53 protein-coding genes and 3 tRNA genes (1 of these 56 cut by a window edge) are annotated in these 55874 nt (G+C 70.8%); 37 read left to right on the forward strand and 19 right to left on the reverse strand.

Going from position 1 to position 55874, the window contains the following annotated elements; translation table 11 throughout:
• Positions 1-132 precede the first annotated feature (132 nt).
• Positions 133-1407, reverse strand: a complete 1275-nt coding sequence (locus tag ACFVS8_RS08070) for an ABC transporter substrate-binding protein (RefSeq protein ID WP_387060046.1) — start codon at positions 1405-1407, stop codon at positions 133-135.
• Between the two features lie 218 nt (positions 1408-1625).
• Between ACFVS8_RS08070 and ACFVS8_RS08075 the strand changes: the two genes are divergently transcribed.
• From ACFVS8_RS08075 to ACFVS8_RS08085, 3 genes are all read left to right on the forward strand, one after another.
• The gene (locus tag ACFVS8_RS08075) at positions 1626-2456 is read left to right on the forward strand and encodes a M15 family metallopeptidase (protein WP_387060049.1); all 831 of its coding nucleotides are present in this window, start codon (positions 1626-1628) and stop codon (positions 2454-2456) included.
• Between the two features lie 80 nt (positions 2457-2536).
• Entirely contained in the window at positions 2537-3973 is a 1437-nt protein-coding gene (locus ACFVS8_RS08080; protein WP_387060052.1) for an MFS transporter, read from the forward strand.
• 155 nt (positions 3974-4128) lie between these two features.
• Positions 4129-5613 (forward strand): amidase domain-containing protein, encoded by a 1485-nt coding sequence (locus ACFVS8_RS08085; protein ID WP_387060055.1) that lies wholly within the window; start codon positions 4129-4131, stop codon positions 5611-5613.
• 148 nt (positions 5614-5761) lie between these two features.
• Here the strand turns inward: ACFVS8_RS08085 and pgm are convergent, their stop codons facing one another.
• Both pgm and ACFVS8_RS08095 read right to left on the reverse strand, forming a co-directional pair.
• Entirely contained in the window at positions 5762-7387 is a 1626-nt protein-coding gene (gene pgm / locus ACFVS8_RS08090; RefSeq protein WP_387060057.1) for a phosphoglucomutase (alpha-D-glucose-1,6-bisphosphate-dependent), read from the reverse strand.
• Between the two features lie 45 nt (positions 7388-7432).
• On the reverse strand, positions 7433-8728 hold the full coding sequence (locus tag ACFVS8_RS08095) for a DUF445 domain-containing protein (protein WP_387060060.1): 1296 nt from the start codon (positions 8726-8728) through the stop codon (positions 7433-7435).
• Positions 8729-8806: 78 nt separating this feature from the next.
• Here ACFVS8_RS08095 and pheA point away from each other — a divergent pair, with 78 nt between their 5' ends.
• Positions 8807-9763, forward strand: a complete 957-nt coding sequence (gene pheA, locus ACFVS8_RS08100) for a prephenate dehydratase (RefSeq protein ID WP_387060062.1) — start codon at positions 8807-8809, stop codon at positions 9761-9763.
• 51 nt (positions 9764-9814) lie between these two features.
• Positions 9815-10561, forward strand: coding sequence for a hypothetical protein (locus ACFVS8_RS08105; protein WP_387060065.1), 747 nt, complete (start codon positions 9815-9817; stop codon positions 10559-10561).
• Between the two features lie 319 nt (positions 10562-10880).
• On the opposite strand, the gene ACFVS8_RS08110 is transcribed toward ACFVS8_RS08105, so the two are convergent.
• Entirely contained in the window at positions 10881-11897 is a 1017-nt protein-coding gene (locus ACFVS8_RS08110) for a diacylglycerol/lipid kinase family protein (protein WP_387060068.1), read from the reverse strand.
• A gap of 45 nt (positions 11898-11942) precedes the next feature.
• Between ACFVS8_RS08110 and serS the strand changes: the two genes are divergently transcribed.
• From serS to ACFVS8_RS08145, 7 genes are all read left to right on the forward strand, one after another.
• A complete protein-coding gene (gene serS, locus ACFVS8_RS08115; protein WP_387060070.1) occupies positions 11943-13211 on the forward strand; it encodes a serine--tRNA ligase in 1269 nt (422 codons plus the stop codon).
• Positions 13208-14071 (forward strand): HAD family hydrolase, encoded by an 864-nt coding sequence (locus tag ACFVS8_RS08120; protein WP_387060073.1) that lies wholly within the window; start codon positions 13208-13210, stop codon positions 14069-14071. The genes serS and ACFVS8_RS08120 overlap by 4 nt, the downstream gene beginning before the upstream one ends.
• A gap of 69 nt (positions 14072-14140) precedes the next feature.
• A complete protein-coding gene (locus ACFVS8_RS08125) occupies positions 14141-15616 on the forward strand; it encodes an LCP family protein (RefSeq protein ID WP_387060076.1) in 1476 nt (491 codons plus the stop codon).
• Between the two features lie 120 nt (positions 15617-15736).
• Positions 15737-15821 (forward strand) — tRNA-Ser (locus tag ACFVS8_RS08130).
• A gap of 72 nt (positions 15822-15893) precedes the next feature.
• Positions 15894-17213: an LCP family protein gene (locus ACFVS8_RS08135; protein WP_387060078.1), complete on the forward strand. Its 1320-nt coding sequence runs from the start codon at positions 15894-15896 to the stop codon at positions 17211-17213.
• Between the two features lie 108 nt (positions 17214-17321).
• Positions 17322-17410 (forward strand) — tRNA-Ser (locus ACFVS8_RS08140).
• Between the two features lie 121 nt (positions 17411-17531).
• Complete coding sequence (locus tag ACFVS8_RS08145) at positions 17532-17966, forward strand: hypothetical protein (protein WP_387060081.1); 435 nt, start codon at positions 17532-17534, stop codon at positions 17964-17966.
• A 101-nt stretch (positions 17967-18067) separates the two neighbouring features.
• On the opposite strand, the gene ACFVS8_RS08150 is transcribed toward ACFVS8_RS08145, so the two are convergent.
• The gene (locus tag ACFVS8_RS08150) at positions 18068-18223 is read right to left on the reverse strand and encodes a hypothetical protein (protein WP_387060084.1); all 156 of its coding nucleotides are present in this window, start codon (positions 18221-18223) and stop codon (positions 18068-18070) included.
• A 16-nt stretch (positions 18224-18239) separates the two neighbouring features.
• Positions 18240-19166: a Ku protein gene (locus ACFVS8_RS08155; protein WP_387060086.1), complete on the reverse strand. Its 927-nt coding sequence runs from the start codon at positions 19164-19166 to the stop codon at positions 18240-18242.
• Positions 19167-19224: 58 nt separating this feature from the next.
• On the opposite strand from ACFVS8_RS08155, the gene ACFVS8_RS08160 reads away from it, so the two are divergent.
• Positions 19225-21699, forward strand: a complete 2475-nt coding sequence (locus ACFVS8_RS08160) for an ATP-dependent DNA ligase (RefSeq protein WP_387060089.1) — start codon at positions 19225-19227, stop codon at positions 21697-21699.
• Positions 21700-21734: 35 nt separating this feature from the next.
• Positions 21735-22418 carry a hypothetical protein gene (locus tag ACFVS8_RS08165; protein ID WP_387060091.1) on the forward strand — a complete coding sequence of 228 codons (684 nt, stop codon included), beginning with the start codon at positions 21735-21737 and terminating at the stop codon, positions 22416-22418.
• Here the strand turns inward: ACFVS8_RS08165 and ACFVS8_RS08170 are convergent.
• The 3 genes from ACFVS8_RS08170 to ACFVS8_RS08180 all read right to left on the reverse strand — a co-directional run bounded on the left by ACFVS8_RS08170 (position 22408) and on the right by ACFVS8_RS08180 (position 24652).
• Positions 22408-23379 (reverse strand): DNA topoisomerase IB, encoded by a 972-nt coding sequence (locus ACFVS8_RS08170; protein WP_387060093.1) that lies wholly within the window; start codon positions 23377-23379, stop codon positions 22408-22410. The genes ACFVS8_RS08165 and ACFVS8_RS08170 overlap by 11 nt on opposite strands.
• A gap of 39 nt (positions 23380-23418) precedes the next feature.
• The gene (locus ACFVS8_RS08175; protein ID WP_387060095.1) at positions 23419-23685 is read right to left on the reverse strand and encodes a Rho termination factor N-terminal domain-containing protein; all 267 of its coding nucleotides are present in this window, start codon (positions 23683-23685) and stop codon (positions 23419-23421) included.
• 82 nt (positions 23686-23767) lie between these two features.
• Positions 23768-24652 (reverse strand): SDR family oxidoreductase, encoded by an 885-nt coding sequence (locus tag ACFVS8_RS08180; protein WP_387060098.1) that lies wholly within the window; start codon positions 24650-24652, stop codon positions 23768-23770.
• 323 nt (positions 24653-24975) lie between these two features.
• Between ACFVS8_RS08180 and ACFVS8_RS08185 the strand changes: the two genes are divergently transcribed.
• Both ACFVS8_RS08185 and ACFVS8_RS08190 read left to right on the forward strand, forming a co-directional pair.
• Positions 24976-25140, forward strand: coding sequence for a hypothetical protein (locus ACFVS8_RS08185; protein ID WP_177232025.1), 165 nt, complete (start codon positions 24976-24978; stop codon positions 25138-25140).
• Positions 25141-25286: 146 nt separating this feature from the next.
• Entirely contained in the window at positions 25287-25664 is a 378-nt protein-coding gene (locus tag ACFVS8_RS08190) for a hypothetical protein (protein WP_387060101.1), read from the forward strand.
• A gap of 29 nt (positions 25665-25693) precedes the next feature.
• Here the strand turns inward: ACFVS8_RS08190 and ACFVS8_RS08195 are convergent, their stop codons facing one another.
• The gene (locus ACFVS8_RS08195; protein ID WP_387060104.1) at positions 25694-26017 is read right to left on the reverse strand and encodes an ATP-dependent DNA ligase; all 324 of its coding nucleotides are present in this window, start codon (positions 26015-26017) and stop codon (positions 25694-25696) included.
• A 110-nt stretch (positions 26018-26127) separates the two neighbouring features.
• On the opposite strand from ACFVS8_RS08195, the gene ACFVS8_RS08200 reads away from it, so the two are divergent.
• From ACFVS8_RS08200 to ACFVS8_RS08230, 7 genes are all read left to right on the forward strand, one after another.
• A complete protein-coding gene (locus ACFVS8_RS08200) occupies positions 26128-27135 on the forward strand; it encodes a LacI family DNA-binding transcriptional regulator (RefSeq protein ID WP_387060105.1) in 1008 nt (335 codons plus the stop codon).
• Positions 27136-27490: 355 nt separating this feature from the next.
• Positions 27491-29101 carry an alpha-amylase family glycosyl hydrolase gene (locus tag ACFVS8_RS08205; RefSeq protein WP_387061183.1) on the forward strand — a complete coding sequence of 537 codons (1611 nt, stop codon included), beginning with the start codon at positions 27491-27493 and terminating at the stop codon, positions 29099-29101.
• Positions 29102-29186: 85 nt separating this feature from the next.
• Entirely contained in the window at positions 29187-30548 is a 1362-nt protein-coding gene (locus ACFVS8_RS08210; protein WP_387060107.1) for an ABC transporter substrate-binding protein, read from the forward strand.
• A 144-nt stretch (positions 30549-30692) separates the two neighbouring features.
• Entirely contained in the window at positions 30693-31676 is a 984-nt protein-coding gene (locus ACFVS8_RS08215) for a carbohydrate ABC transporter permease (RefSeq protein ID WP_387060109.1), read from the forward strand.
• A complete protein-coding gene (locus tag ACFVS8_RS08220) occupies positions 31673-32659 on the forward strand; it encodes a carbohydrate ABC transporter permease (RefSeq protein WP_387060112.1) in 987 nt (328 codons plus the stop codon). The genes ACFVS8_RS08215 and ACFVS8_RS08220 overlap by 4 nt, the downstream gene beginning before the upstream one ends.
• 108 nt (positions 32660-32767) lie before the next feature.
• Positions 32768-33157 (forward strand): MmcQ/YjbR family DNA-binding protein, encoded by a 390-nt coding sequence (locus tag ACFVS8_RS08225; RefSeq protein WP_387060115.1) that lies wholly within the window; start codon positions 32768-32770, stop codon positions 33155-33157.
• Positions 33158-33277: 120 nt separating this feature from the next.
• Positions 33278-33350 (forward strand) — tRNA-Arg (locus tag ACFVS8_RS08230).
• A 227-nt stretch (positions 33351-33577) separates the two neighbouring features.
• Here the strand turns inward: ACFVS8_RS08230 and ACFVS8_RS08235 are convergent.
• The gene (locus tag ACFVS8_RS08235) at positions 33578-34633 is read right to left on the reverse strand and encodes an amidohydrolase family protein (protein WP_387060117.1); all 1056 of its coding nucleotides are present in this window, start codon (positions 34631-34633) and stop codon (positions 33578-33580) included.
• Between the two features lie 148 nt (positions 34634-34781).
• Here ACFVS8_RS08235 and ACFVS8_RS08240 point away from each other — a divergent pair, with 148 nt between their 5' ends.
• The 9 genes from ACFVS8_RS08240 to ACFVS8_RS08280 all read left to right on the forward strand — a co-directional run bounded on the left by ACFVS8_RS08240 (position 34782) and on the right by ACFVS8_RS08280 (position 44070).
• Complete coding sequence (locus ACFVS8_RS08240) at positions 34782-35588, forward strand: dienelactone hydrolase family protein (RefSeq protein ID WP_387060120.1); 807 nt, start codon at positions 34782-34784, stop codon at positions 35586-35588.
• A gap of 52 nt (positions 35589-35640) precedes the next feature.
• A complete protein-coding gene (locus tag ACFVS8_RS08245) occupies positions 35641-36936 on the forward strand; it encodes an FAD-dependent monooxygenase (RefSeq protein ID WP_387060123.1) in 1296 nt (431 codons plus the stop codon).
• Positions 36929-37381, forward strand: a complete 453-nt coding sequence (locus tag ACFVS8_RS08250) for a nuclear transport factor 2 family protein (RefSeq protein WP_387060127.1) — start codon at positions 36929-36931, stop codon at positions 37379-37381. Before ACFVS8_RS08245 ends, ACFVS8_RS08250 begins: the two co-directional genes overlap by 8 nt.
• On the forward strand, positions 37378-38265 hold the full coding sequence (locus ACFVS8_RS08255) for a fumarylacetoacetate hydrolase family protein (RefSeq protein WP_387060129.1): 888 nt from the start codon (positions 37378-37380) through the stop codon (positions 38263-38265). The genes ACFVS8_RS08250 and ACFVS8_RS08255 overlap by 4 nt, the downstream gene beginning before the upstream one ends.
• The gene (locus tag ACFVS8_RS08260) at positions 38262-38702 is read left to right on the forward strand and encodes a RidA family protein (protein ID WP_387060130.1); all 441 of its coding nucleotides are present in this window, start codon (positions 38262-38264) and stop codon (positions 38700-38702) included. The genes ACFVS8_RS08255 and ACFVS8_RS08260 overlap by 4 nt, the downstream gene beginning before the upstream one ends.
• Positions 38703-38824: 122 nt before the next feature.
• On the forward strand, positions 38825-39838 hold the full coding sequence (locus ACFVS8_RS08265; protein ID WP_387060133.1) for an ABC transporter permease: 1014 nt from the start codon (positions 38825-38827) through the stop codon (positions 39836-39838).
• Between the two features lie 92 nt (positions 39839-39930).
• Positions 39931-41100: a sugar ABC transporter substrate-binding protein gene (locus ACFVS8_RS08270; protein WP_387060136.1), complete on the forward strand. Its 1170-nt coding sequence runs from the start codon at positions 39931-39933 to the stop codon at positions 41098-41100.
• The gene (locus ACFVS8_RS08275) at positions 41097-42767 is read left to right on the forward strand and encodes a sugar ABC transporter ATP-binding protein (protein WP_387060139.1); all 1671 of its coding nucleotides are present in this window, start codon (positions 41097-41099) and stop codon (positions 42765-42767) included. Before ACFVS8_RS08270 ends, ACFVS8_RS08275 begins: the two co-directional genes overlap by 4 nt.
• Positions 42760-44070, forward strand: a complete 1311-nt coding sequence (locus ACFVS8_RS08280) for a DUF3500 domain-containing protein (protein WP_387060142.1) — start codon at positions 42760-42762, stop codon at positions 44068-44070. The genes ACFVS8_RS08275 and ACFVS8_RS08280 overlap by 8 nt, the downstream gene beginning before the upstream one ends.
• A gap of 73 nt (positions 44071-44143) precedes the next feature.
• Here ACFVS8_RS08280 and ACFVS8_RS08285 read toward each other — a convergent pair whose 3' ends face one another.
• Positions 44144-44824 (reverse strand): GntR family transcriptional regulator, encoded by a 681-nt coding sequence (locus tag ACFVS8_RS08285; protein WP_387060145.1) that lies wholly within the window; start codon positions 44822-44824, stop codon positions 44144-44146.
• Positions 44824-45798 (reverse strand): LysR family transcriptional regulator, encoded by a 975-nt coding sequence (locus ACFVS8_RS08290; RefSeq protein ID WP_387060147.1) that lies wholly within the window; start codon positions 45796-45798, stop codon positions 44824-44826. The genes ACFVS8_RS08285 and ACFVS8_RS08290 overlap by 1 nt, the downstream gene beginning before the upstream one ends.
• 125 nt (positions 45799-45923) lie before the next feature.
• Here ACFVS8_RS08290 and hpaD point away from each other — a divergent pair, with 125 nt between their 5' ends.
• On the forward strand, positions 45924-46919 hold the full coding sequence (gene hpaD / locus ACFVS8_RS08295) for a 3,4-dihydroxyphenylacetate 2,3-dioxygenase (protein WP_387060149.1): 996 nt from the start codon (positions 45924-45926) through the stop codon (positions 46917-46919).
• Positions 46920-47049: 130 nt separating this feature from the next.
• Here hpaD and ACFVS8_RS08300 read toward each other — a convergent pair whose 3' ends face one another.
• Entirely contained in the window at positions 47050-48030 is a 981-nt protein-coding gene (locus ACFVS8_RS08300; RefSeq protein ID WP_387060151.1) for a sulfite exporter TauE/SafE family protein, read from the reverse strand.
• 409 nt (positions 48031-48439) lie between these two features.
• Here ACFVS8_RS08300 and ACFVS8_RS08305 point away from each other — a divergent pair, with 409 nt between their 5' ends.
• Both ACFVS8_RS08305 and ACFVS8_RS08310 read left to right on the forward strand, forming a co-directional pair.
• Positions 48440-49792 carry a hypothetical protein gene (locus ACFVS8_RS08305; RefSeq protein ID WP_387060154.1) on the forward strand — a complete coding sequence of 451 codons (1353 nt, stop codon included), beginning with the start codon at positions 48440-48442 and terminating at the stop codon, positions 49790-49792.
• Complete coding sequence (locus ACFVS8_RS08310) at positions 49789-50097, forward strand: GNAT family N-acetyltransferase (RefSeq protein WP_387060157.1); 309 nt, start codon at positions 49789-49791, stop codon at positions 50095-50097. Before ACFVS8_RS08305 ends, ACFVS8_RS08310 begins: the two co-directional genes overlap by 4 nt.
• Before the next feature lie 259 nt (positions 50098-50356).
• On the opposite strand, the gene ACFVS8_RS08315 is transcribed toward ACFVS8_RS08310, so the two are convergent.
• The gene (locus tag ACFVS8_RS08315) at positions 50357-50830 is read right to left on the reverse strand and encodes a MarR family winged helix-turn-helix transcriptional regulator (RefSeq protein WP_387060160.1); all 474 of its coding nucleotides are present in this window, start codon (positions 50828-50830) and stop codon (positions 50357-50359) included.
• Positions 50831-51241: 411 nt separating this feature from the next.
• Here ACFVS8_RS08315 and ACFVS8_RS08320 point away from each other — a divergent pair, with 411 nt between their 5' ends.
• Complete coding sequence (locus ACFVS8_RS08320; protein WP_387060162.1) at positions 51242-51805, forward strand: dihydrofolate reductase family protein; 564 nt, start codon at positions 51242-51244, stop codon at positions 51803-51805.
• A 22-nt stretch (positions 51806-51827) separates the two neighbouring features.
• Here ACFVS8_RS08320 and ACFVS8_RS08325 read toward each other — a convergent pair whose 3' ends face one another.
• Positions 51828-52604 carry a winged helix-turn-helix domain-containing protein gene (locus ACFVS8_RS08325; protein ID WP_387060165.1) on the reverse strand — a complete coding sequence of 259 codons (777 nt, stop codon included), beginning with the start codon at positions 52602-52604 and terminating at the stop codon, positions 51828-51830.
• Between the two features lie 546 nt (positions 52605-53150).
• Complete coding sequence (upp, locus tag ACFVS8_RS08330; RefSeq protein ID WP_387060168.1) at positions 53151-53783, reverse strand: uracil phosphoribosyltransferase; 633 nt, start codon at positions 53781-53783, stop codon at positions 53151-53153.
• Positions 53784-53888: 105 nt separating this feature from the next.
• On the opposite strand from upp, the gene tadA reads away from it, so the two are divergent.
• Positions 53889-54377, forward strand: a complete 489-nt coding sequence (tadA, locus tag ACFVS8_RS08335) for a tRNA adenosine(34) deaminase TadA (protein ID WP_387061186.1) — start codon at positions 53889-53891, stop codon at positions 54375-54377.
• 7 nt (positions 54378-54384) lie between these two features.
• On the opposite strand, the gene ACFVS8_RS08340 is transcribed toward tadA, so the two are convergent.
• The gene (locus ACFVS8_RS08340; RefSeq protein WP_387060170.1) at positions 54385-55125 is read right to left on the reverse strand and encodes a gamma-glutamyl-gamma-aminobutyrate hydrolase family protein; all 741 of its coding nucleotides are present in this window, start codon (positions 55123-55125) and stop codon (positions 54385-54387) included.
• Positions 55122-55874: the 3' portion of a cation diffusion facilitator family transporter gene (locus ACFVS8_RS08345; RefSeq protein WP_387060173.1), read on the reverse strand. Its footprint extends 210 nt past the window's final position; 753 of the gene's 963 nt are visible here — the last part of the coding sequence; the start codon falls outside the window, past its right edge — the gene reads right to left on this strand; the stop codon is at positions 55122-55124. The genes ACFVS8_RS08340 and ACFVS8_RS08345 overlap by 4 nt, the downstream gene beginning before the upstream one ends.

Consider the following 55874-nt stretch of genomic DNA (forward strand, 5'->3'; position numbering starts at 1 on the left):
GGGGGCGGGGGGCGGGGGGGGCCGCCTTTTCTTTCGTGCCCCGGGTGGTTCGTGGGGGGGGGGGGGGTGGGGGGGGGGGGGGGGGGGGGGCGGGCACCCGCCCCGCCCCGCCACGTGGTGCATCGGCTCAGGTCAGCCGATCGCCTCGACCTCGGAGACCCACTGGTCCCACGAAGCCTTCTTGTCCTGCGTGCCGTCCTCGACACGGGTCAGCGCCTGCTGCATCGCGTCGTTCACCTGGAAGTAGAACTGGCCCTTGAAGGGTGCGACGGTGACGGCGTTGGCGCGGTCCGTGAGGATCTGGCCGACCGGGGCGTTGTTGAAGTACTCGTTGGTCGAGCCGAGGAGCGTGTCGGAGGTCAGGGCCTCGTTCTGGCTCGGGAACGTGCCGGCGTTCTCGAACGCCTTGACCTGCTGCTCGGGAGCGGTCAGCCAGTCGGCGAGCTTCTGGGCCTCTTCGACGTTCGCGCCGTTGGCGGGAACGGTCAGGTACGAGCCGCCCCAGTTGCCGCCGCCGTTCGGGAAGGTGTTGGCGATGTCCCAGCCGGTGACGTCCTCGGCGTTGCCCGAGATGACGCCGAGCATCCAGCCCGGGCACAGCATGGTCGCGAAGGCGCCGTTCGAGAGGCCTGCGAACCAGTCGTCGCTCCACTGGCCGAGGTGTGCCGACTGCGTCGCGCTGGCGTCGAGCACCTGGTTGTAGAGGTCCTCGACCTCGGGGTTCTCGGTCGCGATGATGTCGCCCGACTCGGGGTCCTCGTAGGCAGCCTCGACCTGGTTGATCATGCCCTGGTAGGTGCCGCCGGCCGAGTCGAAGAACGCGGCGCCGGTCGCCTTGGTGTACTGGGCGCCGACCTCGAAGTACTTGGCCCAGTCGCCGTCGAGGAGCTTGGCGACCTCTTCGCGGTCGGTCGGGAGACCGGCTGCGGCGAACAGGTCGGAGCGGTAGCAGACGCCCTCGGGGCCGATGTCGGTGCCGTAGCCGATGAGGTTGCCGTCGGCGTCGGTCGCGGCGTCGGTCTTCCAGTCGAGCCAGCGGTCCTTCAGGTCGGCGGGGACCGGCGCGAGCAGGTCGGAGTACTGCATGACCTCGGGCAGCCAGTCGACCTCGATGGCCTCGACGTCGGCGAGGCCCTTCTTGCCGAGCTTCTGGAAGTAGTTCGCGCGGGCGTCGTTCGACGTGGCGGCGACGTTCTGCACGACCTTCACGTTCGGGTTCGCGTCCATGTACTCCTGCAGGAGTTCATCGGTGTAGCCGAAGTCGTTGAAGGTGGCGACCGTCAGCTCGACGGTGCCGCCGTCGCCGCTGCCCGAGTCGGACGAGGGCGCGCAGCCTGCTGCGATGATGGCGATGGATGCGGCGCCTGCGACGGCTGCGATCGCCCTGGTGCGTCGTGAAAGCTTCACGGTCACTCCTTTGTGCGTGTGTTTGGGGTTGCGGGAATGGTCACGTGAGGACGCGCCGACCCACTGGGTGAGAGCGCTCTCACGATGCGTCGATGACTCTACGAGAGCGCTCTCACGATTGTCAAGAGAGCGCTCTCATTGCAGGCCTTCGTTACCGAAGCGTGACCTGTGCGTCGCCTGACCGGAGGGTTTCGAGGGGCTCGTCGTAGACTCGTACGGTGTCAGCAGACGAGCGCGAGTACCCCTCCGAAGAGGTCCAGCGGCGCCGCCTGACCGTCGCCGGAGTGCTCAGCCTCGTGCTCGTCGCGATCGCCGCGGTCGTCGTCGGCGCCGTGGCCGGGGCCCCGCAGGGGGCGGCATCCGGCACCGAGGGCAGCGCCGGCCCGACCGGCGACTCGACGTCGGCCGAGGGCACGGCCGACCCGCGTCCCGCTCCGAGCGAGGCCGTCGCACCGGCTGCGGTCGACACGTTCGACAAGACGGCGCGGTCGATCGACGACCCCGCGAGCATCTGGGTCGTCGTCAACAAGCAGCGCCCGCTGAACCCGCAGGACTACGAACCCGACGACCTCGTCGACGTGCCCGTCGCGCACACCTGGGAGCCGATGATGCGGCAGGAGGCGTCCGACGCCGTCGTCGCCATGTTCCAGGCGGCGGCCGATGAGGCCGGCCTGTACCTGGCGTCGAACAGCGCCTTCCGCAGCTACTCGACCCAGGTCGACCTCTACGGCGACGGCAGCGATCCCACGACCGCACCCCCCGGCGCGAGCGAGCATCAGACCGGGCTCGGCATCGACATCGGCTCCGAGGGCGGATGCACCTTCGAGTGCCTCGAAGACAGCCCCGAGGGCGAATGGCTGCGCACCAACGCCTACCGGTTCGGCTTCCTGCTGCGGTACCCGGCCGACAAGGTCGACGTCACCGGCTACCCCCACGAGGCGTGGCACTACCGCTACATCGGGGTCGAGCTCGCGACCGAGATGCACGACACCGGGTACACCACCCTCGAGGAGTTCTTCGGGCTGCCGAGCGTACCGCTCGGACTCTGACCCTCGGCCGGCCGGCCGTCATCGGCCGTCGGCGGGCGTCGATACGATGAGCGCGTGACCGGCGCGAGGAGCGTGAATCGATGACCCGGCGGATGCCGCGGGCTGCCGTCTCCGACACCCGCCGCCCGCGTCGCGGGCTGGCCCTCGGCGTGCTCATCGCGAACCAGCTGCTCGCGGGCATCGGCGTGGCGACCGGCATGGCGCTCGCCGCGATCCTCGTCGCCGACCTCACGGGCGTCGTGGCCATGGGCGGCCTGGCGCAGTCGGCGAGCGTGCTCGGTGCGGCGATCGTCGCGATCCCGCTCGCGCGCCTCGCCGTGCGGTCGGGCCGGCACGTCGCGCTCGCCGTCGGCTACGCGCTGGCGGCGGTCGGCGCGCTCCTCGTGATCGCGGCGGCCGCGAGCGGCTGGGCGCCGCTCGTGTTCCTCGGCCTCGCGGCCTTCGGCGCGGGAGCGGCGGCCGGACTGCAGGCGCGGTTCGCGGCCACCGAGATCGCGGCGCCCGGGTTCGAGGCCCGGTCCATGTCGCTCGTGCTCTGGGCCACGACGATCGGCTCGGTCGCGGGGCCCCTGCTCTCCGAGACGGGCGACCGCGTCGGGGCTGCGTTCGGGCTGCCGCACCTCGTCGGGTCGTTCGCGTTCTCGGCCGTCGCCTTCGCGGTCTCGACGCTGCTCGTGGCCACGCTGCTGCGCACGCCGCGCGCCGGCGTGCTCGAGACCGACGCGGCGCCGGCAGGAGAGGTCGCGGCAGGCGCCGCCGAGGCGCGAAGTGCCGACGGTGCTGCGGGTGCGGGTGCGGGTGCGGGTGCCGATGTCCACGCTTCCGCTGCCGCAGAGCTCGCTGCCGCAGAGCTCGCCGCCGCGGAGCCCGCCGCCGATGCGCCGGTTCCGCCGCAGGCCGCGGCCGACGCGCCTCCCGTCGGGGCGATCGCCGCGCTGCGCGAGGCCGCCCGGTCGCCGAGGTCGCTCTTCGCGATCCTCGCGATCGTCTGCTCGCACACGGTCATGGTGGGGGTCATGGTCATGACGCCCATCCACATGACCCAGCACGGCATGTCGTTGAACCTCGTCGGCCTCGTGCTCAGCATCCACATCCTCGGCATGTACGGAGCGAGTCCGGTCATGGGATGGCTCGTCGACCGGGTCGGCTCGGTGCGGGTCGTGCTGCTCGGCGCGGCGGTCCTGGTCACCGCCGCCGTGATCGGCATCCTCGCGCCCGGCGGCGACGTGCTGCTCGTCCCGCTCGCCCTCGGACTCCTGGGCCTCGGGTGGTCGGCCGGCATGATCGGCGGCTCGACGTTGCTGACGACCTCGGTCGAGGCGCGGTTGCGGGTTCCGCTGCAGGGGGCGACGGATGCCGCGATGAACGTCGCGGCCGCGGCATCCGCAGCGCTCTCCGGGCTGGTACTCGGCGCTTTCGGATTCGCAGGGGTGAACATGGTGGCACTGCTCGTGCTGGTGCCGCTGGCCGTCGTGGGTCTGCGTCTGGCGCTCGCGAGCCGCACCGTCGCTGTGTGAACGCGCTCTCATAGGTCTCCCAGCGTTCGAGAGGGATCCTCACAAATTGGCATGTTGGGCTGGAAGTCCCCCTTAACGCCGACACGAAACACTCCGGTTTGCTGAATCCCTCCGATCTTCCCGTCCTCCGCCGCGCCACGTTCCAAGCCCCGACCGTGGCACCCGAACCGAAGGACGCACCCTCGTCCAAGCTGCGCGCGCGCCGTCGGGGCCGCTCCGCGGCGGCGTCGACCGACGTCGAGACCGTCATCGCGACCGATGCCGAGCCGACCGTCGCCGAGCCGACCGAGGCGTCGCTCACCGTCACCGAGCCGGCCGTCGCCGAGCCGACCGTGGCTGAGTCGATCGTCGCTGAGTCGACCGTCGCCGAGCCGACCGTCGCGGACTCGACCATCGCCGAGCCTGCCGTCGCGGACTCGACCACGACCGTCGTCGTGACCGACGCCGACACCGCGGCGAGCGTCGTCGACACGGCTGAGTCGACCGTCGTCGAATCCAACCTCGCACCGGCGAAGCCGTCGTCGACGGCATCGGGCCGGCCGCGGCACCGCGCCGAGCGCGTGCGCAACCGTCGGGGCGCGAAGGCCCCGGCGAAGGGCGCCTCGTTCAAGCGCACCGCGGCCCTCGGCTCGGCCGCCGCGTTCATGGGGCTGAGCGCGTTCGGAGCGCTCGTGCCCGCGGAGGCCGAGTCCTCGACCGCCGCGACCGACACCGCCGTGCACGACGTGATCAACGCCGACGCGACCGCGACCGCCTCCGCGGGCGGTGCGGCAGGCGACTCGATCACCGTCGCCGAGCCCGACCTCTCGCCGAAGATCACGAGCGGCCTCTCGACCGCCAGCGCACCGTTCACCGGCGGGGCCGAGGTCACGCTGACCGGCCACTCGCTCGACGAGGCCGCATCGGTGACCGTCGGCTCGACGCCAGCGACCATCGTGGCCGCCGAGGACACGAAGCTCACGTTCCAGGTGCCCGCCGTCGCCGAGGCCGACAAGGGTGCGACCATGCCGATCACCGTCGCCGACGCCGAGGGCACGCCGATCGAGGCCGTGGCCACCGACGCGCCGATCTCGCAGACCGCGTCGCTCCTCACGCAGCTCGCGCCCGCGGCGCTCCAGGCCGAGGCCGCCGTCGACACCCCGATCGACCTGGCGTTCACGTATACGAACGACCCCGGCATCGATGCCCAGCTGAACTACGTGCTCACATACTGGAACACCTACAACTCGGCGCAGTACCCCGTGCTCTCCGGCGTCGACTGCGCGAACTTCGCGAGCCAGTCGCTCGCGGCCCGCGGCTTCGCGATGGACGGCGGCTGGTACTACGACGGCTCGACCGGAGCCATGTCGCCGAGCTGGGCGAGCTCCACGGCACTCCGCGACTACCTGCTCACGCAGACGTCGCGCGCGACCTACCTCGACGACACGCAGCGCGCGCTGGTCAAGGTCGGCGACATCGCCCAGTTCGACTGGGACTCGTCGGGCGACCGCGACCACACGGCCGTCGTCACGCGCGTCGAGCACACCGACGCCGGCACGAAGATCTGGGTCGGCGGTCACACGAAGGATGCCGATTACTGGGACGTCGACGAGGCCCTCGCCTCGGGCGGCGGCTACGTCACGTACTTCTCGATCCACTGATCGGGAATCGTTCCCTGATCCGGATGCCGCGCGCACGCGCAGAACGCCCGGTCGAGCCTCGCTCGACCGGGCGTTCGTCATCCGCGTGCCGTCGTCGCCCGGTCGGTCGCGGCCGCTCGGGATCGACGCGAAGGCCTCGCCCAGGGGATCAGCCGAGCGCCGAGTCGACGACCCGCTTGGCCTCCTCCTGCACCTGCGCGAGGTGCTCGGCGCCGAGGAACGACTCGGCGTAGATCTTGTAGACGTCTTCGGTGCCGCTGGGGCGCGCCGCGAACCAGGCGTCGGCCGTCTCGACCTTGACGCCGCCGATCGCGGCGCCGTTGCCCGGCGCGTGCGAGAGCTTCGCCGTGATCGGCTGGCCGGCGAGCTCGGTCGCCGTGATGGCCTCGCCGGTGAGCTTGCCGAGGGCGGCCTTCTGCGCGGGGGTGGCCGCGGCATCCTTGCGCTCGTAGGCGGGGTCGCCGAACCGCTCGACGAGCCCGACGTAGAGCTCCGAGGGCGACTTGCCGGTGACCGCGCGGATCTCCGATGCGAGCAGGCACAGCAGGATGCCGTCCTTGTCGGTGGTCCAGACCGTGCCGTCGAACCGGAGGAACGACGCGCCGGCGCTCTCCTCGCCGCCGAAGCCGACCGAGCCGTCGACGAGCCCGGGCACGAACCACTTGAAGCCGACCGGCACCTCCCAGAGCCTGCGCCCGAGGTCGGCGGCGACGCGGTCGATCATGGAGCTCGACACGAGGGTCTTGCCGATCGCGGCATCCGCCTTCCACTCGGGACGGTGCGCGAAGAGGTACTCGATCGCGACCGCGAGGTAGTGGTTGGGGTTCATGAGCCCGCCGTCGGGCGTGACGATGCCGTGACGGTCGGCGTCGGCGTCGTTGCCGGTGAGGATGTCGTACGCATCGCCGTGCTCGAGCACGGAGGCCATGGCGCTCGGCGACGACGGGTCCATGCGGATCTTGCCGTCCCAGTCGAGCGTCATGAACGACCACGTCGGGTCGACGCGCTCGTTGACCACCGTCAGGTCGAGGCCGTACGTGTCGCGGATCGCCGCCCAGTAGTTGACCGACGCCCCGCCCAGCGGGTCGGCGCCGATCTTGATGCCGCTGCGCTTGATGGCCTCGAAGTCGATGATGTTCGCGAGGTCGGCCACGTAGGCCGTGCGGAAGTCGTACGTCTCGACGCCGCTCGGCTCGGCCTGCCTGACCTCGCGCAGGCCGTCGGCGATGAGCTCGTTCGCGCGGTTCGCGATCCACGACGTGGCGTCGCTGTCGGCGGGTCCGCCGTGCGGCGGGTTGTACTTGAATCCGCCGTCCTGCGGCGGGTTGTGGCTCGGCGTGATGACGATGCCGTCGGCCTCGCCTTCGGCGCGCCTGGCCGGGTCGTTGTTCCAGCTGAGGATCGCGTGCGACAGGGCGGGCGTCGGCACGTAGTCGTCGAACTCGTCGACCAGCACGCGCACGCCGTTCGCGACGAGCACGTCGAGGGCCGTCGTCTGCGCCGGCGCGCTCAACGCGTGGGTGTCCGCCCCGATGAACAGCGGGCCCGTGATGCCCTGCGAGGCGCGGTACTCGACGATCGCCTGCGTGATCGCGAGGATGTGGTGCTCGTTGAAGCCCGTGTTGAACGACGAGCCCCGGTGCCCCGAGGTGCCGAATGCAACGCGCTGCTCGGGCACCGAGACATCCGGTTGCAGGTCGTAGTAGGCCCTGACGAGGGCTTCGACGTCGATGAGGTCGGATTCTGTGGCCGGGGTGCCCGCGCGTGCATGCATGCCCCCAGTCTGGCCCGACTGCCCGCCGACCGCACCCCGCCCGGATCAGACGAGCGCGTGCAGTGCCGTCGCGACGGAGAAGATCGCCAGGCCCGCGAGCGCGCCGACGACGGTGCCGTTGATGCGGATGAACTGCAGGTCGCGCCCGACCTGCACCTCGAGCTTGCGCGTGGTCTCGGCCGGGTCCCAGCGCTCGACGGTCTCGGTGATGACGCCGGCGATCTCGTGGCGGTACGTGCGCACCACGTACGCCGCGGCATCCGTCACCCAGGTGTCGACCTTCGCCGCGAGCGCCTCGTCGGCCACCAACCTCGTGCCGACCTCGACGACGGCCGACCGCAGGCTCTGCCGCAGCTCGCTCCCGGGGTCGGCGAGCGACTCGTCGAGCGCGGCTTTCACGGCGGTCCACGCCTCGCCGGCGAACTCGCGCACGCGGGGACTCTCGAGCAGGTCGAGCTTGATGCCCTCGACGCGCGCGATGGTCGCCGGGTCGTGCTGCAGCGCGTCGGCGAGGTCGGCGAGGTAGCGGTCGATCGCCTCTCGGAGCGGATGCCGCGGGTCGGCGCGCACCGCACGCACGAACCCGAGCACCTCCCGGGCCGCGCGGTCGTCGACGAGCCGGTCGACGAAGCCCGGCATCCAGCGCGGCAGGCGGTCGGAGACCATGCTGCCGAACGCCTCGGGGTGCGCGACGAGCCAGTCCTCCGCCTTGACGAGCAGCGCGTCGACGGCGGCGCGCTGCTGGTCGGCGGCGACGAGCCGGGCACCGACCCGCCCGATCGAGGGCGCCCAGACCGGCTCGAAGAGGTGCTTGCGGGCGAGCCGCTCGATCACGTCCTCGACGTCGTCGTCGCCGAGGAGTTCGAGCACCCCGCGAGCCGCGACGGATGCCTCGGCGGTGAGCCGTTCGGCGTTCGCGGGCTCGGCCAGCCATCCGCCGAGACGGCACGCGATCCCGATCGAGCGCAGCTTGCCGAGCACGACGTCGTCGGACAGGAACTCGTCTTCGACGAACGCGCCGAGCGTCGCGCCGATCTCGTCCTTCCGCGTCGGGATGATCGCGGTGTGGGGGATCGGCAGGCCGAGGGGCCGCCGGAACAGTGCCGTCACCGCGAACCAGTCGGCGATCGCGCCGACCATCGCGCCCTCGGCCGCCGCACGCACGTAGGCGAGCCACGGCACCTGGTCCTGCAGGGCGAACGCGACGGCGAACACGACCGCCGCGGCGACGAGCAGCGAGGTCGCGAGGCGCTTCATGCTCCGCAGCGCGGCGAGGCGTTCGGCCTCGGAGGGCACGGTTGTGCGCTCACGCGGAGCCGACGGGGCTCGGGTCGTGGTCATCGCGATCTCCTCACGGTTCGCGTTGCGGACGGTTCGACGCTAGCCGCTCAACCCGCGACCGCTGGCTAGGCTTGCTGCATGACGGATGCCGCACGCGAACGCCCGGAGGACACCTACTCCTACCTGGGGCCGGCGGGCACGTTCACCGAGGCCGCCCTGAAGCAGGTGCCCGAGGCGGCCGGCAAGACGTGGCGTTCGGTGAACAACGTCGGCGAGGCGCTCGCCGACGTCACGAGCGGTCGCTCGGTCGCCGCGGTGATCGCGATCGAGAACTCGATCGAGGGCGGCGTCTCGGCCACGCAGGACGCGCTCGCGACCGTTCCCGGACTGCGCATCGTGGGCGAGTACCTCGTGCCCGTGAACTTCGTGCTGGTCGCCCGGCACGGCACTGCGCTCGCCGACGTGCGCACGGTGAACGCCCACCCCGTGGCCTACGCGCAGTCCCGCGGCTGGCTCGAACGGCACCTGCCGGAGCACGGTCACATCCCGGCGTCGAGCAACGTGCAGTCGGCCGCCTCGCTCTTCGACCCCGACAGCACGGCCGATGCCGCCGTCGCCCCTCCCGGCATCACCGACCACCACGACGTGACGGTGCTCGCCCGCGACATCGGCGACAACCCGAACGCGGTGACGCGGTTCGTGCTCGTCTCGCGCTCGCGCGCCCTGCCCGAGCCCACGGGGGCCGACAAGACGAGCCTCATCGTCGAGCTGCCGAGCGACGAGCCCGGCGCGCTGCTGGCGATGCTGGAGCAGTTCTCGACGCGAGGCGTGAACCTGTCGCTGCTCGAGTCGCGACCGATCGGAGACGCCCTCGGGCGCTACCGGTTCGTCGTCGACCTCGACGGGCACGTCGCCGACGAGCGCGTGGCCGACGCCCTGCTCGGTCTTCGGCGCACGAGCCCGAACGTGATCTTCCTCGGCTCGTATCCCCGCGCCGACCAGCGCGAGATCGAGTACCACGCGAAGTACGATGACGAGATCTTCATCGAGGCGCGCGACTGGCTGCGCGGGCTGCTGAGCGGCGAACCCGACTGAGCGGTCGCCCGAACGCGAGGCACGAGCGCCACTGAGACCGAAGGACACGCGATGAGCGACGAGGCTGCGCGGGGCATCGACCCGAGGTTCGATCCCAGATTCCAGCGCGGGTATGTATCGGATGCCGCGGCGAACGCCCGCAAGCCCGCGCGCCGTGAGCCCACGGCCCCGCCCAGCCCGATCGAGACCGAGCTGTACGGACCCGGCTCGGTCGGGACCGCCGCCGAGCGGTCGGCCCCGCTCCGCGAGGAGGCCCGCGTGCTCGAGGCCGACCGCACTCCCGAGCCCGACCATGCCGCCGCCCTGCTGGCGTACTTCGCTCCCGAGCAGGGCGAGACGGGCTCCCGCGCCCGTCCGGTGCCCGATGACGAGGCGATGTTCGCGCCTCGTTCCGACGCGCCCTCCACGCCGGGGCCGTCGCGCATCGGCCCACCGCCGAGCACCTCGGCCGTGCATTCCGATCTCGGCATGCGGGCGGGCGAAGGTGCCGGCGATGACGACTTCGTGGTCGAGCCCGAGCTCGAATCGGAGAGCCCGTTCGTGCGGCATCCGGCGCTGCGCTACTGGACGGCCCTTGCGATCAGCGTCGTCTTCGTCGTCGTCGGGGCGTGGCTCTCGTGGAACATGACGCGCGAACGGATGAGCCCGAGCGGCACCATGGCCGACCAGGCCGAAGCGCAGGCCTTCCTGAGCGCGGTCGCCGCGCTCAGCGCCGGTCTCGTGCAGGCGGGGGCCCTCGGCACGGTGGTCGTGCTGGCGGTCTGGGCCCTGCAGTCAGCACGCGGACGGCGATCGTGAAGCGTTCGGCGTCGCAGCTGCGCACTCCGGCGGTGATCGCGCTCGCGGCCCTCCTCGTGCTCTCGCTCGTCGGCGTGCAGGCGCTCGCCCGGGCGATCGCCGACGGCTACGAGCACCTCAACTCGTACAACGGCCAGAACCCGACCGAGGCGGAGATGAACGCCATGAACGAGTTCTGGGCGGTGCTGGCGGCCGCCGATCAGGCGAGCACGACCCTCGGACTGCTTGCCGCGGCATCCGCTCTCGCGCTCGTGTTCGTGTGGTGCTTCTGGCCGAGGGGCACGCGGGCGTCCATGCAGGCGCAGGGCGTCGCGGCGACTCAGTCGAGCGACGGCACCCGCACGATGAGCGCGGCGGGGTCGACCGTGAACCGGGCCGACACGACCGTGCCGAACTCGTCGCCGTCGATCTCGAACTCCTCGGCGCCTTCGCCGATCTCGATGTCGACCGAGCGTCCGCGCGAGTAGACGATCTCGCGTCGACGGCTGCCGCCGGTGAGATCCATGATCTGGCGCCCGATCGCCGACTTGCGCAGCACGGGGTTCTCCCACGTGACCTTGCGCCAGATGAAGAGCCAGCCGAGGAAGTTGCGCGGCTGGAGCACCGCCATGTCGAGGCGCCCGTCGTCGAGCTGCGCGTCGGGGATGAGCTCGATGTTGCCCGGCAGGTAGCCGAGGTTCGCCACGAGGATGGTCGAGACCTTCGACCGGTGCAGCCGGCCGGCATCGGTTCGGTAGTACGCGCGATACGGCTTCGATGCGGGCAGCGCGCGGAGCCCGGCGTCGACGTAGGCGAGCCAGCCGACCCGCTTCTTCAGGTCGGGGTTCGTGCTCGAGATCATGGTGGCGTCGATGCCGATGCCGGCCATCACGAGCGACGTGTGCGACTCGGTGTCGCCGTTCGGCCTGGTGATGTCGGCGACGACGACGTCGACCGCGCGGTCGAGGCCCGAGAAGGCGAGCACGACGGCGTCGCGAAGGTCGTTGACGGGGATGTCGACGTTGCGCGCGAACAGGTTGCCGGTGCCGATCGGCACGATGCCCATGGGCAGGCCGCTGTCGCGGAGGCCGGCCGCCACCGAACGGACCGTGCCGTCGCCTCCTGCGGCGATCACGAGATCGACCTTCGCCTCGCGGGCCTCGAGCGCCATGCCCTTGCCCGGGTCGTCGACTGTCGTCTCGATCCACAGCGGCTCGGCGAAGCCCTGCAACTCGGCCACTTCGGTGATCGCCCTGCGGAGGTTGTCGACGCCCTGTTTGCTCGGGTTGAAGACCACCGCGACGCGCGGACGATCCTCTGCGGACTCCTCCGCCTGCTGCTCACCGCCCCGCGCCACGGAGCCAACCTATTGCATCGGAGCACCGCGGTTAGACTGGCACGCGTGATCGACCCCGTGCTGCTTCGCGAGAACCCCGACCTCATCAAGCATTCGCAGGAGCTCCGGGGCGAGTCTCCGGCACTCGTCGACGACGCCGTCGCAGCCGATGCGGCCCGTCGCCACGCGATCACGGCGTTCGAGGCGCTGCGGGCCGAGCAGAACGCGTTCGGCAAGCAGGTCGCGCAGGCGCCGAAAGACGAGAAGGCCGCGCTCGTCGCGCAGGCGCAGGAGCTCGCGGCGAAGGTCAAGCAGGCGAACGCCGACGTGAGCGTCGCCGAAGACGCGTTCACGGCCGCCGTGCAGCGCATCGGCAACGTCGTGATCGACGGCGTTCCGGCGGGCGGCGAAGACGACTTCGTGCTCCTCAAGACCGTCGGCGAGATCCCCTCGTTCGACTTCGAACCCCGCGACCACCTCGAGATCGGCGAACTGCTCGACGCCATCGACATGCAGCGCGGCGCGAAGGTGTCGGGCGCGCGCTTCCACTACCTCAAGGGCATCGGGGCCCGCCTCGAGCTCGCCCTGATGACCATGGGCCTCGACCGCGCGCTGGCGGCCGGGTTCACGCCCCTCATCACGCCCACGCTGGTTCGGCCCGAGATCATGCAGGGCACCGGGTTCCTCGGCGCCCACGCCGACGAGATCTACCACCTGCCGGCCGACGACCTCTACCTCACGGGCACGAGCGAGGTCGCCCTCGCCGGCTACCACGCCGACGAGATCATCGACGTGTCGAACGGACCCATCCGCTACGCCGGCTGGTCGACCTGCTACCGCCGCGAGGCCGGGTCGGGCGGCAAGGACACGCGCGGAATCATCCGCGTGCACCAGTTCAACAAGCTCGAGATGTTCAGCTACGTCGACCCGGCCGAGGCCGAGGCCGAGCACGCGCGACTCCTCGCCTGGCAGGAGGGCATGCTGCAGGACCTCGGGCTCACGTATCGCGTCATCGACACGGCCGCCGGCGACCTCGGCTCGAGCGCAGCGCGCAAGTACGACGTCGAGGCGTGGGTGCCCACGCAGGGCGCGTACCGCGAGCTGACGTCGACCTCGAACTGCACGACCTACCAGGCGCGTCGCCTCGACATCCGGCACCGCACCGAATCGGGCAAGACGGCGCCGGTCGCCACCCTGAACGGCACGCTGGCCACCACGCGCTGGATCGTGGCGATCCTCGAGACCCACCAGCAGGCCGACGGCTCGGTGCGGGTGCCCGAGGCGCTGCGCGGCTACCTCGGCGGCCTCGAGGTGCTCGAGCCCGTCGCGCGATGAGCGAGCGGATGCCGCGGGCCGACGTCGAGCGTCGCGACGGCGCCGACGCGTCGAACCCGACGGCCGACCCGTGGTTCGTGGCACTCGACGTCGACGGCACGATCATGCACGAAGACGAGACCATCGATCCCGCGGTGGCGTCGGCCGTGGCATCCGCACGCGATCGCGGGCACGAGGTGACGATCGCGACCGGTCGCTCGTGGGCGGGCACGCTGCCCGTGCTCGAGGCGCTCGGCCTGCGCCCCGAGTACGTGGTCTGCGCGAACGGTGCGGTGACGATGCAGCGCGACGACGCGGCATCCGACGGGTACGTGCGCACGCACGTCGAGACGTTCGACCCGACGACCGCGCTCGAGCGCATCCGGTCGTTCCTGCCCGAAGGCCGGTTCATGGTCGAACTGCCCGACGGACACCGGCTGTACACCGCCGGCATGGACACCTGGAACCTCGATTCCGCGAGCCAGGTCGAGTTCGAGGGGCTGTTCGTGCCGAGCGCGACCCGCGTCGTCGTGGTCTCGCCCGAGCACGAGACGCAGGAGTTCATGGACCTCGTCGCGGGCATGGGCCTGCACCAGGTGAGCTACGCGATCGGCTGGACCGCGTGGCTCGACATCGCACCCGACGGCGTGAGCAAGGCGACCGCGCTCGAGCGCGTGCGCGGCTGGCAGGGCCACGACCTGAACCGGGTCATCGCCGTCGGCGACGGCCGCAACGACATCGAGATGTTCACCTGGGCCGGCGCGGCCGGTCGCGCCGTGGCCATGGGCCAGTCGCCCGACGAGGTCAAGGCCGCGGCGACCGAGATCACCGGCGGCATCGACGAGGCCGGCCTGGCCGAGGTGCTCGACACGCTGCCCTAGCCTTCGTCCGTGTTCCCGGGCCGAGCCCGGCCTGCGCGATTACACTCGGCAGTCTGGGGGAGTGTCGTCGTGAGCGATGATCGTGAGGGGCATGGCGGACCGGCCGACGAGGTCGAGCCGGTGTCCGTGGAGCCCGAGGCCGAGCCGGAGGAGACGCCCGAGGCGGCCGAGACCTCCGAACCGCCCGAGGCGGTCGCTCCGGTTGAACCTGGTGCGCGGGCCGAGGCGGTGGCCCCGCCCGACGCGGCCGGTGCCACGGACGGGGTGCCGCCGCCGCGACCTCCGGCTCCCGAACCGCCGCGTCACGGACGCATGCCCCGCCGCAACGGCTGGATCTCCGCGGCGAAGCTCGCGGCATCCGCCGTCGCCGTCGTCGCGATCAGCGGCATCGCGGTGACCGCCTTCGCGGCCGTCGACCTGGTCTCGACCGCGGCATCCGCTCCGACGCTCGAGCTCGCGAACGAGGAGATCCTCGAGGGCGTGCCCGACATCGGGGCGATGGACGGCGGGCTGAACTTCCTGCTGGTGGGCAGCGACAAGCGCCCGGCCGACGGCTCGTTCGGCGACCCCGAGGAGGATTCCGCGATCCTCAACGACGTGACGATGCTCGTGCACATCTCGCAGGACCACTCGCACGTCGAGGTCGTGAGCTTCCCGCGCGACATGCTCGTGGAGGTGCCGGAGTGCCCCGACCCGGCGGATCCCGGCGGCGAGCCGCTCTCGGCGCTGTCGGAGGTGAAGATCAACACCGTGCTCTCGTACGGCGGCTTCAACTGCGTGGCCGCGACCATCACCCAGCTCACGGGGGTGCAGATCCCGGTCGGCGGCATCGTCGAGTTCTACGGCGTCGCGGCGCTCGCCGAGGCGGTCGGCGGCGTCGAGGTGTGCATCGCCGAGCAGATCGACGACGACTACACGGGCATCCACCTGACACCGGGCATGCAGACCCTCACCGGCATGCAGTCCCTGCAGTTCCTCAGGGTAAGGCACGGTGTCGGGGACGGCTCCGACCTCGGGCGCATCTCGAACCAGCAGGTGTTCATGTCCGCCCTCATGCGCAAGCTCCAGGCCGACGGCACGCTCGGCGACCCCGTGCAGCTCTACTCGATGGCCAAGGCGATCCTCGCGAACATGAGCCTCTCGAGCGCGCTGCAGAACCCGACCGTGCTCGTCTCGATCGCCAGGGCGGTGCAGGACATCGACCTGTCGAAGGTCGCGTTCGTGCAGTACCCGACTGCCTACACGTGGGACCAGAGCGCCGTGGAGCCGACGGAGTCCGCCGGGCTCGTGAACTCGGCGCTGCAGGCCGACCAGCCGATCGTGCTCGACCCGGCGGCGACGACCGATGCCGAGTTCGGCACGGGCACCGACCCCGCGACATCCGCCCCGGTCGACCCCGATGCGGGCACCGACGACGGCACCGACGACGGCACCGACGACGCCGGCGGGGCGGGCGAGGCGACGCCGCCCGCAGGGGCGCTGCCGACGGATGTCACGGGGCAGACGGCCGCCGAGGTGCGCTGCTCGACGGCGAACGAGGGCTGATCTCGCGGTCCTGCATCAGGACGTTCACAGGCTCGGCTGGAAGTGTTGGTGGGATACGAGTCGGCTAGAATCGTGGCCTGTCCGTTCCGGAGATCGTTCCGACGAGCCCCAGAGCGGCATGGAGGGCTGTCCGAGCGGCCGATGGAGCTGGTCTTGAAAACCAGTGGGCAGAAATGTCTCGTGGGTTCGAATCCCACGCCCTCCGCACTCGTGTCGAACCGTCCCCCAGCCGACCGAACCGCTTGACCGAAGCGACCGACCACCGAGAGAGGTGACCGTGACCGACGATCGCCAGCACAGCTCCCGCAACGCCGCCAAGAACCCCTCCTTCGCACGCCACGGGCGTCTGAAGCGCCACAGCGTGTGGCGCTCGATCGCGAAGATCACGGCGTCCGTCGTCGCCGTCGCGCTCGTGTCGGGTTCCGCCGTCGCCGCGTACGCGGCATGGGACCTCGCGAACACCGCGAAGCCCACCGTCTCGCTCGGCAACGCCGAGGTGCTCGACGGCGTGCCCGACGTGGGTGCCATGGACGGCGGCGTGAACGTGCTCGTCATCGGCAGCGACAGTCGCGAGGGCCAGGGCGACGGGTTCGGCGATCCCGACGAAGAGACCGCCGTGCTCAACGACGTGACCATGCTTGTGCACATCTCGCAGGACCACTCCCACGTCGAGGTCATCAGCTTCCCGCGCGACATGTTCGTGAGCGTGCCCGAGTGCACCGACCCGAACGACCCCACGGGCGAACCGCTCTCGGCGCTCTCGAGCGTGAAGATCAACTCGGTGCTCGCCTACGGCGGCATGAAGTGCGTCGTCGACACGGTGCAGGAACTCACCGGAGTCGTCATCCCGTTCGCCGCCGTCGTGCAGTTCATGGGCGTGGTCGGACTCTCGCAGGCCGTCGGCGGCGTCGAGGTCTGCATCGCCGAGCCGATCGAAGACGAGCACACCGACCTCTACCTCCCCGCGGGCAACGTCGAGCTCGAAGGGCTGCCCGCGCTGCAGTTCCTCCGCACCCGGCACGGCGTCGGAGACGGCTCCGACCTGGGGCGCATCTCGAACCAGCAGGTGTTCCTCTCCGCGCTCGCACGCAAGCTCCAGACCGGCGGCACCCTCTCCGACCCCGCCGCGCTGTTCGGCATCGCCAAGGCGGCGCTCAGCAACATGCAGCTGTCCGACACGCTCGTGAACCCCACGACCATGGTCTCGATCGCGCTCGCGATGAAAGACGTCGACCTCGCGAAGATCGCCTTCATCCAGTACCCGACCGGCACCACCGACGGCGGCGTGCTCCCCGCCGACTCCGCCGAGATCGTCAACACCGCCCTGCAGACCGACACGCCCGTGATCTTCGACCCCGAGGCCGACGAGGCATCGTTCGCGTCGGCATCCGACCCGACTGCGATCGCGGGCGACGCCGCCGAGGCGCCGGCCGAGGCACCTGCCGAGGAGCCCGCGACCGATGAGGCCGCGACCGATGGCACGGCCGACACCCCTGCGGCTCCCGCGCCGACGACCGAGGCGCTGCCGAGCGACGTCACGGGTCAGACAGCCGCCGAGACCCGCTGCTCGGCCGGGCGTCCCCTCGAGGACCAGTAGTCGGCGAGACGGTGCGATCGGCCCGTCGGGCCGTGCGGCCGGCGCCGAATCGTGTTTCGCGGCATCCGCGGGTTATGATGGCAGTCGCGTTCGCGAAAGCGGGCGCGAGGAGACGTCGCATAGTCCGGCCGAGTGCACCACCCTGCTAAGGTGGAGTCCCCGTAAGGGGACCAGGGGTTCAAATCCCCTCGTCTCCGCACATGAACGAAACCCCTCCTCGTGAGGGGTTTCGTCGTCTCAGGGCCAGCCCCGATGGCGGCGCTCGGGCGATGCGCCTAGGCTCGTTGGGTTACACAATCCGTTGGGAGCCCTGCCACCATGCAGAAGAACATCATCACCACCACCGCGCTGCTCTTCGCCGGCGCACTGCTGTTCACCGGTTGCGCCACGAGCACGACCGACAGCGCCTCCGGCGACGACAACTGCGAGGTCGTCCGCGTCGCCGTGCGCGACATCTCGAACGGCGCGCAGAACGCCATCGTGTCGTCGGCCGACCAGGCGACGCTCACCGAGCGCCTCGACGACTACTCGCAGCGTCTCGACGAACTCGCTGCCGACAACGCCGACGACGCCGAGCTCACCGAGGCGATCGAGGGCCTGCAGGACAAGGTCGTCGCCGCACAGGACTACGCGGCCACGCTGCCGGCCGAGGCCGACGAGGAGTTCGTCCCCGACGCCGACGCGCAGGCGACGGCCTCCGGCGACATCCAGACCGCCGCGGTCACGGTGACCGAGGTCTGCAAGTCCGAGTAGCCGCGACCGGCGCCACGGCACGACGCGAGCGCGCGGCATCCGAACGACGGATGCCGCGCGCTTCGCGCATCCACGACGTGCGGCTCACCCGAGCGTCGTGGTCACTCCTCCTCGGCTTCGGCGGCCGCGTTCTCGGCCTCGCGGCGCTCGGCGTCGTAGCGCGCGGCGGCGGCATCCTGGGCGGCCCAGTCCTCGCCGTTGCGGGGGTCGCGGTCGGAGTCCAGCGGTTCTTCGAGCGGGTCGACGAAATCGGTCACGGGCGTGCTCCTGTTCTCATGATGCGGCTTTGCGGGTCTTGCTCTTGGCGGGCTTGGCCTTGTCGGACTTCGGCTTGTCGGTCTTCGGCTTCTTCGCGGCGGCCCCGGCCTTCGACGACTTGGCGGATGCCTCGGACCTGCCGCCCGCGGCATCCGTTCCACCGCGTTTCGTGGCGATCGATCGGCGCAGCGCCTCCATGAGGTCGATGACCTCGCCGCCCGTCTCCTCGGGCTGCTCGCCGAACGTGGCCGCGGTGTCGAGCGCGTCGCCCTGCTCGAGCTTGGCGGCGATGAGCGTGCGCAGCTCCTGCTGGTACTCGTCGACGTACTCGTCGGGCTTGAACTCGGCGACCAGGCTCTCGACGAGCTGCTTCGAGAGCTCGAGCTCCTTCGCGCTCACCTTGACCGCCTCGTCGAGCGCGGGGAACGCCGCCTGCCGCACCTCGTCGCTCCAGAGCAGCGTCTGCACCATGAGCACCTTGCCGTGCACGCGCAGCGCGGCGAGCCGGGTCTTCTGCCGCAGCGCCATGCGCACGATCGCGGTGCGGTCGGTCGACTCGAGGGTCTCGCGCAGCAGCACGTAGGCCTTCGACGAGGCGGAGTCGGGCTCGAGGTAGTAGCTGCGGTCGAACATGATGGGGTCGATCTGCTCGGTCGGCACGAACTCGACGACCTCGATCTCGCGACTGCGTTCGGCGGGCAGCGACTTGAGATCGGCATCGGTGATGACGACGGTGCGCTCGCCGTCGTCGTAGGCCTTGTCGATGTTCTTGTACTCGACGACCTGCCCGTCGATCTCGCAGATGCGCTGATACCGGATGCGCCCGCCGTCGGCGTCGTGCACCTGGTGCAGGGACACGTCGTGGTCCTCGGTGGCGCTGTAGAGCTTGACGGGCACATTGACCAGGCCGAATGTGACCGCCCCTTTCCAGACGGCTCGCATGCCTTCCAGTGAACACCTCTTCCCGCCGAGGTGGAACCCCCGATGGCAGGATGGGGGCATGGCCGAGGGGGAGCGCCAACTCGTCGAGGTCGACGGCCGGAGGCTCCGGCTGACGAACCTCGACAAGGTCATGTATCCCGAGACGGGCATGACGAAGGGCGAGGTCATCGGCTACTACGCCGAGATCGCGCCCCTCATGGTGCCGCTCGTGGCTGGTCGGCCGGTGACGAGGCTGCGTTGGGTGCACGGCGTCGGCACGGCTGACGCGCCCCAGAAGCCGTTCTTCGAGAAGACGCTCGACGAGCACGCGCCGGAATGGCTGCGGCGCGAGGTGATCGCGCACTCCGACGGCGACAAGCCGTACCCGATCGCCGACAACCGGGCGGCGCTGGTGTGGCTCGCGCAGCAGGCCTCGCTCGAGGTGCACGTGCCGCAGTGGCGGTTCGCGCCCGACGGGCAGCCGGCGAATCCCGATCGCATCGTGTTCGACCTCGACCCGGGCGAGGGCGTCGGGCTCGCCGAGTGCGCCGAGGTCGCACGGCTCGTGCGCGCGCTCGTCGCGGGAATGGGGCTCGACGCGGTGCCCGTCACGAGCGGCAGCAAGGGCATCCACCTGTACGCGCCGCTCGACGGCCGGCAGACCTCCGACCAGGTGTCCGAGGTCGCACGAGAGCTCGCACGCGCCCTCGAGGCCGATCACCCGGGCCTCATCGTGTCGAGCATGAGCAAGATCGTGCGTTCGAGGCGGGTGCTCATCGACTGGAGCCAGAACAACGGCAAGAAGACGACGATCGCGCCCTATTCGCTGCGAGGCAGGCTCCGCCCGACGGTCGCCGCACCGCGAACGTGGGATGAACTCGACGACCCGGGCCTGCGGCACCTCGAGGCTCAGGAAGTGCTCGAGCGCGCGGCATCCGGCATCGACCCGACGGCCGCGCTCGCGTTTTCGGGCGCGGCCGCCGCCGCTGGGGCCGGACCGCTCGCGGCCTACCTGTCGATGCGCACGAGCGGGGCGACGCCCGAGCCCATGCCCGAGTCGCCCTGGGGCGCGCCGGGCGCGGGAGCGGCACGGTTCGTGATCGGCGAGCACCATGCGCGTCGGCTGCACTTCGACCTGCGGCTCGAACGCGACGGGGTGCTGAAGAGCTGGGCGGTGCCGAAGGGCGTGCCCGACGACGCGGGCGTCAACCACCTCGCGGTGCAGACCGAGGACCACCCCATGGAGTACCTCGACTTCGAAGGCACCATCCCCGCGGGCCAGTACGGCGCCGGCAGCATGACGGTGTGGGACACCGGCACGTACGAGGCCGAGAAGTGGCGCGAGGGCGAGGTGATCTTCACGCTGACCGGGCGCCCGGGCGGACCGCTCGGCACGGTCCGCCTCGCGCTGATCCGCACCTCCGGCGACGGCGAGAAGTCGCAGTGGCTGCTGCACCGCATGAAGGACCAGCGAGCGGCTCAGGATGCCTCGGGCGCGGCGTCGACCCGGACCGAGCCGCCCGCGGCATCCGCTCCTCCGACCGAGCCGCCCACGTCCGTGGTGCCGGCGGGCGCCGTCGAGGCGATCACGGTGCGGCCCATGCTCGCCTCGCCCGGCACGCTCGGCCTCGTCTCGGAGGGGGAGTGGGCGCTGGAGTACAAGTGGGACGGCATCCGCGTGCTCGCGCGCACCGACGGCGGGGGCCTGCGCATCGTCAGCCGGAACGGCAACGACGTGACGGCGCGGTACCCCGAGCTCGCGGGCCTGCCCACCGCGCTCCGCGGCGACGCCCTCGTCGACGGCGAGCTCGTCGCCCTCGACGACGACGGCCGTCCGAGCTTCGAGCTGCTGCAGTCGCGCATGAACCTGACCAGGGCTCGCGAGGTGCAGCGGCTCGCGACCTCAGCGCCCGTTCGGCTGCTGCTGTTCGACGTGCTCGAGATCGCGGGCGACGACGTGACGGATGCCCCGTACCGCGAGCGGCGCCGCAGGCTCGAGCGCCTCGTGCGGCAGGGCTCCGGCGTGCCCGTCGAGGTGCCGGCGCTCGCCGCGGGTTCGGCCTCGGAAGCGCTCGCCGAGGCGCGCTCGCTCGGACTCGAGGGGCTCGTGGCGAAGCGGCCAGACTCGACGTACGACCCCGGAACGCGCTCGGAGCGCTGGCTCAAGCTCAAGCTCACCCGCACCCAGGAGGTCGTGATCGGCGGGTACCGGCGCGGCGTGGGCTCGCGCACCGGCCGCATCCGGTCGCTACTCGTCGGCATCCCCGCTCCCGGCGGCGCCGAGCAGGGCCTCGACTACGCGGGCCGGGTCGGCAGCGGCCTGCGCGAACTCGAGTCGGAGCGGCTGCTCGCCCGGCTCGACGAGGCCGAGCGGGCCACGTCGCCGTTCGTCGCCGTTCCGGCGGCGGACGCCATCGACGCGGTCTGGGTCGAGCCCCTGCTCGTCGGGGAGATCGAACTCGCGGAGTGGACGAGCACCGGCGTGGCGCGGCACCCGCGATGGCGGGGACTGCGGCCCGACAAGGCGCCGGCCGAGGTCGTGCGCGAGTCGTGACCCCGCAGCCGTCTGATCACCGCGAGAATCGAGCCATGTCCGCCTCCGATGCCGTGGCAGAGCCCCAGGGAATCGACGCCGAGCCGGTTGCGTCGCGAGAGCCTGGCGCACCCGACCGGGGCCGGAGGCGGTCCTTCGACGCCGTCGCGGTGTTCCTGCTCGCCGCGATCGCCGTGCTGACGGCCTGGTGCGGCTTTCAGCCGTCGAAGTGGGGCGGTGAGATGTCGGTCGCGTTCAGCCAGGCTTCGAGCGCTCGCGTGCAGGCCTCCGAGGAATCGAGCACCGCGCGCGACGCCCGCGCGAGCGATCAGGCGGTCTGGATCGAATGGGTGCTCGCCGAGGCCCACGGCGACACCGCACTGCAGGCCTTCATCGAGCGGCGGTTCACCCCGGAGTTCCGGGTCGCGTTCGACGCGTGGGAGGCCGACGGCCGGGTCGAGAACGGTCCGCTCGCGATGGACGAGTACGTGCCGCCCGGCTCGGTCGAGGCCGAAGAGCTCGCGGCCAAGGCGGACGCCCGGTTCGCCGACGCCCTCGAGAACAACCAGCGCGGCGACAACTACTCGATCCTGACGGTGCTGTTCGCCCTGGTGCTGTTCCTCACCGCCATGGCGCAGCGCGACCTCGCGCCGTGGGTCAAGCGCACGCTCCTGGGGCTCGCGATCGTCGCCGCGGTCGTCGGCGTGATCGTGCTGGCGACCTTTCCGATCAGGATCTAGACGGATCGAGCAGGTCGAGCAGGGCGCGCTCGCGGGACCCCCGGAGCGAGATCGTGCGATCGAGTTCGTAGGCCGAGATGACCCGCGGATCGACGTAGCTGCCCTTCGCGATGGTCGGAGTGTTGCCGAGCACCAGGCTGGCCTGCTCGATCGCCTCGCGCACCGCGGCAGCGCGGGACCGCTTCGTGGTCGACGGGCCGAGCTCGGCGAGGCGCTCGGCGGCGACCACGGTTCCGCGCAGGGTGCGGAGGTCCTTCGCGGTGAAGTCGCCGCCCGTGAGCACCCGGATGTGCTCGTTCACGTCGGACGGGCCGAGGGCCCGGAACCGGCGCCCGTCGGCCCATGCGTACAGCCGGCCGGCCGCCGAGCGATCCCGTGCGCGATCGACGAATCCGGCCAGCGCAGTATCCGGGAGGCTCAGGTCCTGGCGGATGCCGCCCTTCGCCCGGAAGCGCAGTCGGACCGTGTCGTCGTCGACCGTGGCGTTGCGCACGAGCAGCGTGGTGAGGCCCCGGCTGCGGAAGCCCGCGAGGGACTCCTCGCTGCCGACGCGGATCGCCCCGAGGTCGAGCGTGCGGAACGCGGCCGCGAGCACCCGCTCCCGCGAGAGGTCGGGAAGCGCGAGGTCGCGCACCGTCGCCCGTCGCGCCTCCGGCAGCCGACGCGCGAGGTCGAGCATGCGGTCGAACTTCTCGAGGTCCTGCCGCTCGCGCCAGCCGGGGTGGTAGACGTACTGGCGACGGCCCGCCGCATCGACGCCGACGGCGAGGATGTGGGCGTTCGCGACATCCGCGATCCAGACCTCCTCCCATGCCGGCGGCACGGCGAGGTCGACGATGCGCGCGCGCTCGGCGCGACTCGCGGCCGTGCCGTCGGAGTGCACGAACGCGAAGCCGCGACCGCGCCGCACCCGCGAGTAGCCGGGTGCGGCGTAGGGCTCGACGTGCCTGAGTCGTGGCATCCGATGCGGCCTCCTTCCCTGGAGCCGGGCGGCAGCGGGTCAGTGGTCGCGCAGAGCCGCGATGAGCTCGGCCTTGCGTTTGCCGCTGTACCCCGTGAGGCCCAGCTCCTTGGCGCGCTTGCGCAGGTCGGCGACGGTCCAGTCCTCGTAGTCGCCGCTCCGGCCGCCCTTGCGGCCGATCGCGCTGCGTCCCTGCGCGGCTGCGGCGTTCGAGATGCGGGCGGCCTTCTCCTTCGACGCGCCCTCGTCGCGCAGCGTCTCGTAGAGATCCGGGTCCTTCAGTGTGGCGTTCCGGCGTCCTGGCATGTTCGTGCTCCTCTCTCGATGGTGTCCGCGGGGCGGGCGGGGTCACAGTCCCCGCCCGCCGGTCTCGGCGCGGTCTTGGCCGTCAGAGGCCGCGCCCGCCGGTGACGGGCAGCACGGCGCCCGACACGTACGACGCCTCGTCGGAGGCCAGGTACACGTATGCGCCGGCGAGCTCGGCCGGCTGGCCGGCCCGCCCGAGCGGGGTGTCGTGCCCGAACTCCGGCACGTGGTCGGGCCAGCCGGTGGCCGGGATCAGCGGAGTCCAGATCGGCCCCGGCGCGACCGCGTTCACGCGGATGCCACGCGGGCCGAGCTCCTCGGCGAGGGCCTTCGTGAAGGCCACGAGCGCAGCTTTCGTCATGGCGTAGTCGACGAGCGACGACGACGGATCGAATCCTTGGATCGACGAGGTCGAGATGATCGACGAGCCGGCCTGCATGTGGGGCACGGCGGCGCGTGCGAGGAAGACCGGCGCGAACAGGTTCACCCGCATGACGCGCTCGAAGTCGTCGGTCGGGATCTGCTCGATGCCGCCGCGGTCGCGCTGGTGCGCGGCGTTCAGCACGAGCAGGTCGAGGCCGCCGAACGCCGCCTCGGTGTCGTGCACGAGTTCGTTGCAGTGCGCCTCGCTGCGCAGGTCTCCGGGCAGCAGCAGCGGGTCCCGGCCGGCATCCGCGATCCACGCCGCGGTCTCGTCGGCGTCGGCCTGCTCGGTCGGCAGGTACGAGATCGCCACCTGTGCGCCCTCGCGCGCGAACGCGATGGCCACGGCACGCCCGATCCCGGAGTCCCCGCCCGTGATGAGTGCCCGCCTGCCCCGCAGACGGCCTCCCCCGCGGTAGCTCTGCTCGCCGTGGTCGGGCAGCGGTGCCATGTGCTCGGTGAGGCCGGGCGGCTGCTGCTCCTGCTTCGGGAACGGATCGGTGGTGTGCTTCGTCGTCGGGTCGATGAGCGAGTCGTTCAGCATGGGTTCCTCCTCCCATTCTCCGGACTCCTCCACGCTATGCAGGCGCACGCATCCGCCGCCCGGGGTTGACACAGGGCGGATGCCTCGGCACGGCCTCTCTGCGGAGCCCGGCGCAGGGCGGGCGGCCCCGGGTCGATGGTCATCGCGGGCGCACGACTAGCAGGCCGCTCGTGAACCGGTCAACCCCCAACGCGCTTCACGGCAGCGTCATAGCGTGGAGGGCACGGAGCGCATCCGCCCCGAGGTTCCGCCGATCGCAGATCTGCGGAGGCCGCTCGTCCGTCGCCCCGACTCGGGCGCGCGGATCATGAGAAGGAGAGATCATGAACATCCTCGTCGCCATCATCGCCATCGTCGCCATCATCCTGCTGTTCACCGGCGGGTTCGTGCAGTCGCTGAACTTCCTGCTGTGGGTGGGACTCGTGCTCCTCATCCTCGCGGTCATCGTGTGGCTCGTGCGCTTCCTCGGGGGCAAGCGCACCGTCTGATCGCACTGACTACTTCGCACGACGCGGGCGGCCATCAGGCCGCCCGCGTCGTCGTGCGCCCGGCGCCTGAGGGCGAGCGCACCGCTGCGGTGGACGGGCTGCATGGCGGGGTGCCCGGAGCCGACCGGCGGACGTATATTTGGCGGGTGGGAACGCTCTACTACGGTGACTCCGGAACCCCGATCGGCATCGAGGACCGCGCGCTGGCGCACGTCAAGGTGGCCATCACGACCAAGCTGCGCCGTGGCGAGAGCTTCACGTTGTCGTGGCAGCACGCCGACGACCAGCCCCGTGGTCGCAGCACGCTGTGGCTCCACCCGGCGATCCCGCTGCGGTTCGTCTTCGACGAGCCCGAGACGCCCGAGCTCAGCCGCGACTGGATCGAGGAGCTCATGCGCTCGGCGAACAGCACCGGCGGCATCCGCCTCGTGCCCGAGCACCTCGACACCGATCCGATCCCGACGATCCCCGAGCAGCCCGTGCAGGTCGGCGTCGACGTGCAGGAAGTCCAGCCCGACAGCTGACCGCAGCCACCTTTCGAAGAGCGGCCGGGTCAGTCCTCGTCGATCGGGTCGTCCTCGTCCGGCTCGGGCACGTACTGCAGGCCCGACGTGCTGTTCGCGGTCAGGAGCAGCTGCTCGATCCAGAGCCGGTTGAGCTTGGGCGGGCGGTTGCCGCTGAACACGAACTGCAGCGGGATCGACTCGTGAAGCCAGATCGTCGTGCGCCCGCTGCCGTTCGCGACACCGTGCTCCCACGTCATCGAGAAGCTCTCGGAGCGTCGCAGCTTGTTGATGATCGCGACGCGCAGGTGGGCGAGCGTGCGGTCGTCGATCTCGATCTCGCGCGGTGAGGAGTTGTAGATGAGCCGGCCCATGAGGCGACTCTAGTCGTCGTGCGGGGCACGGGTGCCGAGCCTCAGCGGTCGTCGTCGTCCCATGCAGCGCATTGTCGAGTTCTTGCACGGCCTGCCGTAGCATGGCGCTCATGTCGAGGAGGCTGGCGGATGTCGCGCGCAAGGTCGGGGTCAGCGAAGCGACCGTCAGCCGGGTGCTGAACGGCAAGCCCGGCGTCTCGGCATCGACCCGCGACGCCGTGCTCACCGCGCTCGACGTGCTCGGCTACGAGCGGCCGACCAAGCTGCGCGGCGAGCGGGCCAGGCTCGTGGGCCTCGTGATGCCCGAGCTGCAGAACCCGATCTTCCCGGCGCTCGCCGAGTCGATCGGCGGCGGGCTCGCGCAGAACGGCTACACGCCCGTGCTCTGCATCCAGACCGCGGGCGGCATCTCCGAGACCGACTACGTCGAGCTGCTGCTGCACCAGCAGGTGTCCGGCGTGATCTTCGCCGGCGGCGCGTACGCCCAGGCCGACGCGAACCACGAGCACTACGAGCGACTGCGGGAGCTCAAGTTGCCGACGGTGCTCGTGAACGCGCCGGTCGACGGCATCGGCTTCGCGACGGTGTCGTGCGACGACGCCACCTCGATGGAGCAGGCCTTCGGGCACCTGCTCCAGCTCGGGCACGAGCGCATCGGCATCCTGCTCGGGCCGCGCGACCACATCCCGTCGCAGCGCAAGCACGCGGCCGCCGTGCGCATGGCCGAGCGGCACGGCGTCGAGCTCGGCGACGACCGCGTCGTGCACTCGCTCTACTCGCTCGAGTCGGGGCAGACCGCGGCGACCAAGCTCATCGCCGCGGGCGTCACGGGCATCATCTGCGCGAGCGACCCCATGGCCCTCGGCGCCGTGCGCGCCGTGCGCCGCGCCGGGCTGCGGGTTCCCGAGGACGTGTCGGTCATCGGCTACGACGACTCGGCGCTCATGAACTGCACGGAGCCGCCGCTCACGACCGTTCGGCAGCCGATCGAGGCCATGGGCAAGATGATCATCGAGCTGCTCATGCGCCAGATGTCGAGCGAGCGCAGCATCGGCGACGAGGTCTTCTTCGCGCCCGAACTCGTCGTGCGCGCGTCGACCGCTCCCGCGCCGCGCTGACTCCGCCCGCCCCGCGCTGACTCCGCCGGCGCCGCCCCCGCGCGCGCCGCTGCCCAGTGCCCACCAGCTCGTCGCGCGCCCGCGCGAGCCGCGACATCCGGATCGCCGAACCCGCGCGGCAGCCGCTTGCGTGGAATCTGCAAACGGCATCCGCAACTTGACGCAAGTCGTCGCAAATTTCTGTTGAATTGTTGAAGAGTTGCATCATCCTGTTGCCTTCATTACCTTGACGGACATCGACGCCGTCGTCTCCATCCGACACGGCGCGCCCGTTCGAAGAGGAGACCGCCGCGTGACCACGTCACTCACCGCATCCGGCCCGGCAGCAGCACCGGCCCTGCCGTCGGATGACGCCCTGTGGTGGCGCAGCGCCGTGATCTACCAGGTGTACGTGCGCAGCTTCGCCGACTCCGACGGCGACGGCACGGGCGACCTGCGCGGCGTGCGCAGCAGGCTCGGCTACCTCAAGGAGCTCGGCGTCGACGCCCTGTGGTTCAACCCCTGGTACCCGAGCCCGCTCGCCGACGGCGGCTACGACGTGAGCGACTACCGCGACATCCACCCGACCTTCGGCACGCTCGAGGACGCGGAGCTGCTCATCAGCGAGGCGCTCGCCCTCGGCATCCGCACCATCATCGACATCGTCCCGAACCACATCTCGAGCGAGCACGTGTGGTTCCAGCAGGCGCTGGCCGCAGGGCCCGGCAGCCCCGAGCGCGAGCGCTTCTGGTTCCACCCCGGCAAGGGCGAGCACGGCGACGAGATGCCCACGAACTGGACCTCGAACTTCCAGGGCGACACGTGGACCCGCACGACGAACCCCGACGGCACGCCCGGCGAGTGGTACCTGCACCTGTTCACCCCCGAGCAGCCCGACCTCAACTGGAACCACCCCGACGTGCGCGCCGAGCACGAGGACGTGCTGCGGTTCTGGTTCGACCGCGGCGTCGCGGGCGTGCGCATCGACTCGGCCGGCCTGCTCATCAAGGACCCGACGCTGCCCGAGGTGCCCGCCGAGGTGCAGCCAGGCCAGCACCCCACCGAGGACCGCGACGAGGTGCACGACGTCTACCGCTCGTGGCGCCGCATCGCCGACTCGTACGAGGGCACGCGCGTGCTCGTCGGCGAGGTCTGGGTTCCGGATGCCGCACGCTTCGCGGCCTACCTGCGACCCGACGAGATGCACACCGCCTTCAACTTCGACTTCATGACGCGCCCGTGGCGGGCCGACGAGCTGCGCGCCTCGATCGACCTCATGCTCGCGGCGCACGCGCCCGTCGGCGCCCCGAGCACGTGGGTGCTCTCGAACCACGACGTGACCCGGCCGGTCACGCGATACGGCCGCGCCGACGACACGGGCTTCGCGTTCGCGCGCAAGCGGTTCGGCACCCCGACCGACCTCGAGCTCGGCACGCGACGAGCCCGCGCCGCGGCCCTGCTCACGGCCGCGCTGCCCGGCTCGCTGTACCTGTACCAGGGCGACGAGCTCGGCCTGCCCGAGGTCGAGCTGCCCCGCGAGGTGCTCGAGGACCCGATGCACTTCCGCTCTGGCGGCGTCGATCCGGGTCGAGACGGATGCCGCGTGCCCCTGCCCTGGCGCGGCACCGCGTCGCCGTTCGGCTTCAGCCCCGACGCGACCGCCCCGTGGCTGCCGCAGCCGGCGGACTGGGCCGCCCTCACCGTGCAGGCGCAGGAGGCCGACCCCGGGTCGATGCTGTGGCTGTATCGCCAGGCGCTGCGCATCCGCAAGCGCGAGCATTCGCTCGGCGACGGCCCCATGACGTGGCTGCCGAGCGAGCCGGGCGTGCTGGCCTTCAGCCGCGGCGACGACGTCGTGTCCGTCACGAACCTCGGCGACCGCGCGATCGAGCTGCCCGAGCACGACCGCATCCTCCTCAGCAGCTCGCCGCTCGTCGGCGGCCTGCTGCCCCCAGACTCCACGGCATGGCTGCACCGACCCGCCTGACCGTCGAGGCCGCATCGCACCACCCTGCATCACCCCGCGGCATCCCTCACCACACCGCATCACACAGCACCGAAAGGACTGGACAATGAAGTCACCGAGAACAGTCGTGATCGCCGGCATCGCCGCGCTCGCGATGGTGGGCTCGCTCGCCGCCTGCTCGCAGAGCAGCGGCAGCGAGGACGGCAAGCTCGAGCTCCGGGTCGCGACGTTCCCGCCCGGCGCCGACCAGGCCGCGTACGACGCGTTCGCCGAGCAGGAGAAGCAGTTCGAGAAGGCGAACCCCGACATCGACGTCGTCGGCCTCGAGTACGAGTGGACGGCTCCGACGTTCGCGGCGCAGCTCGCGGGCGGCAGCCTGCCCGACGTCTTCACGGTGCCGTTCACCGACTCGAAGACGCTCCTCGAGAACGGCCAGCTCATGGACGTCACGAAGGAGATCGACGAGCTCGGCTACTCCGACAAGTTCAACCCGATCATCCTGAACGAGGTCACGGGCCCCGACGGCGAGCTCTACGGCTTCCCGCGCCAGGCCTACGCGAACGGCCTGCACTACAACCGGGCGCTCTTCGAGCAGGCCGGCCTCGACCCCGACTCCCCGCCCACCACGTGGGACGAGGTGCGTGCCGCCGCGAAGACCATCGCCGAGAAGACCGGCAAGGCCGGCTACGCGACCATGGCCGCGGGCAACACCGGCGGCTGGCAGCTCTCGGTGCAGGCCGACTCGCGCGGTGCGTCGCTGCAGACCGACAACGGCGACGGCACCTACACGTCGACGATCGACAACGACGCCACGAAGTCGACCCTCGAGTTCCTGCACGACCTCCGCTGGGAGGACAACGCGATGGGCTCGACCTTCGACCTCGACTGGGGTGCCATCAACCAGGAGTTCGCGGCCGGCAACATCGGCATGTACACGTCGGGCTCCGACGTCTACACCGCCCTCGTGCGCGACTTCGGCATGGCGCCCGACAACTACGGCCTCACGGTCATCCCGACCGAGGACGGCGGCGGAGTGCTCGGCGGAGGCGACATCGCCGTCATGCCGCCCACGCTCGACGACGACACCAAGGCCGCCGCGGTCAAGTGGATCGACTGGTACTACATGCAGAAGCTCCTGAACGAGGACGCCGCCGTCGCCGATGCGAAGGCGCTCGCCGCCTCCGACCAGGCCGTCGGAACCCCGGTGCTGCCGGTGCTCGACAAGGACACCTGGGACCAGCAGCAGGAGTGGATCGCGCCGTACGTCAACGTGCCGCAGGACCAGATGACGGGCTTCTTCGACGGCATCTTCGAGCAGACCCCGGTGGGCGAGTTCAAGGGCCAGACGCAGCCGATCTACGCCCTGATGGACAACCTCGTGCAGGCGGTGCTCACCGACCAGAACGCCGACATCGACGCGCTGCTCAAGCAGGTCGACGTCGACGCGCAGGCCCTGCTCGACCAGTAGGAACGAGCGGATGCCGCGGGGCGGCCCCCGACGCCCCGCGGCTTCGAGCCGCACCCCGCGCTCCTCGACCGGCGTTCCCCTCGCCGGTCGAGGAGCGCAGCGTCCCGAGACCCACGTCACGACCGCCCACCAGAAGGATCACCGATGACCCTCACCGCGAAACCCGCGGCGACGAACGCGCCCGCTGACGAGCCGGGCCCGCCCGCGGCATCCGCTCGCCCGAAGCGCGCACGCCGCACGCCCCTCACCTGGATCCGCGGCGGCGGCCTGTGGAACCTCGCGTTCCTCGCCCCGATGCTCATCGTGTTCGGCGTCTTCAGCTGGGGACCGATCGTGCAGTCGGTCATCATGAGCTTCCAGAAGACGAACCTCGTGACGCCGGCCGTGTGGGTGGGCTTCGACAACTTCGCGCGCGTGCTGAGCGACCCGAACCTCGGCACCGCCGTGCTCAACACCCTGTACTTCGCGGGCCTCGCGCTCGTGTTCGGCTTCCCCCTGCCGATCATCATGGCCGTGCTCATGAGCGAGGTGAAGCGGGGCAAGGGCCTGTACAGCGCCCTCGCCTACCTGCCGGTCGTCGTGCCGCCCGTCGTGGCGGTGCTGCTCTGGAAGGTCTTCTACAACGCCAGCCCCGACGGCGTGTTCAACACGATCCTGGGCTTCTTCGGCATCCCGCCGCAGCCGTGGCTGCAGTCGTCGGCGACCGCGATGCCCTCGCTCGTGATCGAGGCGACGTGGGCCGCGGCCGGCGGATCGATCATCATCTACCTCGCCGCGCTCATCGCCGTTCCGCCGGAGCTCTACGACGCGGCCGAGGTCGACGGCGCCGGCATCTGGCGCAAGATCTGGCACGTCACCCTGCCGCAGCTGCGCGGCATCCTCTTCATCATGCTGATCCTGCAGGTCATCGGCACCGCGCAGGTCTTCCTCGAGCCGTACCTCTTCACCGGCGGAGGGCCGAACAACGCGACCCTCACGGTGCTGCTGCTCATCTACCGCTACGCCTTCCAGAACAGCCTCGGCGGCGCGTACGGGGAGGCCACCGCGCTCAGCCTCATGCTCGCGATCTTCCTCGGGCTGCTGAGCTGGCTCTACTTCAAGCTGACCGACCGTTGGAGCACGAATTGACCACCCCGGGCACCACCGCCCCCGCCACGACGCCGGCGTCGGGCCAGCTGCGATCCAGGCTCTCGGGCCTGGTGCGCCGTCGCGAGAGGGACGCCGCCGACGACGGCCTCGACCGCGGCATCCTGAGCGACCACGATCGCAAGCGCGGCGGGGTGCGGGCCTCGATGTCGGCCGTGCACGTCTTCCTGTTCGTGGGCCTCGTGGTCGCCGGGCTCGGGCCGTTGCTGTGGCTCGCGAAGGCCGCGATCACCCCCACGCAGGACACGCTGTCGCAGCCGTTCGCGCTCTGGCCGAACGGCATGGACTGGGAGAACCTGTCGACCGCATGGAACGACATCCACATCGACCAGTACTTCTTCAACACGCTCGTCGTCGCGGCGGGGTCGTGGTTCTTCCAGGTGCTCATCGCGACGACCGCGGGGTACGCGCTCAGCGTGCTCCGGCCGAAGTACGCGCCGATCCTGAACGCGCTCGTGCTGGCGACCCTGTTCATCCCGGCGGTCGTGCTGCTGGTGCCGCTGTACCTCACGATCCTGCACCCGCCCGTCATCAACGTCTCGATGCTCAACACGTACTGGGCGGTGTGGCTGCCGGCGGCGGCGAACGCGTTCAACATCCTGCTCGTGAAGCGCTTCTTCGACGGCCTGCCGCGCGAGGTGTTCGAGGCGGCGAAGACCGACGGAGCGGGCCCGTTCCGGGTGTTCTGGTCGATCGTGCTGCCCATGTCGAAGCCCATCATCGGCGTCGTGTCGGTGTTCGCGGTGATCGCGGCGTGGAAGGACTTCCTCTGGCCGCTGCTCGTGCTGCCCGACCCCGCGGTGCAGCCGTTGTCGGTGCGCCTGCCGGCGGTGCAGTCGCAGACCGAGCTCGACGTGTTCCTCGCGGCGCTCGCGATCTCGACGCTGATCCCGGTCGTGCTGTTCCTGATCTTCCAGCGGCTGTTCCTGCGCGGCGCCGGCCTCGGGGGAGCGGTCAAGGGCTGAGCGGATGTCGCGGGGCGGCGTCGCCCGCACGGCGACGCTCGCCCCGTGACGTGTGCTGCACGACGCCACCCGTGACGGATGTCTCGGGGCGGGCGTAGGCTGCCCGGCGTGGAGCATCCCCAGGTCGTCGACCCGCGGCATCCGCTCGTCGAGCGCGTGCGGGCGCTCTGCCTCGACCTGCCCGAGGCGGTCGAGGTCGAGGCGTGGGGCCGGCCCACCTTCCGCGCCGCGAAGCCGATCTTCACGTACGTGAGCGCGCACATGGAGCGCCCGTTCTCGATCGTCGTGAAGACCGACCCCGAGGAGCACCGTGCGCTCGTGCAGGACGACCGGTTCTACGGCGTGCCGTACTTCGACCGCAACCACTGGGTCGGCACCGACCTCGACGCGCCGACCACCGACTGGCAGCTGATCGAGGAGCTCATCGAGACCTCGTATCGGCAGGTCGCGCTCAAGCGGCAGCTCATCGCGCTCGACGCCCAGCGCCCCCGCTCCTGAGCGCTCGCTGTGAACCGCTCGGGGCCCGTTCGCTCGATTGGCGCCGGCGCGAAGTCTGGGATAGAGTAACGGGGTTGCCTGCTGCTGGACACAGCGCAGAACGACACGATAACTGCATATGCGCCCGTAGCTCAACGGATAGAGCATCTGACTACGGATCAGAAGGTTGGGGGTTCGAATCCCTCCGGGCGCACTCGGCATCTGCCGCAAGATCTGTGTTGAGACAGTACGAGAACGGCCCGCTTCGGCGGGCCGTTCTTGTTTTCCCGGTGGGTGCGACGACGCTGCATCGCCTGGCCGCGCGCGACGCTGCATCGCCCGGTCGGGTCGCGCACTCCGACGTGGAGCCGCACGGGCCGGCCGGATCGAGATCCGGCCGGCCCGCGGCATCCGAAGCCCTGAAGTCGGGCGGTCTCGGCGTCAGAGCTCGATCGGCAGGTTGAACAGGCGCTTGGCATTGCCGGCGAGCACGAGCTCGCGGGCGGCGTCGCTGATCTCGAGCTCGTGCTTGACGAACTCGACGCCCTGGCCCATCCAGCTGTAGAACACGGGGAACGACGAGCCGAAGAGGTAGTGGTCGGCGCCGTTGATCTCGAGCGCGGCCTCGACCTGGGTCTTGCCCCACGAGTGCGGGTGCGTCATGTCGAAGAAGATGTTCTCGTTCAGGTACTGCTTGATCTTCTCGCCGCCGGTGGGGTCGAGGCGCTGCATGGCCTCGGCCTTGTTGGTCGCGTGGGGCGTGAGCAGCGCGGTGTTCGCGAACCAGTTGCCGCCCATCATGGTGTGGATGAAGCGCAGCCCCGGCATGCGGTCGAACATGCCGCTGAAGAGCTCGCGGCCCACGGCGATGCCCTGGTCGATGATGCGGCCGTACTCGCGACGGAGGTTCGTGTAGTCGATGACCGACTTCCACTCGACCGGCAGGGGAGTGTGGTGCACGATGACCGGGATGTCGAGCTTCTCGATGACCTTCAGGTAGGGCTCGAACACCGGGTCGTCGAGGTAGAGCTGGCCGTAGTGGCAGGCGAGCTGCACGCCCACCGCGCCGAGGTCGCCGACGGCGCGCTCGAGTTCGTATACGTTCTCCTTGCCGCCCCACGGCGGCACACACGCCGTGGCGAACAGTCGCCCGCCCGACCGCGAGACGATCTCGGCTGCGTTGTCGTTCACGGCCTTGCAGGTCTCGAGGCCGAGCCACTCCTGCCAGACGGGCACGCGCATGATGCCGTAGTCGACGCCGGCCTCGTCCATGGCGGCGAGCTTCGCCTCGGCGGAGTAGTCGCCCTCGACGTAGTTGAGGTTCTGGTGCCCGGCGGGCTTCTCGAGGATGAGCTGCTTCTTGCCGCTGTCCATCTCGATGACGCGGGCGATCTCGCCGAACCCGCGCGGGGCGGAGTCGAGGAAGCCGTTCAGGATCTTCTCGTTGGTGAAGAGATCCTCCGGCAGGTGGTGGATGTTGATGTCGACGACCGTCATGGTCTGGTGCTCCTTCTCGCTTCGTCGCGTGATGTCGATTCAGCATAGATGATCGTGTTGGAAATCGTGTGTGATCCTGTGTAGGATCATGACCGCGCTCGACGTCGAACGAACCTCGTCGACCTCCGGGCGCAGAGAGGGGGCCGACATGGCCGAGCTGACGCAGCGCGACGTCGCCTACGAGGCGAACGGCACGCGCATGATCGGATGCCTCGTGGCACCAGTCGGTGCTGCGGGCGATGCAGCGGGCGCTGTCGCGTCCACGCTCGCCGCAGGTTGCTCCGCGCCCCGGCCCGGCATCCTCCTCGTGCACGACGCCTTCGGCCTCGGTGCCGACACCATCGCCCTCGCCGCCCGCTACGCGGAGCTCGGCTACGCCGTCTTCGCCGCCGACGTCTGGGGCGAGCGCACCGAGCCGCAGAGCGGCGTCGACATCGGCCGCCTCATCGGTTCGATGGCCGGCGACCGAGACGAATGGATGTCGCGCCTCGCCGCCGCGCACACCGCCGCCGCCGAACAGCCCGAGTTCGACGCCGACCGCACGGTCGTCGTCGGCGCGTGCTTCGGAGGGTCGTCGGCGCTCGAGTACGTGCGCACGGGTGCGCGGGTGATCGCGGCCGTGAGCATCCACGGCGGACTCGACCTCGTCGCCCACGACTGGTCGGCAGCGACCGGCTCGGCGACCGTGCTGCTCTGCACCGGCGCCGACGACCCCATGGCCGCGCCCGAGCACTGGCAGCCCGTCAAGGCAGGACTCACGAGCGCCGGCATCGACTGGGAGTTCGACCTCTACAGCGGCACCCGGCACGCCTTCACCAATCCGAAGACCGACGCGCTCGGCATGCCCGGCGCCGCGTACCACGCGCGCAACGCCGCCCGGGCGTGGGCGCGCACCGTCCACTTCCTGGGCGAGGTGACCGGCGCAGCCGCCGGCATCCGCTCGGGCGCCCGTTGAGACAGAGCCGCGAACACCCGAGTCGCGCAGGCCAGAGAACGAAGAGGAACACATGACCGACATCGCCATCATCGGTGCGGGCCCCGGCGGGCTCGTCACCGCCCTGCGGCTGCACCAGGCCGGGTTCAGCCCGACGATCTACGAGACCGTGCCCGAACTGAAGCCCCTCGGGGTCGGCGTCGACATCAAGACGGTCGGCACGCGCGAGCTCGACGACCTCGGCCTGCTCGAGGAGTTCCGGGCGATCTCGGTCGACGCCGAGGACTCCATCTTCTTCAACCACTTCGGCCAGGAGATCTACGCCGAGAAGTGCGGCGTGCACATGGGCTACCTCCACGAGCAGCGGTTCGTGCACCGCGGCATCCTCCAGATGCTGCTCTTCCGCACGGTGCTCGAGCGACTCGGCGACGACGCGGTCGTGCTGGGCGCGCGGGTCACCGCGTACAGCCAGGATGCCAACGGGGTCGCGCTCGACCTCGAGCACCGCGACGGCCGCACCGAGCAGGTGCGCCACGACGCCGTCATCGCCGCCGACGGCATCAAGTCGGCCGTGCGCCGGCAGATGCACCCCGGCCTCGCCGAACCCGAGTTCTCGGGCATCACCATGTGGCGCGGTACGACGCTGCGCGAACCGATCCGCGGCGGGCACACGATCCTGCACCTCGGCGACCCGCGCATCTCGACGATGATCGTGTACCCGATCGCTGAGGACTTCGAGGGCTCCGGTCTCGACCTCATCAACTGGGTCGTCGAGACCAACGGCGAGGAGACCGTCGAGGACTGGAACCAGGTCGCCGACCCCGAGCAGATCATCCCCGCGTTCGACTCGCTGGAGCTGCCGTTCCTCGACGTGCAGCAGCTCATCCGCGACGCTCGCGAGGTCTACCTCTTCCCCCTCATCCGGCACTTCCCGCTCGACACGTGGGTCGACGGCCGGGTCGTGCTGCTCGGCGACGCCGCCCACGCGATGTACCCGCGCGGCGGCAACGGCATCACGCAGGCCATGCTCGATGCGCGCGTGCTCACCGAGCAGCTCGTCGAGCTCGGCGACCCGACCGCGGCGTTCGCCGCCTATGACCGCGCTCGCCGCGAGATCGTGAACCGCATCGCCGACAACATGCGCGGCGAGGGCTACGAGGTCATCCGCCGCATCGTCGCCGAGCGCACCGACGGGCAGCCGTTCGACGACATCGAGCAGGTGCTGCCGCTCGCCGAGGCCGACGAGATCTTCTCGAAGTACCACGCGCTCGTCGGCGCCCCGCGCCCCGGGCACGAGGCCGGCGAGGCGACGGGGTTCCGCACGTGGGAGACGGGCGCTTCGGTTGAGGCCGGTGTCGCGCATGACTGAGATCAGAACGGCGAATGCCGCGGAGCGCGACGCGATCCTCGCCCTCGAGGCCGAGCGCCAGCGGGCGCTCATCGGCGGCGACCTGGAGACCCTCGCCCGCATCTTCGACGACCGGCTCGTGCACATCCACGCGCCCGGCGTCGTGCACGACAAGGCCATGCTGCTCGAGCACGTCGGCACGCGCCGCGCGTACCGCTCGATCGAGCGCGGCGATCTCGAGATCCGCGTGATCGGCGACGTCGCGATCGTGACCGGCCCGATCGTGAACGAGCTCGCGAACCCCGACGGCTCGATGCGCACGCAGCACGGCGTGGTCACGCAGGTGGTCGTGCGCGGGGCATCCGGCAAATCGGATGCCGCGTGGCGGTTCGTGAGCTTCCAGCTCACGCCGCTCGGCGAGCAGGTGTGGGGCAAGCTCCCGTCCGAAGAGGAGGCCGCACGATGAAGCTCGCCAGGTTCACCGTCGACGGCTCGGAGCCGCGCATCGGCCGGGTCGACCTCGATGGTGCCGATGGCGACGTGCTCGTCGACGTCTCCGAGGTGCCGGGCGTCGGCACGTCGCTCCGGGCGATCCTGCCCGAGCTCGACGCGCTGGGGCCGGCGATCCGTTCGGCCGAGGGCGCGAGCTACGCGCTCGCCGACGTGGAGTTGCTGCCGCCCATCGATGACCCGCAGAAGTACCTCGGCATCGGTATGAATTACCAGGAGCACGCCGAGGAGGCGCGCGCCGCCGGCATCCCGATCCCGACGAGCCAGCTCTGGTTCAACAAGCAGGTCACGTGCATCACCGGTCCGTATGGCGACATCGTGAAGCCCGACCTCTCCGACGAGCTCGACTACGAGATCGAGCTCGCCGTGGTCATCGGACGCGAGTGCAAGCACGTGGCGGTCGAAGACGCCCGGTCGGTCATCGCCGGGTACCTCGTGGCGAACGACGTCTCGGTGCGCGACTGGCTGCAGAAGCGCTCGCCCACGTTCACGCTCGGCAAGTCGTTCGACACGCACGGGCCGGTCGGCCCGTGGCTCACGACCGACGACGAGATCGCCGACCCCCTCGACCTGCGCATGACGCTCACGGTCAACGGCGAGGTGCGTCAGGACTGGCGCACCGACGACATGATCTCCGATATCTACGAGCAGATCGCCTATCTCACGCAGGTGTTCACGCTGAAGCCCGGCGACATCCTCGCGACGGGCACGCCCGCCGGCATCGGGGCGCCGACGCGCAACTTCCTGAAGCCAGGCGATGTCGTGCGGGCGGAGATCGAGGGGCTCGGGGCGATCGAGAACCGGGTCGTGCCGGAGCCCAGCGTCGGAGACCGATCATGACCCGCACCACGATCGAGATCGACGGGTTCGCGCACGAGAACCCGGTGCCGGCCGCGTGCCGCATCGGCCCGTTCGTGCAGTCGGGCGTGCTCACGGCGCGCGATCCGCGCACGGGCGAGATCCCGGCCGACCTCGACACGCAGGTCGCGCGGGTCTTCGACCGGGTGCGCGAGGTCATGGCCGCCGCGGGCGGCGGCGTCGGCGGCATCCTGAAGCTCACGCTCTGGGTGGCCGACCTCCGCGACCGAGAGGCCATCAATCGCGAGTGGGTCGCGATGTTCCCGGATGCCGCCGACCGGCCGGCCCGCCAGGTGATGGCCGCCGCGCTCGATCGGGGCTGCCTCGTGCAGGCCGAGCTGACCGCGGTGATCGGGGAGCCCGATGTGCTCGAGGTGCCCGACACGATCGAGCAAGCGCCCGGAGGCGGCATCCGATGAACGCCATCGAGCAGGAGATCGCATATGATCTCACACACGAAACTCAGCCCGGCGAGCCCGGGTCGACCGACCGCACGACGACCGTGCGACGCAAAGGCGCGAGGACGGGAGCAGGAACCCCCATGACGAACACGAAGACCGCCCCCAACGAGACCGTCGCCATCGCGGCCGCGCGAGAGACGCAGCCCCGATCGTGGATCGGATGGGCCTCGTCACGATTCTCGGTGATCGCCGTGTGGATCCTGCTCATCGCGATCTTCGCGGTGCTGCGACCCCAGAACATGTTCCACGCGGGCACCTGGGCCTCGATCTTCGGCGGGCAGTCAGACCTCGTCTTCCTCTCGGCGGCGCTGCTCTGCACGATCATCGTCGGCGAGTTCGTCGACATGTCGGTCGCGTCGAATTTCGGCCTGGCGTCGATCCTCACGGTCGTGCTCACGGTGAACCACGACTGGAACGTGTGGCTCGCCGCACTCTTCGCCATCGCGATGTCGACGCTCGCGGGCCTCATCAACGGCCTGCTCGTCGTGAGGCTCGGGGTCAACACCATCGTCGTCACGCTCGGCATGGGCACGGTGCTGCTCGGCATCGCGAGCTGGGCGAGCAACCTGCAGCCCGTGAGCGGCCTGCCGGCCGAGTTCTCGAAGGTCGCGACCACCACGTTCGGCGGCCTGCCCACGACCTTCTACCTGGCGCTCGTCCTGATGCTCGGGTTCGCCTACCTGCTGCAGTTCACGCCCCTCGGCCGCAACATGCGCTTCGTCGGCGAGAACCGCGAGGTCAGCCGCCTCGCCGGCGTGCGCGTCAACCGCATCCGCATCGGCGCGTTCGTCTCGGCGGGAGTCATCGCCGGCCTCGGCGGCGTGCTCTCGGCCGCGTACTTCGGCGGCGCCGAGGCGATGACCTCGCAGACGTACATGCTCCCCATGTTCGCCGCGACGTTCCTCGGCACCGCGATCTTCCAGCCCGGGCGCTTCAACCCGCTCGGCACGCTCGTGGCCGTGTACTTCCTCGCGACCGGCGTGCTCGGCCTCAAGTTCCTCGGCGCGAGCCCCGCCATCTCGAACATCTTCTACGGCGGCGTGCTGATCATCGCGGTCAGCATCTCCACCGTGCTCCATCGCCGCACCAGGTAGGCGAACCCCGCACCGATCCGTCAACACCCGCACCCCTGCAAGTCCTGCAATCCATGTCCGAACTGTCAACGTCGTCACGTAAGGAACACCGCATGAACGCATCATCCGCCCGCCGCATCAAGGGCCTCGTGGCCGCAGGCGCGGTCGCCGTCAGCGCCCTCGCACTCGTCGGCTGCGCCGACTCGGGCTCCGCCACCTCGCCCTCCGCGTCGACCTCAGCCGGCAGCGGCGACTCCGACCTCGACGCCGCCCTCGCAGCAGTGGAGGCGCCGCTCGACGCCTACCCCGTGCCGACCGACGCGGTCGACGGCATCGACGCCTTCAAGGGCGAGACCGTCTACTACGTGCCCGTCACGCTCCAGTCGCCGCAGTTCAGCATCGTGAGCGCGCAGCTCACCGAAGCCCTCGAGACCGTCGGCATCTCGGTGCAGGTGTGCGACGGCAAGGGCAACCCGAGCGACATCGGCTCGTGCATCGGCCAGGGCACGCAGGCAGGTGCCGCCGCCATCGTCACCGACGCGGTGCCCTACGGGCTCGCCGCCAACGCGCTCGACGCGGCCCAGGCGGCCGGCATCCCCGTCGTCATCTCGAACCAGATCCCCGACGACACCCACCCGGCCTCCGAGACGCTCGGCTACGTGCCCGCGGGCGGCTCCGACCAGGAGATCGCGATCGCCCAGTGGATCACGAAGGACTCGGGCGGCACCGCGAACATCCTCATCAACCGCACGGCCGATGGCCCCTCGCAGAAGGCGTACGTGCAGGCCGGCACCGACGAGCTCGACTCGATCTGCCCCGACTGCACCTACACGATCAACGACGTGTCGTCGTCGAACTTCCCGCAGGTCACGCCGTCGGTGAGCGCCGCGCTGCTGAACGACCCGACCATCGGCTACGTCGTGAACGACTTCGCCCAGTTCCTCCAGCCCACCCAGGGCGGCGTGCAGGCGGCGGGCATGATGGAGTCCGTCAAGGGCGTCACCGGCTCGGCCGGCATCGGCGCACTCCAGGCCCTCGAGTCGAACACCTACCTCTACGCAGCCACGGGCCAGGCCAACGCCTACCAGGGCTGGGTCGAGGCCGATCTCGCCCTGCGGCTCATGACCGGGTCGACGGTACCGGAGTACACCATCCCCGTCCGCCTCTTCACGCGCGACAACATCGGCGACGTGACCCTCACCGAAGAGGCCGAGGCCTCGGGCGAGTGGTTCGGCCCGACCACGTTCCGCGAGGACTTCGAAGCGCTGTGGGGTGTTGCATGACCCTCGGCACCACCATCGGGGAGCGGGCGGCAGCGCCCGCTCCCCGGGGCGCCCGCCTCACGGTCGAATCGCTCTCGAAGACGTTCGGCCGCACGCGGGTGCTGAAGGACATCACGTTCGACGTGCGCCCCGGCGAGGTGCACGCGCTCGTCGGGCAGAACGGATCGGGCAAGTCGACCGTCGCGAAGATCCTCTCGGGCCTATACACGCCCGACGAGGGCGGCGTCGTGTCGTTCGAGGGCCACCCGTTCGACCTGCCGGTCACCCCGCACGACGCCCGCGAACGCGGCATGGCGATCGTGCACCAGAGCCTCGGCCTCGTCGACTCGTTCACGGTGCTCGAGAACCTGCGCGTCGGCCGCCTGACGCCCACCGGCCCGTTCCGCCGCATCGACTGGAAGCGCGAGCGCGCGGCATCTCAGGCCGTCTTCGACCGCATCCAGCGCTCGGTGCCGCTCGACGCACTCGTCGGCGAACTCAGCGAAGAGGACCGCGCGATCGTCGCGATCGCCCGTGCGCTGCAGGACGCCACGCCCGGCAAGGGTCTCATCATCTTCGACGAGTCGACGCGCGCCCTCGGCCGCCGCGCACTCGAGGGCTTCTTCACGCTCCTCGACGAGATCGTCGCGACCGGCACCGCGGTGCTGCTCATCACCCACCGCCTCGAGGAGGTCGTCGATGCGGCCGACCGCGTGACCGTGCTGCGCGACGGCGCCGTGGTCGAGTCGGGCCGCGAGGTCGCGGGCATGACCGAGGCGACCCTGACGGGTCTCATCCTCGGACGCGACCTCATCGACCTCGGCGACCGCGCACCGCTCCCGGGGCTCACCGGCGACCCGGTCGCCGTCTCGGGTGTCACGGGGCTCGGCGTGCGCGACATCGCGTTCGAGGTGCGCCCCGGCGAGGTGCTCGGCCTGACGGGGCTCGCCGGTTCGGGCTACGACGATGTGCCGTACCTGCTCGCGGGCGTCTCGAAGGCGTCCTCGGGCGAAGTGGCGCTCGCGGGCACGACCCTCCCGCTGAAGGGGCTCACCCCGAGCGCCGCGATCGGCGGCGGCATCTCGCTCGTGCCCGAGGGGCGGGAGCACAGCGGCATCGCCGCGGGCATGTCGGTCGCCGAGAACATCGCGTTCCCGCAGACCTCGCGTGCCAAGCGCGGCCTGCTGCCCTTCTCGTCGCGCGGCGAACGCTCGCTCGCCGACGAGTGGATCGAGCGCCTCGACGTGCGCCCGCCCCGCCCCGACGCCATGGTCGGCACGCTGAGCGGCGGAAACCAGCAGAAGGTGTTCGTCGCGAAGTGGCTCGCCACCGACCCGAAACTGTTGCTCCTGCACGAGCCCACGCAGGCGGTCGACATCGGCGCGCGACACATCATCGGCGCCGCCGTGCGGGATGCCGCCGAGACCGGCACCTACGTCGTCGTCGCGGGCTCCGACGAGAACGAACTCGCCCTCGTGTGCGACCGCGTGCTCGTCTTCGCCGACGGCGAGATCCAGCGCGAACTCACCTCGCCCATGACGCCAGACGACATCGTCGCTGCGATCTACACGAACGGCGCGCGTGCACGGCTGAGGCAGCGCGGAGGGGCGGATGCCGGCGGCTCCGCCGAGCGGGCTGTTGCGCCTGCGGAGTCCGCCTCGCCGGCGGAGGGCTCAGCCGATGACTGACGACGACCGGGACCTCGACGGGTTCTTCTCCGAGGCGCGCGTGAGCGCACGCGACGAGGCTGTGGAGCTCGACGACCGCAGCTTCCGCGAGCACCTGTACCCGCTCGACGGCGACGAGCTCGCCCCCTGGCGGGGCATGTCGTACGAGGAGTTCACGGCGGCCCGGCAGGGCAACGAGTTCCTCCAGGCCCTGCTGCGCGACTGGGACGCGCTCTACGACGAGCCGTTCGTCGGTATCACTGCCGACGGCGTCGTGCGGAGTGAGGTGTGGGCGGATGCCGCATCCGGGCCGGCCGCGCCCGGCGACCCCGCCCTCGTGGCCGCCGCCGAGCACCTCCTCGCGACGCTGCCCGACGACCTGCGCGAGTGTGTGCAGTACGACATCGACGCCCCTGACTGGCGCGGCTGGAGCAACCCCGAGTTCGTGTTCCACCGCAACGGGCTGCGGCTCGAAGACCTCGACGACCGGCAGGTCGCGGCGATCCTGGGCCTGGTCGAGGCATCCCTCAGCCCTGATGGGTTCGCGCAGGTGCGCGAGGCGATGGCGCTCAACGGCTACCTCGGCGAGCTCACCGAACTGCCGACGATCATGAACGAGCGCAGCTACTGGTTCTCGCTCTTCGGCACGCCCTCGGTCGACGAGCCGTGGGGCTGGCAGCTCTTCGGCCACCACGTCGCGCTGAACTTCGTGACCGTCGGCGGACGCGACGTCATCGCGCCGGTCTTCATCGGCGCCGAGCCCGCGCTCTCGGACGGCGCCCGCCCGCCCCTGTTCGACGATCGCGAGCGCCTCGCACTCGAGCTGGCCGGCTCTCTCACGCCCGAGCAGCGCGCCGAGGCCGTGGTGTTCGCGTCGGTGCTCGACCCGGCGATGCCCGAAGGGCGCCTGCACCCCGCCGATGAGCGCCACGTCGCGGGCGCCTTCCGCGACAACCGCGTGGTGCCCTCCGAGGGCATCCCGGTGTCGCGATTGGATGCCGCGCAGCAGGCGCTCGTGCGCTGCATCGTCGCGGACTTCCACGTGCTGCTGCGCGACCCCCAGCGCGAGGCGATGCTCGCCCGCTACGACGACCACCTCGACGAGACGTGGTTCTCCTGGTACGGCGCGACCGACGGCAGCGAGCCCGTGTACTTCCGCATCCAGAGCCCGGTGCTGATCGCCGAGCTCGACAACCACGCGGGCGTCTGGCTGGCGAACCGCCTGCCGGCGCGCTTCCACGTGCACACCACGCTGCGCCTGCCGAACGGCAACGACTACGGGCGCGCCTGGATCGCGCAGTGGCGCGAGGGCGGCGGCGCCTGACCTTCACGGCCGAACACCCTCCTGCATTGAGCGGGAGGGCGTCCGTCGTGCGTGCGGGCCGGTGTTCGGCGCCTTACGCCAGCAGCGACTCGCTGGGCGTGTGCCCCGCCTCGGCGGCGTCGTAGGTCGTGACGGCGACGAGGGTGTTGACCTCGTGCTGGCGGGCGGCCGCCTCGATCTCGTCGGGGTCGGCGCCGCTCTCGATGAGGGCGACGAGGGCCTCGTGCTCGGCGACGGAGGCCTGCGCCCGCCCGGGAGCGTGCCAGTAGGCCGAGCGGCGGATGAAGTCCAGCCGCGCCCATTCGTTGGCCAGCAGGTCGTTGAGGCGCTGGTCGTCGCTCTTCGAGCAGAGCACCTCGTGGAAGCGCCGGTTGAGCCGACCGAACAGGTTCGTGTCGAAGTTCGCGAGCGCCTCGGCCATCTGGGCGTTGAACGCGCGGGCCTCGGCGAGGTCGGCTGCGGTGAGGTGCGGCGCCGACACTGCGGTCGCGAGTCCTTCGAGGCGTGCGAGCAGACGGATGGTGCGTTCGAACGCCTGCGCATCGAACGTGCGCACGAGCGCCCCGACGTTGGGCACGATCTCGACCCAGCCCTCGGCCTCGAGGCGGCGCAGCGACTCGCGCCACGGCACCGAGCTGATGCCGTGCTCGCGCGCGAGCTGGTCGATGACGAGCCGGTACCCGGGCCCGTACGCACCATCGGTGATGCGCGCCTTCAGGACGGCGTACGCCTGCTCTGCCTTGCTCGCTGCCATCATCGGTCCTCTCGCGCGTCCTGCGATTGTATGGGAAATCGCACACGATCTGTGTCGACAGGCTCGGAATGCTCGGATGCCGCGTCGACGAGTTCGAGCAGCCGGCCCACGACCGGGTCGGCGGCGGCGCCCCGGCGTGCCAGCACGAGCGCGCGCAGGGGCGCAGGGGAGGGATGCGTCGTCCGCGCGACGACGTCGAACCGACCGAGGCTCGCCCCGTCGGCGTCGGGCAGCAGCGCGACGCCGAGCCCCGCCTCCACGAGCGGCACCATGTTCTGGATGGTCGCGACCGTGCGCACCTCGCGCGGCACCACCCCGAGCCGCAGGAACTCCGCCTCGACGAGTTCGGGCAGGCTCGGCACCGCGGCCGTGCGCTGGGGGAGCAGCACGATGCGGTCGTCGAACCAGTGCAGCGGCAGCGGGTCGGGTGCCTCCGTGCCGGGCGGCAGCGCCGCCACGAGCTGCACGGCACCCCAGTCGCGGATCTCGAACGCGTCGCCGTGGCGTGCGATGAACCGCTTGGGGTCGGCCACGAGGATCGCCGCGACATCCGCTCGCGCGTTCACGACGAGGTCGAGCGCGGTCCAGGGCGGCGGGTCGACGAGCCGGATCTCGACGTCGGGGGCGGCTGCGGCGACCTCCCTGAGCAGTCGAGGGATGCGGTGCCAGATGAGCGCGGGCACGGCCGCGACCGTGAGCACGCCGCTGCCGCGCCCGGCGGACCGGCGCACGGTCGCGACGATCTCGTCGACCTCGCCGAGCACGCGGCCCGACGACTCGAGCAGCGTCCGCCCTGCGCTCGTTGGCTCGACGCCTCGCGACGTGCGCACCAGGAGCGGCGTGCCGAGCTCGGTCTCGAGCTGGGCGATGGCCACGCTGAGCGGCGGCTGCGACATGTGCAGGGCCTTCGCGGCGGCCGTGAGCGAGCCCGCCTCGACGACGGCGTGGAAGTACCGCAGGTGGCGAAGCTCCATGTGCTGAGCCTATCGCAGCATCCATTCGATAGTCCTGGACTATGACTGGCAGAGCGCATCGGTAGTTCCGCGAACGGCCGTGCGTTGCGAGCCTTGAAGGGTTCGACACCCGGAAGGACCCGAAGATGCTGCCCACCTGGAACCAGACCCCGCCGTTCGCGATCACCCGTGCGAGCCACGTCGCGCTCGCCGTGACCGACCTCGCCGCGAGTCGCGACTTCTACCGCGACACCATCGGACTCGTGGTCACCGAGGAGACCGACGACGTGGTCTACCTTCGCGGGCTCGAGGAGGCCTCGCACCACAGTCTGCGGCTCGAGCTCGCCGCCGAGCCGAAAGCGCTCGCGGTCGGCCTGCGCGTGCGCACCGACGACGACATCGTGGCGGCCGAACGGCACTTCGAGGGGGCAGGCATCGACTACGAGCGCGTCGAGGTCGACCACCAGGGCCCGACGATCCGCTTCCGCGATCCGGTCGGCACGCACATGGAGCTCACCTCGTCGATGGACGTCGTCGACCGGAAGATGCAGCAGTTCGACGAGTTCGTCGCGGGTGCGCCGCAGCGCCTCGACCACTACCAGGTCGTCACCTACGACGTGCAGCGCGCCACCGAGTTCTGGACGGGCCTCGGCATGCGCATGAGCGAGTACACCGCGACCGACGGCACCGACGAGCTCTGGGGCACCTGGATGGAGGTCAAGGGCAACACGCACGACCTCGTCTTCACGAACGGCCGCGGCCCCAGGCTGCACCACTTCGCCTTCACGGTGCCTGACGCGGCATCCCTCATCCATGCGGCGGATGTCGCGGGCGCGACCGGATTCGGACAGGAGATCGACCGCGGGCCCGGCCGCCATGGCATCAGCAACGCGCTCTTCCTCTACCTGCGCGACCCCGACCAGCACCGCATCGAGCTGTTCACGACGCACTACCAGTTCATCGACCTCGAGGCGGAGCCGATCCGGTGGGACACGTCGAATCCGAAGCGTGCGCAACTCTGGGGCATGCCGGCGTCGCGCCGCTGGTTCTTCGAAGCGAGCGAGTTCCCGGGGCAGCCCGTGCTCGAACCGCTCGTGACGGCGAACCCGGCGACGCTGGAGGAGTTCCTCGGGGTGCACTGACGCGCCCCGCGGCCCGCACCGTTCCGCACCCGCACCCGCACCAGCACCCGCACCAGCACCCGCACGGCGAAGCGCCTCCGACCGGTCGGTCGGAGGCGCTTCGTTCGTCGGGAGTCCGGAGGCGGAGCGATCAGCGCCCGGCGGCAGGACCGCCCGACGCTGCCGGTGCAGCCGAGGCCGACGACGTCACCGAGGTGTCCGCGTCGTCGTCGATGGCGTCGGCGCTCGCCGCGGCGAGCTCGGCCTCGAGCCGGCGGTCGGCACGCAGCGTGCGAACCGCGAAGGCCACGGCCGCAGCCCAGATCACGGCGATCGCGATGAGCACGGAGTTGGTCACGAGCGGCGATGCCTCGGCCGTGATGAGGATCGTGCGGGCGTTCGTGAACACGATGAGCCCGCCGACGAGCGACCCGAGCAGGCGCGGCGGCAGCTTGCGCACGAGCCACGCGGCGAGCGGGGCCGCGAGCACGCCGCCCGCGAGCAGCGCGAGCACCCAGCCGAGGTCGAAGCCCTCGGCGCCGAGGCCGATGAAGAAGCCGATGCTCGCGGCGACCGAGACGAGGAACTCGCTGGTGTCGATCGAGCCGATCACCTTGCGGGGCTCGATGCGACCCGAGGCGAGCAGCGCGGGCGTGCCGACCGGGCCCCATCCGCCGCCGCCGGTGGCGTCGAGGAAGCCGCCGATGAGGCCGACCGGCGCGAGGAACCGGAGCCGCAGCGGCTTCGCGGAGTTCACCTTCGGCAGCGCGCGGAACGTGAAGCGGATCAGGAGGTAGGTGCCGAGCGCGAGCAGGATGCCGGCCATGACGGGCTTCGCGGCGTCGGTCGACAGCGACGAGAGCACGGTCGCGCCGAGGAAGGCCCCGATCGCACCCGGGATGCCGATGCGGAGCACGACCTTCCAGTCGACGTTGCCGAAGCGCCAGTGCGAGGCGCCGGAGGCGAGCGTCGTGCCGATCTCGGCGAGGTGCACCGATGCGCTGGCCGCTGCCGGGTTCGCGCCGATCGCGAGCAGCAGCGTGGTCGACGTGACGCCGTACGCCATGCCGAGGGCGCCGTCGACGAGCTGGGCGGCGAACCCGACGAGCGCCAGGAGTACGAGTGTCTGCATCACGCCTGCTTTCCGAGAGTCTGGACTGGATCACCCGGGAATCTATGAGGGTCGGCTCGGGCCGACAACCGTGATGTCGCAGCAAGTCGTCGCGTGACGCCGCACGACGTCATGCGACGTCGCACGCCCCTCTGCAGGCCGGTTTCGGGCCCGGAATCCGGGCGTTCCGGCACGAGGCCCGGCATCGAGCGCAATACGGCGTCATGATCGCCTGGGCCCCGGCCGGCCGGGAGTTCCGGTGCGCCCGGGCCAACGGGGGTGAGCGGGAGGACAGCCGGAGGGGAGTCTCCGCATGCTGTGGATCGACTGTGCGTCGCCCCGATCGCGCCTGATCGGTATTGGTTGTGCCGGTTTGCCCGGTTACGCTCAGGGGCACATTGTGATGGACGCCGACCGCGAAGGCTCGATCATGACCACACGCCTCCAGGGGGACGATCGGGTGGCGTCAGGCGCGACGACCACCGACTTCGTGCTGCCCGCCGAGCCGCAGCCGGTCGACTCGCAGGGCCGCGAGGCGCACCGGGCGGCTGCGGCCCGCCGCCGTGAGGCCCGACGCCGTCTCGCGGAGCTCCGCGACCACGCCACGGCGGCCGTCATGCGCCGCGTGCTCACGACGCTGGTGTCGCTGTTCCTCGGCGTCGCCGTGTTCCAGCTGGTCGCACCGAAGTTCGACCAGCACATCGACGCAGCCTGGCACGACCGTCACGCCGGCGCGATCCTCGTCGGCGCCTGCGCGGCGCTCGCGGTGTTCGTGGCATTGACGATCGCCTCGGCCTCGGCGGCGGGCATCGAGCTGCTGCATCGGCTCGGCGTGCGCTCGACGCCCGAGAACCGGGCGGTGCTGGCCGCCGGGTCGTGGTTCGGGGCGGCCGCCCTCGGCGTGCACTTCTCGGCCGCGGCGTTCTCGCCGGTGCCGGGCGGGCAGTGGGTGGTGGCGGTGGTGCTCGGCGGCGGGCTCGCGCTCGCCGTCTTCTGCCTGCACCGGGTGGCCGTGCACGATCACGCGTACCGCACGTTCAACCTCGCGGCGATGACGCTCGCGGCCGGGGCGATCGCGAGCATGAGCCTCACGGGCACGGGGCCGTGGTGGGCGCTGAACTTCAGCACGCTCGGCACCACCGACGACGCGGCGGCCTTCTCGTTCAACGCCGGGGCGGTGCTCTCGGGCCTCGCGATGGTGCTGCTGGCCCGAACGCTCACCAACGGGCTCGCCGCGCCGCGCTTCGGGGCCTCCCAGGCCGGCATCCGCATGCTGCGGATCTGCATCGTGCTGCTCGGGCTCTGCCTCGCGGGCGTGGGGCTCGTGCCCATCGACACCGCGACCGACGTGCACAACGCCTTCGCGCTCGGCGCCGCCGTGTGCTTCGCGGTGCCCGCGATCTGCCTCCGGCTGCTCGTGCGCGGGGCGCCGCGGCAGCTCATCGTGCTCTCGATCGTCTTCGTGGCCGTCGAGGTCGTCGCGATGGTGCTCTACGACGGTCTGCACGTCTTCAGCCTCACGGTCTTCGAGATCGTCGCGTTCTCGCTCATCTTCATCTGGCTCATCGCCCTCACCGTCATGTCGCGCGAGCCCGGCGCCATCAAGGCGAAGGCGACGGATGCCGCAGACGCGACGCTCGCCGCCCTGCACGCCGCGCAGCATCGGGTCGCCCGCGGGGCGAAGGTGCTGCGCGTGGAGCTTCCGGCGATACTGGCGGAGGAACGGCCGCCGGACGGCACCGAACTGGAACACAGGCGCAATGCGAGGAGGATCCCGAGTTGACCGAAGCCGAGACCCGCGATGAGCTCATCGAGATCGAGCGGCAGGACGCCGCCCGCCGGTACGTGATCACCGTCGACGGGGTGCAGGCGGGCATCGCGGTGTACGTGGAGTCCCCGACGGCCGTCACGTTCACGCACACGGTCGTGGACCCGGCGTTCGGAGGCCGGGGCATCGGGAGCCGCCTGGCGAAGTTCGCGCTCGACGACACGGTCGCACGGGGGCTGCGGATCGTGCCGCGCTGCCCGTTCATCGCCGAGTACGTGCGCCTGCACCCCGGGTACGAGGCATCCGTCGACCGGCCCTGACCCCGGTCGAGGGGGTTGACCCTCTTACGGGGCACTGTGCGCGCGAGGCGACGGGGATACCATTCCAGCAGACCAGAGTCGGCCCGAACCGACCGGTCCGCTTGAGCGGGTCGGGGATCACAGGACATGACCCGTTCCCTCTGGAATGCCTCGCCGAGCTCAGTTCGGGTCGCTCGGCAGGGGGAGGCCTCCAGAGAGGCCGCAGTGGGGCGGGAGGTAGGGTTCCCGCCCCACTGTCATGTGCGGATGCGGGCCCGGTTCAGTTCGCGGCGTCGGCGGGTTCGCCGACGAGCGGGTCGGCGATGGCGAGGCGCATGCGTCGGCAGAGGTCGGCGAGCTCGACGAGTTCACCGTCGTCGAGTTCGGCGCCCACGTTGCGTTCGATCGCGACGACGTGCTGCAGGGCGACTCCGCGATAGAGCCGGAAGCCCTCGTCGGTCATCGCGACGATGGTGCCACGACCGTCGTCGGGATCGGGCGTCTTGGTGACGAGCCCGCGGGCCGCGAGGCGATCGAGCATCCGGCTCACGCTCGGCTGGCTGATGAGCACCGATCGATTCAGGTCCTTCAGACGCAGGCGCCGGCCGGGCGACCGCGAGATGTTGAAGAGCACGTCGTACTCGTTGAGCGAGATGAGCTCGCTCGGGAACGTGTCGGCCAGCGCGCGCATGACGGTGACCTGTGCGCGGAAGAGCGACTCCCACGCCGCGACGGCGATCGCTCGATCGGTCACGCGACTCCTTCGGCTCGGTGTTCTGGTGGAGTTCCGAGCGATCCACGCGCCGCGACGGTGCGAGCGGGTGTGCCGGGGATTCGGAGACTCTGCATCCACAATAGGCAAACTCGTGCCTGAATTGGGTCGGCCGGAAATGGATGAGGGCCGGACGTAGAGGCTGACGTCCGACCCTCACCCTTGCACCAAGAGTGTCCTGCAATCACATTCCACACCGACCGCCACAGCAAACAGTCGGTGCACAACCGAATATATAACGGATAGGTAACGGGCGCTAGTTATCAATCTGTGATTTTCTGGCGAGGTTTCCCTGACCCTCCCGAGAGACCCCGATCGGCGCCTCCGATGCCGGTCCTGCGGGTTGCCGCCGCCGCTGGATGGGGCGAGGATCGGCCTTCGGAGGGGGTTCACATGGGCAGGCTCGTCTACACCGCGATCACGTCGCTCGATGGATACGTGGCCGATGCCGAGGGCGGCTTCGACTGGGCGATGCCGAGCGAGCAGGTGCACGCGGCCGTCAACGCGCAGGAACGACAGGTCGGCACGATGCTCCTCGGCCGACGGATGTACGAGGTGCTCGCCGCCTGGGAGGACATGCCGGTCGACGGTGCGCCGGAGGTGATCCGCGAGTACGCGGAGATCTGGCGCGAGACCGACAAGGTCGTCACCTCCTCGACGCTCGAGCGCGTGCGCACGGCGAGGACCCGTCTCGTGCGGTCGTTCGATGCCGAGGCGGTTCGCGAGCTCGTCGTCGCGTCGCCGACGGATGTCTCGATCGGAGGCCCGACGCTCGCGGCGCACGCCCTGCGCGCCGGTCTCGTCGACGAGTACCGCCAGTACGTCTCCCCGGTCGTGGTCGGCGGGGGGATTCCGGCACTGCCGCCCGGCATCCGACTCGACTTCGAACTCATCGATGAACGGCGGTTCGCGAACGGGGTCGTGTACAGCGGCTACCGCGCGCGACGCCCGTGGTGACGGACCGCAGCCGCGGGATCGCTCAGTACAGGTCGGGCGACGGCGTCGAGGCCTGACGGATCGACACGTCGGCGTGACGGTCGAACCGGTAGCCGACGCCGCGCACGGTGCGCACGATGTCCTGGTAGTGCGCGAGCTTGGAGCGCAGTCGGCGCACGTGCACGTCGATGGTGCGCTCGCTCGGCACCTCCTCCTCGCCGGCCCAGAGGTTGTCGATGAGCTCGTGCCGGTCGATGGTGCGACCCTCGCGGAGCACGAGGAACTGCAGCAGCTCGAACTCCTTGTAGGTGAGCCCGGCGGGCTCGCCGTCGAGGAGCACGCGCTTGCGCGAGATGTCGATGATGACGCCGTTGGGGTGGCGGTCGGCGTCGGCGCGGGTCTCGCCGGCGTCACGCTGCTTCGCGAGCGCGGCCGGGTCTTGGAGGGCGAGGCGCACCACGTCGACGTCGCGTCCGCCGGCGCCGGCCGGGGCGAGGGCGACGGCCGCGTAGGTCTCGGCGGAGGGGGCGATCTCGCCGGTCAGCGCACGGAGCGCCTCGACGATGCGGTGCAGCGTGGTGCCGTCGGCGTCGGCCTTCGACTCGTCGATTCCGACGTAGAGCACGAAGCCGCGGGCCTCGGTGCCTTCGGGCACGGCGCGGACGCGCGGCGCCCGGTCGGCGAGCGGGGCGGCGGGGGCTGCCGACTGGGCGGCCGCCTGGAGCGGGGCCGCGCTGCGGATGGCCGAGCCGCTGATGCGGGGGGCCTCGGTGCGGAGGGCGGCGGGAGCGGTGCGAACGGGAGCGAGAGCGAGAGACATGATGGATTCCTTGCGCGAAGAAGGTGCAGCGAACACCCCGGTCGACGGGGTGGAGCGATGGCCGGAGGGCCGGAGTGCGAACCCGGGTGAACGGGGTTCGAGGAGTCGCGGCCGATCGAGGATGTGATCGGCTCTGCGGACTCGGCGGTCAGGTCGCGGTCAGCGGCACATTCGACAACACATGGACGCGCGCACCGACATCATCATGCCGGTCGTCCTGAGAGCCTCGGGGGCGGTCAGGGTGCGTGCGGTGTCAGTCATGAGCGATAGTCAATCCGACGTCTCCGGATGTGTCAATCCGTGACGGTCGCATGACGCATCGTGACGGCGCAGACGGTGCAGGACGCGCCGCGGCATCCGGCAGGATCAGCCGAGCCGCTTCGAACTCAGGAAGAACCTGCGAAAACCGGTCGTCGAAAAAAATGATCTGCGACGGAATCTGAGCATGGGCCATTCTGGCCGAAGATCCTTCGGAACTTCGCTCGGAGGTCGCGCAGCATAGCGCTTCGCTCGTCGACCCGTGCGGCGGGTCGACGAGCGGGCGGGTCAGACCGTGCCGTAGAGACGGTCGCCCGCGTCGCCGAGGCCGGGCACGATGTAGCCGTGCTCATTGAGCCGCTCGTCGAGGGCGCCGAGCACGATGGTCACGTCGTGGCCCTCGAGCTCCTGCTCGATGAACGCCAGGCCCTCGGGCGCCGCGAGGATGCAGATCGCCGTGACATCCGTCGCCCCGCGCTTCAGCAGGAACTCGATGGCGGCCGCGAGCGAACCGCCCGTCGCGAGCATCGGGTCGAGCACGAAGCACTGGCGGCCCGAGAGGTCGTCGGGCAGGCGCTCGGCGTAGGTCGTGGGCTCGAGCGTCTCCTCGTTGCGGGCCATGCCGAGGAACCCGACCTCGGCGGTCGGCACGAGCGTCGTCATGCCCTCGAGCATGCCGAGGCCGGCGCGCAGGATCGGCACGATGAGCGGCCGCGGCTCGGCGATGCGCACGCCCGTCGTCGGCGACACCGGCGTCTGGATCTCGACCGGTTCGACGCGCACCCCGCGGGTGCCCTCGTAGGCGAGGAGCGTCATGAGCTCCGAGACGAGCGCGCGGAACACCGGCGACGGCGTGTTCACGTCGCGGAGCACCGTCAGCTTGTGCGTGATGAGCGGGTGGTCTGCAACGTGGACTCGCATAGGCTCGATTCTATTCGGCGGGGGTCCGCCCCGGCCAAGCACGGGTCGCCCGATCGAGACGGATGCGGGCGGGCAACCGACGAGACGTGGAGCCGCGAGGTGACGATGGAGCAGCCGATGCACCGCGAGTGGATGCGGGCCGCGCTCGCCGAGGCGGCGTTCGCGCCCGAATCGGGCGACGTGCCCGTCGGCGCCATCGTGGTCGACGCCGCCGGACGGGTCATCTCGGCGAGGCACAACGAGCGCGAGCTCACGGGAGACCCGACTGCGCACGCCGAGGTGCTCGCCCTGCGCGACGCCGCCGCGGTGCACGGGGAATGGCGGCTCGAGGGCTGCACGCTCGTCGTCACGCTCGAGCCGTGCGTCATGTGCGCCGGTGCGATCCTCGCCGCGCGCGTGCCCGTCGTCGTCTTCGGCGCCTGGGACGACAAGGCGGGCGCCGCCGGATCGCTCTACGACGTGTTGCGCGACCGGCGCCTCAACCACCGCGTCGAGGTGTACGCGGGCGTCGAGGCGGACGCCGCGGCGTCGCAGCTGCTCGACTTCTTCGGCGGCACGGAGCACCGCCCGCCTGCCGGCGCGCCGCTCGAGTAGACGGACGTCAGGCGGCGTCGGCCACGCGGGCCTCGAGCCCGTCGAGGTACTCGCCGAGGAGCGCGGCCGAGGCGGCCTCGGCCGGGGCGCCGAACGACTCGCGTTCGGCGCGCAGGCGCTCGCTCGAGAGGCCGTATCCGGGCAGCTCGTCGCCCCAGGCGGCCAGCCAGTCCTCGTGGATCTCGGTCGTGACCTCGGGGTGGAACTGCACGGCGAGCAGCCAGTCGCCGCGGCGGTAGGCCTGGTTCTCGTACTGGGGCGAGCCCGCGAGCCGCTCGACGCCCTCGGGCAGGTCGAACGTGTCGCCGTGCCACTGCACGGTCGGAACCCCGGCGAAGTGCCGCACGGGCGAGTCGACGCCGGCCTCGGTCGGGGAGACCTCGAGCCAGCCCACCTCCTTGCGCTCGCCGCGGTACACGCGGGCGCCGAGCGCCGACGCGAGCAGCTGGGCGCCGAGGCACACCCCGAACACGGGCGCCTCGGCGGCGATGCGGGCCCGCAGCAGTCCGAGCTCGTCGGCGAGGTACGGGTAGCGGTCGGTCTCGTATGCGCCCTCCTCGCCGCCCAGCACGACGACGAGGTCGGCCGCGAGCGGGTCGAGCGCGGCGACGTCCGTCACGGGGGCGTCGACCGTCGACACGTCGTAGCCGTGCGCCTCGAGCGTGGGGCCGAGGTTGCCGAGGCCGATCGAGGAGTCGTGGCGGAGCACGAGTGCGGTGCGACGGGCGGGCGCCGTGGCATCCGTCATTCGAGGCCCTTGATGACGATCGCGTCGGTGGGCGGTGCGACGAGGTTGGGGTCGACGTAGACGTCGGGCTCGATGTAGATGACCCGCGCCGCGGGCACGGCCGCGCGGATGCGCTGCTCGACGACGTTCGTCGCCGCCGCGACCTCGAGCAGCGGCTGGTCGGCCGCGAAGCCCAGCTTGGCGGCGACGAGCAGCTCGTCGGGGCCGAGGTAGAGGGTCTTCATGTGGATGATGCGCTCGATCTCGGGGCCGGCCGTGATGGCCTGCTCGATCTTCGCGACGTCGTCGTCGCCCGCGCCCTCGCCGACCAGCAGCGACTTCGTCTCGATGCCGAGGATGATCGCGACGAGCACGAGCAGCGTGCCGATCATGAGCGTGCCGATGGCGTCGAAGACCGGATTGCCGGTGATGACCGTGAGGCCGACGCCGAACAGCGCGAACACGAGGCCGAGCAGGGCCGCGACGTCTTCGAGCAGCACGACGGGCAGCTCGGGCGCCTTGGCGCGCCGCACGAACTGCACCCAGCTCTGCTTGCCGCGCAGCGGGTTCGACTCCTTCACGGCGGTGCGCAGTGAGAACGACTCGAGCACGATGGCGATGGCCAGCACGAGCAGCGGCAGCCACGCGTTCGTGAGCTCGTGGGGGTGCGTGAGCTTCTCGACGCCCTCGTAGATCGAGAACACGCCGCCGACCGAGAAGAGGATGATCGAGACGACGAAGGCGTAGACGTAGCGCTCGCGGCCGAAGCC

The organism is Agromyces sp. NPDC058110, assembly GCF_042884735.1.
In the GTDB taxonomy this organism is placed as follows: domain Bacteria; phylum Actinomycetota; class Actinomycetes; order Actinomycetales; family Microbacteriaceae; genus Agromyces.

Excerpts from the sequence above, each read along its gene's own strand:
- ACFVS8_RS08080 (WP_387060052.1), top strand. The coding sequence starts at position 2,537 with ATGACCCGGCGGATGCCGCGGGCTGCCGTCTCCGACACCCGCCGCCCG.
- pgm (WP_387060057.1), bottom strand. The coding sequence starts at position 7,387 with ATGCATGCACGCGCGGGCACCCCGGCCACAGAATCCGACCTCATCGAC.
- ACFVS8_RS08095 (WP_387060060.1), bottom strand. The coding sequence starts at position 8,728 with ATGACCACGACCCGAGCCCCGTCGGCTCCGCGTGAGCGCACAACCGTG.
- pheA (WP_387060062.1), top strand. The coding sequence starts at position 8,807 with ATGACGGATGCCGCACGCGAACGCCCGGAGGACACCTACTCCTACCTG.
- ACFVS8_RS08105 (WP_387060065.1), top strand. The coding sequence starts at position 9,815 with ATGAGCGACGAGGCTGCGCGGGGCATCGACCCGAGGTTCGATCCCAGA.
- ACFVS8_RS08120 (WP_387060073.1), top strand. The coding sequence starts at position 13,208 with ATGAGCGAGCGGATGCCGCGGGCCGACGTCGAGCGTCGCGACGGCGCC.
- ACFVS8_RS08145 (WP_387060081.1), top strand. The coding sequence starts at position 17,532 with ATGCAGAAGAACATCATCACCACCACCGCGCTGCTCTTCGCCGGCGCA.
- ACFVS8_RS08155 (WP_387060086.1), bottom strand. The coding sequence starts at position 19,166 with ATGCGAGCCGTCTGGAAAGGGGCGGTCACATTCGGCCTGGTCAATGTG.
- ACFVS8_RS08160 (WP_387060089.1), top strand. The coding sequence starts at position 19,225 with ATGGCCGAGGGGGAGCGCCAACTCGTCGAGGTCGACGGCCGGAGGCTC.
- ACFVS8_RS08165 (WP_387060091.1), top strand. The coding sequence starts at position 21,735 with ATGTCCGCCTCCGATGCCGTGGCAGAGCCCCAGGGAATCGACGCCGAG.
- ACFVS8_RS08170 (WP_387060093.1), bottom strand. The coding sequence starts at position 23,379 with ATGCCACGACTCAGGCACGTCGAGCCCTACGCCGCACCCGGCTACTCG.
- ACFVS8_RS08175 (WP_387060095.1), bottom strand. The coding sequence starts at position 23,685 with ATGCCAGGACGCCGGAACGCCACACTGAAGGACCCGGATCTCTACGAG.
- ACFVS8_RS08180 (WP_387060098.1), bottom strand. The coding sequence starts at position 24,652 with ATGCTGAACGACTCGCTCATCGACCCGACGACGAAGCACACCACCGAT.
- ACFVS8_RS08185 (WP_177232025.1), top strand. The coding sequence starts at position 24,976 with ATGAACATCCTCGTCGCCATCATCGCCATCGTCGCCATCATCCTGCTG.
- ACFVS8_RS08195 (WP_387060104.1), bottom strand. The coding sequence starts at position 26,017 with ATGGGCCGGCTCATCTACAACTCCTCACCGCGCGAGATCGAGATCGAC.
- ACFVS8_RS08200 (WP_387060105.1), top strand. The coding sequence starts at position 26,128 with ATGTCGAGGAGGCTGGCGGATGTCGCGCGCAAGGTCGGGGTCAGCGAA.
- ACFVS8_RS08210 (WP_387060107.1), top strand. The coding sequence starts at position 29,187 with ATGAAGTCACCGAGAACAGTCGTGATCGCCGGCATCGCCGCGCTCGCG.
- ACFVS8_RS08215 (WP_387060109.1), top strand. The coding sequence starts at position 30,693 with ATGACCCTCACCGCGAAACCCGCGGCGACGAACGCGCCCGCTGACGAG.
- ACFVS8_RS08235 (WP_387060117.1), bottom strand. The coding sequence starts at position 34,633 with ATGACGGTCGTCGACATCAACATCCACCACCTGCCGGAGGATCTCTTC.
- ACFVS8_RS08240 (WP_387060120.1), top strand. The coding sequence starts at position 34,782 with ATGGCCGAGCTGACGCAGCGCGACGTCGCCTACGAGGCGAACGGCACG.
- ACFVS8_RS08245 (WP_387060123.1), top strand. The coding sequence starts at position 35,641 with ATGACCGACATCGCCATCATCGGTGCGGGCCCCGGCGGGCTCGTCACC.
- ACFVS8_RS08250 (WP_387060127.1), top strand. The coding sequence starts at position 36,929 with ATGACTGAGATCAGAACGGCGAATGCCGCGGAGCGCGACGCGATCCTC.
- ACFVS8_RS08255 (WP_387060129.1), top strand. The coding sequence starts at position 37,378 with ATGAAGCTCGCCAGGTTCACCGTCGACGGCTCGGAGCCGCGCATCGGC.
- ACFVS8_RS08260 (WP_387060130.1), top strand. The coding sequence starts at position 38,262 with ATGACCCGCACCACGATCGAGATCGACGGGTTCGCGCACGAGAACCCG.
- ACFVS8_RS08265 (WP_387060133.1), top strand. The coding sequence starts at position 38,825 with ATGACGAACACGAAGACCGCCCCCAACGAGACCGTCGCCATCGCGGCC.
- ACFVS8_RS08270 (WP_387060136.1), top strand. The coding sequence starts at position 39,931 with ATGAACGCATCATCCGCCCGCCGCATCAAGGGCCTCGTGGCCGCAGGC.
- ACFVS8_RS08275 (WP_387060139.1), top strand. The coding sequence starts at position 41,097 with ATGACCCTCGGCACCACCATCGGGGAGCGGGCGGCAGCGCCCGCTCCC.
- ACFVS8_RS08280 (WP_387060142.1), top strand. The coding sequence starts at position 42,760 with ATGACTGACGACGACCGGGACCTCGACGGGTTCTTCTCCGAGGCGCGC.
- ACFVS8_RS08285 (WP_387060145.1), bottom strand. The coding sequence starts at position 44,824 with ATGGCAGCGAGCAAGGCAGAGCAGGCGTACGCCGTCCTGAAGGCGCGC.
- ACFVS8_RS08290 (WP_387060147.1), bottom strand. The coding sequence starts at position 45,798 with ATGGAGCTTCGCCACCTGCGGTACTTCCACGCCGTCGTCGAGGCGGGC.
- hpaD (WP_387060149.1), top strand. The coding sequence starts at position 45,924 with ATGCTGCCCACCTGGAACCAGACCCCGCCGTTCGCGATCACCCGTGCG.
- ACFVS8_RS08300 (WP_387060151.1), bottom strand. The coding sequence starts at position 48,030 with ATGCAGACACTCGTACTCCTGGCGCTCGTCGGGTTCGCCGCCCAGCTC.
- ACFVS8_RS08305 (WP_387060154.1), top strand. The coding sequence starts at position 48,440 with ATGACCACACGCCTCCAGGGGGACGATCGGGTGGCGTCAGGCGCGACG.
- ACFVS8_RS08320 (WP_387060162.1), top strand. The coding sequence starts at position 51,242 with ATGGGCAGGCTCGTCTACACCGCGATCACGTCGCTCGATGGATACGTG.
- ACFVS8_RS08325 (WP_387060165.1), bottom strand. The coding sequence starts at position 52,604 with ATGTCTCTCGCTCTCGCTCCCGTTCGCACCGCTCCCGCCGCCCTCCGC.
- upp (WP_387060168.1), bottom strand. The coding sequence starts at position 53,783 with ATGCGAGTCCACGTTGCAGACCACCCGCTCATCACGCACAAGCTGACG.
- tadA (WP_387061186.1), top strand. The coding sequence starts at position 53,889 with ATGGAGCAGCCGATGCACCGCGAGTGGATGCGGGCCGCGCTCGCCGAG.
- ACFVS8_RS08340 (WP_387060170.1), bottom strand. The coding sequence starts at position 55,125 with ATGACGGATGCCACGGCGCCCGCCCGTCGCACCGCACTCGTGCTCCGC.